This window comes from Snuella sedimenti, assembly GCF_016428595.1.
GTDB classification, from domain to species: Bacteria; Bacteroidota; Bacteroidia; order Flavobacteriales; family Flavobacteriaceae; genus Snuella; species Snuella sedimenti.
Map to the genome: position 1 here is coordinate 288,357 of NZ_JAELVQ010000002.1, position 57,671 is coordinate 346,027.

Annotated in this window: 57 protein-coding genes and 1 riboswitch (2 of these 58 cut by a window edge); of the genes, 17 read left to right on the top strand and 40 right to left on the bottom strand. The window is 34.9% G+C overall.

Annotated elements, in window-relative coordinates:
- The 3 genes in view from gldG to JF259_RS03030 are tightly spaced (at most 38 nt apart) and all read right to left on the bottom strand, a layout consistent with a single transcriptional unit that may run on beyond the window.
- Window positions 1–258, bottom strand: partial view of a gliding motility-associated ABC transporter substrate-binding protein GldG gene (gene gldG, locus JF259_RS03020; RefSeq protein ID WP_199113194.1) — the 5' end (the start) only. Its footprint begins 2,127 nt before the window's first position; the window shows 258 of its 2,385 coding nt (coding positions 1–258); it begins with the start codon at window positions 256–258; its stop codon lies off the left edge, out of view.
- A gap of 38 nt (window positions 259–296) precedes the next feature.
- Entirely contained in the window at window positions 297–593 is a 297-nt protein-coding gene (locus tag JF259_RS03025) for a putative quinol monooxygenase (protein WP_199113195.1), read from the bottom strand.
- Window positions 594–596: 3 nt separating this feature from the next.
- Window positions 597–1,433, bottom strand: coding sequence for an SAM hydrolase/SAM-dependent halogenase family protein (locus JF259_RS03030; protein WP_199113197.1), 837 nt, complete (start codon window positions 1,431–1,433; stop codon window positions 597–599).
- 401 nt (window positions 1,434–1,834) lie between these two features.
- Between JF259_RS03030 and JF259_RS03035 the strand changes: the two genes are divergently transcribed.
- Window positions 1,835–2,788, top strand: coding sequence for a PhoH family protein (locus JF259_RS03035; RefSeq protein WP_199113199.1), 954 nt, complete (start codon window positions 1,835–1,837; stop codon window positions 2,786–2,788).
- Between the two features lie 264 nt (window positions 2,789–3,052).
- Entirely contained in the window at window positions 3,053–4,000 is a 948-nt protein-coding gene (locus tag JF259_RS03040) for a phosphoribosylaminoimidazolesuccinocarboxamide synthase (RefSeq protein ID WP_199113201.1), read from the top strand.
- Window positions 4,001–4,178: 178 nt separating this feature from the next.
- On the opposite strand, the gene JF259_RS03045 is transcribed toward JF259_RS03040, so the two are convergent.
- Complete coding sequence (locus JF259_RS03045) at window positions 4,179–4,814, bottom strand: YceI family protein (protein ID WP_199113203.1); 636 nt, start codon at window positions 4,812–4,814, stop codon at window positions 4,179–4,181.
- Between the two features lie 172 nt (window positions 4,815–4,986).
- On the opposite strand from JF259_RS03045, the gene JF259_RS03050 reads away from it, so the two are divergent.
- From JF259_RS03050 to JF259_RS03085, 8 genes are all read left to right on the top strand, one after another.
- Window positions 4,987–5,535 carry a nucleotide exchange factor GrpE gene (locus JF259_RS03050; RefSeq protein ID WP_199113205.1) on the top strand — a complete coding sequence of 183 codons (549 nt, stop codon included), beginning with the start codon at window positions 4,987–4,989 and terminating at the stop codon, window positions 5,533–5,535.
- Window positions 5,536–5,544: 9 nt separating this feature from the next.
- Complete coding sequence (gene dnaJ / locus JF259_RS03055; protein WP_199113207.1) at window positions 5,545–6,660, top strand: molecular chaperone DnaJ; 1,116 nt, start codon at window positions 5,545–5,547, stop codon at window positions 6,658–6,660.
- 287 nt (window positions 6,661–6,947) lie between these two features.
- Window positions 6,948–7,874: an ABC transporter ATP-binding protein gene (locus JF259_RS03060; RefSeq protein WP_199113214.1), complete on the top strand. Its 927-nt coding sequence runs from the start codon at window positions 6,948–6,950 to the stop codon at window positions 7,872–7,874.
- A gap of 4 nt (window positions 7,875–7,878) precedes the next feature.
- Window positions 7,879–9,192, top strand: coding sequence for an ABC transporter permease (locus tag JF259_RS03065; RefSeq protein WP_199113216.1), 1,314 nt, complete (start codon window positions 7,879–7,881; stop codon window positions 9,190–9,192).
- Between the two features lies 1 nt (window position 9,193).
- Window positions 9,194–10,105, top strand: a complete 912-nt coding sequence (locus JF259_RS03070; protein WP_199113218.1) for a mechanosensitive ion channel family protein — start codon at window positions 9,194–9,196, stop codon at window positions 10,103–10,105.
- A gap of 3 nt (window positions 10,106–10,108) precedes the next feature.
- On the top strand, window positions 10,109–11,275 hold the full coding sequence (locus tag JF259_RS03075) for a sigma-54-dependent transcriptional regulator (RefSeq protein ID WP_199113220.1): 1,167 nt from the start codon (window positions 10,109–10,111) through the stop codon (window positions 11,273–11,275).
- A 593-nt stretch (window positions 11,276–11,868) separates the two neighbouring features.
- Complete coding sequence (locus tag JF259_RS03080; protein ID WP_199113222.1) at window positions 11,869–13,062, top strand: glycoside hydrolase family 88 protein; 1,194 nt, start codon at window positions 11,869–11,871, stop codon at window positions 13,060–13,062.
- Between the two features lie 228 nt (window positions 13,063–13,290).
- Entirely contained in the window at window positions 13,291–14,310 is a 1,020-nt protein-coding gene (locus JF259_RS03085; RefSeq protein WP_199113224.1) for a LacI family DNA-binding transcriptional regulator, read from the top strand.
- A gap of 3 nt (window positions 14,311–14,313) precedes the next feature.
- On the opposite strand, the gene JF259_RS03090 is transcribed toward JF259_RS03085, so the two are convergent.
- The 4 genes from JF259_RS03090 to JF259_RS03105 form a co-directional block, all read right to left on the bottom strand.
- Window positions 14,314–15,621 carry a cryptochrome/photolyase family protein gene (locus tag JF259_RS03090; protein WP_199113226.1) on the bottom strand — a complete coding sequence of 436 codons (1,308 nt, stop codon included), beginning with the start codon at window positions 15,619–15,621 and terminating at the stop codon, window positions 14,314–14,316.
- Window positions 15,622–15,725: 104 nt separating this feature from the next.
- Window positions 15,726–16,277: a glutathione peroxidase gene (locus JF259_RS03095; protein WP_199113228.1), complete on the bottom strand. Its 552-nt coding sequence runs from the start codon at window positions 16,275–16,277 to the stop codon at window positions 15,726–15,728.
- Between the two features lie 48 nt (window positions 16,278–16,325).
- Complete coding sequence (locus JF259_RS03100) at window positions 16,326–16,541, bottom strand: hypothetical protein (protein ID WP_199113230.1); 216 nt, start codon at window positions 16,539–16,541, stop codon at window positions 16,326–16,328.
- Between the two features lie 256 nt (window positions 16,542–16,797).
- Window positions 16,798–17,454 (bottom strand): MIP/aquaporin family protein, encoded by a 657-nt coding sequence (locus tag JF259_RS03105; RefSeq protein WP_199113232.1) that lies wholly within the window; start codon window positions 17,452–17,454, stop codon window positions 16,798–16,800.
- 309 nt (window positions 17,455–17,763) lie between these two features.
- Between JF259_RS03105 and JF259_RS03110 the strand changes: the two genes are divergently transcribed.
- On the top strand, window positions 17,764–18,609 hold the full coding sequence (locus JF259_RS03110; RefSeq protein ID WP_199113234.1) for a DUF2911 domain-containing protein: 846 nt from the start codon (window positions 17,764–17,766) through the stop codon (window positions 18,607–18,609).
- Between the two features lie 64 nt (window positions 18,610–18,673).
- Here the strand turns inward: JF259_RS03110 and JF259_RS03115 are convergent, their stop codons facing one another.
- The 12 genes from JF259_RS03115 to JF259_RS03170 form a co-directional block, all read right to left on the bottom strand.
- Window positions 18,674–18,874, bottom strand: coding sequence for a helix-turn-helix transcriptional regulator (locus tag JF259_RS03115; protein WP_199113236.1), 201 nt, complete (start codon window positions 18,872–18,874; stop codon window positions 18,674–18,676).
- A complete protein-coding gene (locus JF259_RS03120; RefSeq protein WP_199113238.1) occupies window positions 18,864–19,289 on the bottom strand; it encodes a hypothetical protein in 426 nt (141 codons plus the stop codon). Before JF259_RS03120 ends, JF259_RS03115 begins: the two co-directional genes overlap by 11 nt.
- Window positions 19,290–19,548: 259 nt before the next feature.
- Window positions 19,549–21,309, bottom strand: a complete 1,761-nt coding sequence (locus JF259_RS03125) for a sodium:solute symporter (RefSeq protein ID WP_199113240.1) — start codon at window positions 21,307–21,309, stop codon at window positions 19,549–19,551.
- Between the two features lie 116 nt (window positions 21,310–21,425).
- Window positions 21,426–23,951: a PIG-L family deacetylase gene (locus tag JF259_RS03130; RefSeq protein ID WP_199113242.1), complete on the bottom strand. Its 2,526-nt coding sequence runs from the start codon at window positions 23,949–23,951 to the stop codon at window positions 21,426–21,428.
- Between the two features lie 94 nt (window positions 23,952–24,045).
- Window positions 24,046–25,113, bottom strand: a complete 1,068-nt coding sequence (corA, locus tag JF259_RS03135; RefSeq protein WP_199113244.1) for a magnesium/cobalt transporter CorA — start codon at window positions 25,111–25,113, stop codon at window positions 24,046–24,048.
- A 97-nt stretch (window positions 25,114–25,210) separates the two neighbouring features.
- Window positions 25,211–25,750, bottom strand: coding sequence for a mechanosensitive ion channel domain-containing protein (locus JF259_RS03140; protein ID WP_394370574.1), 540 nt, complete (start codon window positions 25,748–25,750; stop codon window positions 25,211–25,213).
- Between the two features lie 106 nt (window positions 25,751–25,856).
- Complete coding sequence (locus JF259_RS03145) at window positions 25,857–26,798, bottom strand: septum formation inhibitor Maf (protein ID WP_199113249.1); 942 nt, start codon at window positions 26,796–26,798, stop codon at window positions 25,857–25,859.
- A 37-nt stretch (window positions 26,799–26,835) separates the two neighbouring features.
- Window positions 26,836–27,438, bottom strand: coding sequence for a Maf-like protein (locus tag JF259_RS03150; RefSeq protein WP_199113251.1), 603 nt, complete (start codon window positions 27,436–27,438; stop codon window positions 26,836–26,838).
- Complete coding sequence (locus tag JF259_RS03155) at window positions 27,438–28,355, bottom strand: geranylgeranylglycerol-phosphate geranylgeranyltransferase (protein ID WP_199113253.1); 918 nt, start codon at window positions 28,353–28,355, stop codon at window positions 27,438–27,440. Before JF259_RS03155 ends, JF259_RS03150 begins: the two co-directional genes overlap by 1 nt.
- A 50-nt stretch (window positions 28,356–28,405) precedes the next feature.
- Window positions 28,406–28,936 carry a KdsC family phosphatase gene (locus tag JF259_RS03160; protein WP_199113255.1) on the bottom strand — a complete coding sequence of 177 codons (531 nt, stop codon included), beginning with the start codon at window positions 28,934–28,936 and terminating at the stop codon, window positions 28,406–28,408.
- Entirely contained in the window at window positions 28,917–29,684 is a 768-nt protein-coding gene (locus JF259_RS03165) for a Rossmann-like and DUF2520 domain-containing protein (RefSeq protein WP_199113428.1), read from the bottom strand. Before JF259_RS03165 ends, JF259_RS03160 begins: the two co-directional genes overlap by 20 nt.
- A 56-nt stretch (window positions 29,685–29,740) precedes the next feature.
- Window positions 29,741–30,124, bottom strand: coding sequence for a hypothetical protein (locus tag JF259_RS03170; protein WP_199113257.1), 384 nt, complete (start codon window positions 30,122–30,124; stop codon window positions 29,741–29,743).
- A gap of 130 nt (window positions 30,125–30,254) precedes the next feature.
- Here JF259_RS03170 and JF259_RS03175 point away from each other — a divergent pair, with 130 nt between their 5' ends.
- A complete protein-coding gene (locus tag JF259_RS03175; protein WP_199113259.1) occupies window positions 30,255–30,650 on the top strand; it encodes a group III truncated hemoglobin in 396 nt (131 codons plus the stop codon).
- A 332-nt stretch (window positions 30,651–30,982) separates the two neighbouring features.
- The gene (gene ccsA, locus JF259_RS03180; RefSeq protein WP_199113262.1) at window positions 30,983–34,168 is read left to right on the top strand and encodes a cytochrome c biogenesis protein CcsA; all 3,186 of its coding nucleotides are present in this window, start codon (window positions 30,983–30,985) and stop codon (window positions 34,166–34,168) included.
- A gap of 83 nt (window positions 34,169–34,251) precedes the next feature.
- Here the strand turns inward: ccsA and JF259_RS03185 are convergent, their stop codons facing one another.
- From JF259_RS03185 to rmuC, 10 genes are all read right to left on the bottom strand, one after another.
- Window positions 34,252–34,794, bottom strand: a complete 543-nt coding sequence (locus JF259_RS03185) for a YceI family protein (protein WP_199113264.1) — start codon at window positions 34,792–34,794, stop codon at window positions 34,252–34,254.
- A gap of 69 nt (window positions 34,795–34,863) precedes the next feature.
- Window positions 34,864–35,226 (bottom strand): hypothetical protein, encoded by a 363-nt coding sequence (locus JF259_RS03190; RefSeq protein ID WP_199113266.1) that lies wholly within the window; start codon window positions 35,224–35,226, stop codon window positions 34,864–34,866.
- Between the two features lie 23 nt (window positions 35,227–35,249).
- Complete coding sequence (locus JF259_RS03195) at window positions 35,250–35,612, bottom strand: hypothetical protein (RefSeq protein WP_199113268.1); 363 nt, start codon at window positions 35,610–35,612, stop codon at window positions 35,250–35,252.
- 24 nt (window positions 35,613–35,636) lie between these two features.
- A complete protein-coding gene (locus JF259_RS03200) occupies window positions 35,637–36,485 on the bottom strand; it encodes a DUF5777 family beta-barrel protein (RefSeq protein ID WP_199113270.1) in 849 nt (282 codons plus the stop codon).
- Between the two features lie 256 nt (window positions 36,486–36,741).
- A complete protein-coding gene (locus JF259_RS03205; protein ID WP_199113272.1) occupies window positions 36,742–37,452 on the bottom strand; it encodes a T9SS type A sorting domain-containing protein in 711 nt (236 codons plus the stop codon).
- 15 nt (window positions 37,453–37,467) lie between these two features.
- Window positions 37,468–37,851 carry an OB-fold protein gene (locus tag JF259_RS03210; RefSeq protein ID WP_199113274.1) on the bottom strand — a complete coding sequence of 128 codons (384 nt, stop codon included), beginning with the start codon at window positions 37,849–37,851 and terminating at the stop codon, window positions 37,468–37,470.
- Window positions 37,852–37,971: 120 nt separating this feature from the next.
- Window positions 37,972–38,508 carry an acyl-CoA thioesterase gene (locus tag JF259_RS03215; RefSeq protein WP_199113276.1) on the bottom strand — a complete coding sequence of 179 codons (537 nt, stop codon included), beginning with the start codon at window positions 38,506–38,508 and terminating at the stop codon, window positions 37,972–37,974.
- Complete coding sequence (locus JF259_RS03220) at window positions 38,501–39,211, bottom strand: DUF3307 domain-containing protein (RefSeq protein ID WP_199113278.1); 711 nt, start codon at window positions 39,209–39,211, stop codon at window positions 38,501–38,503. The genes JF259_RS03215 and JF259_RS03220 overlap by 8 nt, the downstream gene beginning before the upstream one ends.
- Complete coding sequence (locus JF259_RS03225) at window positions 39,208–39,822, bottom strand: HMG-box domain-containing protein (protein ID WP_199113280.1); 615 nt, start codon at window positions 39,820–39,822, stop codon at window positions 39,208–39,210. Before JF259_RS03225 ends, JF259_RS03220 begins: the two co-directional genes overlap by 4 nt.
- Before the next feature lie 185 nt (window positions 39,823–40,007).
- The gene (gene rmuC, locus JF259_RS03230; protein WP_199113282.1) at window positions 40,008–41,327 is read right to left on the bottom strand and encodes a DNA recombination protein RmuC; all 1,320 of its coding nucleotides are present in this window, start codon (window positions 41,325–41,327) and stop codon (window positions 40,008–40,010) included.
- 216 nt (window positions 41,328–41,543) lie between these two features.
- Here rmuC and JF259_RS03235 point away from each other — a divergent pair, with 216 nt between their 5' ends.
- Together JF259_RS03235 and JF259_RS03240 are read left to right on the top strand one after the other, a co-directional pair.
- Complete coding sequence (locus tag JF259_RS03235; protein WP_199113284.1) at window positions 41,544–43,919, top strand: LamG-like jellyroll fold domain-containing protein; 2,376 nt, start codon at window positions 41,544–41,546, stop codon at window positions 43,917–43,919.
- A gap of 119 nt (window positions 43,920–44,038) precedes the next feature.
- A complete protein-coding gene (locus JF259_RS03240; protein WP_199113286.1) occupies window positions 44,039–45,436 on the top strand; it encodes a Gfo/Idh/MocA family protein in 1,398 nt (465 codons plus the stop codon).
- A gap of 84 nt (window positions 45,437–45,520) precedes the next feature.
- Here JF259_RS03240 and JF259_RS03245 read toward each other — a convergent pair whose 3' ends face one another.
- Genes JF259_RS03245 through JF259_RS03255 form a run of 3 tightly spaced genes read right to left on the bottom strand, consistent with a single transcriptional unit; the run spans window position 45,521 to window position 48,509 of the window.
- Window positions 45,521–46,315, bottom strand: coding sequence for an ABC transporter ATP-binding protein (locus JF259_RS03245; RefSeq protein WP_317192058.1), 795 nt, complete (start codon window positions 46,313–46,315; stop codon window positions 45,521–45,523).
- Window positions 46,316–46,337: 22 nt separating this feature from the next.
- A complete protein-coding gene (locus tag JF259_RS03250; protein ID WP_199113288.1) occupies window positions 46,338–47,366 on the bottom strand; it encodes a FecCD family ABC transporter permease in 1,029 nt (342 codons plus the stop codon).
- The gene (locus tag JF259_RS03255) at window positions 47,367–48,509 is read right to left on the bottom strand and encodes an ABC transporter substrate-binding protein (RefSeq protein ID WP_199113290.1); all 1,143 of its coding nucleotides are present in this window, start codon (window positions 48,507–48,509) and stop codon (window positions 47,367–47,369) included.
- Between the two features lie 84 nt (window positions 48,510–48,593).
- Here JF259_RS03255 and JF259_RS03260 point away from each other — a divergent pair, with 84 nt between their 5' ends.
- Window positions 48,594–49,244, top strand: coding sequence for a Dph6-related ATP pyrophosphatase (locus JF259_RS03260; protein ID WP_199113292.1), 651 nt, complete (start codon window positions 48,594–48,596; stop codon window positions 49,242–49,244).
- Here JF259_RS03260 and cobC read toward each other — a convergent pair.
- From cobC to JF259_RS03280, 4 genes are all read right to left on the bottom strand, one after another.
- Window positions 49,227–49,799 carry an alpha-ribazole phosphatase gene (gene cobC / locus JF259_RS03265; protein WP_199113294.1) on the bottom strand — a complete coding sequence of 191 codons (573 nt, stop codon included), beginning with the start codon at window positions 49,797–49,799 and terminating at the stop codon, window positions 49,227–49,229. The two genes, JF259_RS03260 and cobC, sit on opposite strands and share 18 nt — an antisense overlap.
- Entirely contained in the window at window positions 49,784–50,545 is a 762-nt protein-coding gene (locus JF259_RS03270) for an adenosylcobinamide-GDP ribazoletransferase (RefSeq protein ID WP_199113296.1), read from the bottom strand. The genes cobC and JF259_RS03270 overlap by 16 nt, the downstream gene beginning before the upstream one ends.
- Window positions 50,546–50,810: 265 nt before the next feature.
- Window positions 50,811–51,845 carry a nicotinate-nucleotide--dimethylbenzimidazole phosphoribosyltransferase gene (cobT, locus tag JF259_RS03275; protein WP_199113298.1) on the bottom strand — a complete coding sequence of 345 codons (1,035 nt, stop codon included), beginning with the start codon at window positions 51,843–51,845 and terminating at the stop codon, window positions 50,811–50,813.
- Between the two features lie 13 nt (window positions 51,846–51,858).
- Window positions 51,859–52,362 (bottom strand): bifunctional adenosylcobinamide kinase/adenosylcobinamide-phosphate guanylyltransferase, encoded by a 504-nt coding sequence (locus tag JF259_RS03280; RefSeq protein WP_199113300.1) that lies wholly within the window; start codon window positions 52,360–52,362, stop codon window positions 51,859–51,861.
- A gap of 93 nt (window positions 52,363–52,455) precedes the next feature.
- Window positions 52,456–52,722: riboswitch (cobalamin riboswitch) on the top strand.
- 66 nt (window positions 52,723–52,788) lie between these two features.
- On the opposite strand from JF259_RS03280, the gene JF259_RS03285 reads away from it, so the two are divergent.
- A complete protein-coding gene (locus JF259_RS03285) occupies window positions 52,789–54,651 on the top strand; it encodes a TonB-dependent receptor plug domain-containing protein (protein ID WP_199113302.1) in 1,863 nt (620 codons plus the stop codon).
- Between the two features lie 60 nt (window positions 54,652–54,711).
- On the opposite strand, the gene JF259_RS03290 is transcribed toward JF259_RS03285, so the two are convergent.
- The 3 genes from JF259_RS03290 to JF259_RS03300 all read right to left on the bottom strand — a co-directional run.
- A complete protein-coding gene (locus JF259_RS03290; protein WP_233164070.1) occupies window positions 54,712–55,431 on the bottom strand; it encodes a Dph6-related ATP pyrophosphatase in 720 nt (239 codons plus the stop codon).
- Between the two features lie 108 nt (window positions 55,432–55,539).
- Window positions 55,540–56,895: a hypothetical protein gene (locus tag JF259_RS03295; RefSeq protein WP_199113304.1), complete on the bottom strand. Its 1,356-nt coding sequence runs from the start codon at window positions 56,893–56,895 to the stop codon at window positions 55,540–55,542.
- 117 nt (window positions 56,896–57,012) lie between these two features.
- Window positions 57,013–57,671: the end of a S41 family peptidase gene (locus JF259_RS03300; protein WP_199113306.1), read on the bottom strand. Its footprint extends 808 nt past the window's final position; the window shows 659 of its 1,467 coding nt (coding positions 809–1,467); its start codon lies off the right edge, out of view; the stop codon is at window positions 57,013–57,015.

Here is a 57,671-nt window from a genome sequence, read left to right on the forward strand (position 1 = left end):
GAGCAAGAGCTCTAATGTTCCTTGTTTTTTTTCTTCCGAAAAACTACGCATGGTCACGGCAGGAATGAGGAAGATTAAAATCCATGGTGCTAAAAGGAAAAACGATGAAAGGTCGGCAAATCCGTAATCAAGAATGTTGAACTCTCCTTTAAATAGCCATAAAAATAGACCGTTTAATAGTAGAAAAATGGCAATCACCAAATAGCCTATGGGTGAAGCAAAGAATGCATTTATTTCTTTTTTTAAAATGGCGAACATGCTTTTCGTTATATTTCTTATCCGTTAACTGTGTTTAATTACTCTAAACTTTCTAGTTTTTCGACACTCCAAGCTTCGGGTTTTATGTTAAAAAGCGGCTTGGTTTTAGCCCAAACATCCTTGAATAACTTAGATTGCCTATACCGCTCCAAATCCGCTTCGGTCTCCCAATAGCTATAAGTGAAAAACGTGGTAGTATTTATTTTATCTCTATATAGTTCCAAAAATAAACATCCTTTAAAATTTCTGATCTTTAATTTGTTGTCGTTAAAGTTGTTTAGAAATGCTTCTATGTTATTTTCATGGAATCCCATTTTTACGATTCTTACAAACATAGTCTATTCTTTTAAGAAATTTACGGTAACGGTGTCCATTAAATTGAGACCCATTAACGATGAAGCACTTCCAACGGTGGCACTATTACTTTTATAAACAGCAATTTCTAAAAAATCCCCAGAATTAAATACAACCAAGCCTCGGCCTTCATCATGGCGTTTATCCTCTGGAATATCGAAATTCACAATATCGCTGTATTTTTTGTAGATAGATTTAAACTTATAGTTACGGGCACTAATTATAAAAGGGCGCCCTTTTTGTATGGTTTCAAAAAAACTGCGTTTAATATTGGTAACTACATTGCCATAGTTGTCCACATAAATAATGCTTCCGATTATTTGAGTCTTATCATCGTTTACATATGGAACAACATTTTTAATGGGCTTTGTTTCATGGATGGTTTTCCCAATAACCTCCAAGGTTCCTCCTCTTGCTATATGACAGGCAACTTTAACAAAAACATCCAATACAGGAAAACTACTTTGAATTCTGTCATGAATATTGATCTCTACAATTTTTTCGGGTGCAATTTCAGAACAGATCATACTCATGATACCATTGTTGGCACATATAAAAAAGTGATCGTCTAATTTAATGGCAATATGCTTGTTCTCTGGATTTATTTCAGAATCGATACCAATTACATGAATAGTGCCTTTAGGAAAACTACTATAGGCATTTTGTATTATATAAGCTGCTTCAAGAATGTTAAAGGGCGAAACCGAGTGGGAGATATCAACAATTTTAACATCTGGTAGTTCACTGTAAATAGCTCCTTTTGTCGCACCAGCAAAGTGATCTTTTTCACCAAAATCTGTTGTTAATGTAATAATCGCCATTGGCAAAATTGTTGATATGTTTTTAAGGTTTGGTCGCTCAAATTTATGTATTTTTGAGTTTTAACAAACCTACATAATTTTTTCGTTTTCGTTTTTATGTTTTAAGCGAAAAATATGCAGGAATCAGGGACTAGTTTAGAAACTGTTTAAAATTCGTTTTTGAAATTTGTTATAGGTCATTTTTTTGCCAATTAAGGCTTTAAAACCGGAGTTTAGCAGCGCTAAACGAGGATTTTCATAACGAAAAGTGGTGAAAAAAGGGGCATAACAAAACCAAAAGATGGAATTTAAACAGTCTCTTAATAAAGAATAATTGGTTGGTTAAAAAAAATAGATCATTTTAACATAATGTTTGTTGTTTTATTAGTGTGCTGTAAAATAACATAATAAAAAGATAGCCTTTGAACGAAATTATTATCGAACTTGAAGAAATTACTCCAAAAGAATTTTTTGGAGCGCAAAATGCGAATATCGAGCTACTAAAGAAATACTTTCCAAAACTTAAAATTGTAGCGAGAGGAAATAAAATCAAAGCTTTTGGAGAAGAAGATTTACTCGAGGAGTTTGACCGAAGAATAACGATGCTTTTAAAACATTTTGCCAAGTATAATAAGCTTGATGAAAATGTAATTGAACGCGTACTTACCAGCCATAGTAGTGATGACTATACGACTTCCCAGCAGAGCGGGGAAGTAATTGTGCATGGTGTAGGAGGGAAACTCATTAAGGCACAAACAGCCAATCAGCGAAAGTTGGTGGAGAGTATTCGTAAAAATGATATGGTTTTTGCAATTGGTCCGGCAGGAACAGGTAAGACCTATACAGGTGTTGCTTTGGCCGTACAGGCATTGAAGAACAAAGAAGTTAAGCGTATTATTTTAACAAGACCAGCAGTTGAAGCAGGAGAGAATTTAGGTTTTCTTCCGGGCGACTTAAAGGAAAAGTTAGACCCCTATATGCAGCCATTGTACGATGCTTTACGCGATATGATTGCTCCAGAAAAATTGGCGCATTATATCGAAAATGGTACCATACAAATAGCACCATTGGCTTTTATGCGTGGTCGTACCTTAGATAATGCTTTTGTTATTTTGGATGAAGGACAAAACACTACCCATGCCCAGATGAAAATGTTTTTAACGCGTATGGGGAAAAATGCAAAGTTTTTGTTAACGGGAGACCCTGGACAAATTGATTTGCCGCGTCGTACTATTTCAGGATTGAAAGAGGCTTTATTGATTTTGAAAAATGTAGAAGGTGTTGGGATGATCTTTTTAGACGATAAAGATGTAATTCGCCATAAATTAGTTAAAAAGGTAATAGCGGCTTATAAGAGCATAGAGAATAGAGAGTAATTTTTGCATTTAGTAGAACAAATACCATTGTTAGTTATGTAATAATACATTGAACTCATCTTGATTTTTTTTTTTGATTGAAGTGAAAATTAGTTATTTTGAGTTTGATGGAAGGCATTTTTGAGTTGCATAGCAGGGCTACGGAATGAGAAAATGACGAAAAGCAGGCTCAAAAGGGCAATTTTTAACCAATTGGAAAAAGTCAAGAAGAGTTCATTATAAAAAGTTTAATAAATAAACTCATAAAAGAATAAACAGTAAGAAATGAGTAATACAATAATTGATACCAATTTCAATTTTCCTAATCAAAAGAGTGTATATAAAGGGAAGGTAAGAGAGGTTTATAATATTAATGACGATGTTTTGGTAATGGTTGCTACCGATAGGTTATCGGCCTTCGATGTTGTTATGCCAAAAGGGATACCCTACAAAGGCCAGATTTTAAATCAGATAGCAACAAAGATGATGAAAGCTACCGAAGATTTGGTTCCCAATTGGTTATTGGCTACGCCAGATCCAAATGTTGCTGTAGGACATTTATGCGAACCTTTTAAGGTAGAAATGGTGATTCGAGGTTATATGTCGGGGCATGCAGCCCGTGAATACAAGGCTGGAAAACGTTTGCTTTGTGGTGTGGAAATGCCAGAAGGGATGAAGGAAAACGATAAGTTTCCAGAACCCATTATAACTCCTGCAACGAAAGCAGAAAAAGGAGATCATGACGAGGACATTTCCCGGGGAGACATTTTAAAACGCGGTATTGTTTCGGAAGCTGATTATATTGTACTTGAAGATTATACACGTAAACTCTTTAAAAGGGGAAGTGAGATTGCAGCGAGTAGAGGTCTTATTCTAGTTGATACTAAATACGAATTTGGAAAAACAAAGGATGGTAAAATTGTATTGATTGATGAAATACATACGCCGGATTCTTCTCGATATTTTTATGCAGATGGTTATCAAGAGCGTCAGGAAAGAGGTGAAGCACAAAAACAACTTTCAAAGGAGTTTGTGCGTCAATGGTTAATTAGTAATAACTTTCAAGGCCTAGAGGGTCAGGTTGTACCTGAAATGAGTGACGAATATATTGAAAGTGTTTCTGAACGCTATATCGAATTATATGAGAACATTACAGGCGAAACTTTTGAAAAAGCTGATGTTTCCAATATTCAATCGCGTATTGAAACCAATGTGCTGGACTATTTGAAATAGCATACTCTAGTATTATAAAATAAAAGAGGCTGCCTGAAAAGTGTCATCCTGAATGAAATGAAGAATCTCTTAAAATATAAAAACACTAGTTTTTTAATGTGTTAAGATTCTTCGCTCCGCTCTGAATGACAAAATAAATCACTTTTCAGGCAGCCTTTATTGTTCTATTTTACCTACTTTATTTTGTAGCCGTAACGCTAATTTTTAAATCGATATCATCATTAATAAACTTATCGCCTAGGTTTGTGAAAAATGATTTGGACTTAAACTTAATTTCCCATTTAGATCGGTCAATTTTAAAGGTGTCACTGGTTAATGTTACACTGTTGTTATTGTTTGTTATACTAACAGGAAAAGCTACTTTGTTTGTAATGTTTTTTACTGTTAGGTTTCCAGAAATCATAGTTTCCCCTTCATTTTTACTTACCTCTGTAATTTCGAAGGTCGCGTTTGGGTGGTTTTCAACATCAAAAAAATCGGCGCTTTTTAAATGTTTTTCTAATCGGGCGTTACTTTCAGAGTCTTTAATGGAAGCCATGTCAATGCTAAATTTACCGCTTTCTATATGCCCGTTTTTTAATGTTAATGCTCCCTGTTTTAGTTTTACGGTACCTGTATGGGAACCAGTGGGTTTGTATCCGGTCCAAGTAATAGATGAGGCAGTCACATCGGCAGTGTACTTTTCAGAAGCTTCTGATGCTTTAGCAACGGTTTCCACTTGAGCTATGTTGTCTTCTTTGGTTTTGCTTTTACATGCAATAACCGATACTGCTATAGCAGAAATAGTAAAGAGTGTTATGATTCTTTTTTTCATTTTGGATCGTTTTAATGTTTAATTGTAAATCTACAATAAATTGTTTCCATAAAAAATTAAAGAAATGTTAAACAAATTGTATAAAATATTTTGTGACATTATGGCATTTTTATAATAATGGCAGTACTTTTGCCAACTAATTTTAGTATTTGTGAAAATTTTAGATACGACAATGAGCAAAACAAAAAAAACAAACGACATAGAAAAAGAACAAATGGACAGTATTGAAAATGAAACTGTTGAAGTTGAAGAGCAAGAAGTAGAAACGCTTACAAAAGAGGAGAAGCTTGAGATTGAATTAAAGCAGGAGAAGGATAAATTTTTACGCTTGTTTGCCGAATTCGAAAATTATAAAAAGCGTACTTCCAAAGAGCGTATAGATTTGTTTAAAACTGCTAGTCAGGATGTTATGGTTGCAATGCTGCCTATTCTTGATGATTTTGATAGGGCTTATTCTGAGATATCCAAGACAGAAGAAAAAGAACTCTTAAAAGGGGTAGAGCTTATCAATAATAAGCTAAAAGCAACTTTGGAGCAAAAGGGACTTTCTGTGATAGATGTTAAGCAGGGTGATGCTTTTAATGCAGATAACCACGAAGCGATCACGCAAATACCTGCCCCAAGTGAAGATTTAAAAGGAAAGATTATTGACGTAGTAGAAAAAGGGTATATTTTAGGAGATAAAGTGATTCGTTTTCCAAAGGTTGTTATCGGACAATAAACCAGAGACATGGCTAAAAGAGATTATTACGAAGTATTAGGAGTTAGTAAAGGTGCTACGGATGCTGAGATAAAAAAGGCATACAGAAAAAAAGCAATTCAGTACCATCCAGATAAAAATCCGAATGACAAAGAGGCTGAAGCAAATTTTAAAGAAGCAGCCGAAGCTTACGAGGTATTAAGTAATGCCGATAAAAAAGCACGCTACGATCAGTTTGGTCACCAAGCCTTTGAAGGCGGCGGTGGTTTTGGCGGCGGCAGCATGAATATGGACGATATATTCAGTCAGTTTGGAGATATCTTCGGAGGTGCATTTGGTGGCGGATTTTCAGGATTTGGCGGTGGCGGTGGCCAGCGTCGAGTTAAAGGGAGTAATCTACGTATTCGCGTAAAATTAACCTTAGAGGAAATTGCTAATGGCGTTGAGAAAAAAATTAAGGTAAAACGTAAAATTCAAGCACCCGGAACTACTTATAAAACATGTACAACCTGTCACGGTACCGGACAAGTAACGCGTATAACCAATACGATTTTAGGTAGAATGCAAACAGCTACTCCTTGTAATGTTTGTGGTGGAGCGGGACAAATCCTTGATAAAAAGCCTTCGGATGCAGATTTACAAGGTTTAAAAGTAATTGAAGAGACCGTATCCATTAAAATTCCAGCAGGCGTAGTTGATGGTATGCAATTAAAGGTTTCTGGTAAAGGAAACGAAGCCCCTGGAAATGGTGTTTCAGGAGATCTTTTGGTAGCGATAGAAGAAGTAGAACACGATAAGCTCCAGCGTGAAGGTGATAATTTGCATTACGATTTATATATAAGTTATCCAGATGCGGTTTTAGGTACTTCAAAAGAGATTGACACCGTAACAGGGAAAGTGCGTATAAAAATTGAAGCAGGCATGCAGTCTGGAAAAATTTTGCGCCTACGGGGAAAAGGAATCCCGAGTATTAATGGCTACGGGAGAGGCGATCTTTTAGTTCATGTTAATGTTTGGACACCTAGAACATTGAGCAAACAGCAAAAGGACTTTTTTGAAACCATGCAGAACGATGAACATTTTCAACCCAAACCGGAAAGTTCGGATAAGTCGTTTTTTGAAAAAGTAAAAGATATGTTCTCATAGAGCACATAAGAAAAACAGGTCTTTATTTGATTTTTTTTGAGAAAGTTACGGGGCAGTTTATCCTGTTTTTGATAAAAAAAAACTATATTTGAAGTATCACTAATTAACATTAGTGGTAATTTTTCTTTTTCATAGCAATTTTTTTCCCATCCTTAAAGTTTATTTTAAGGGTGGGTTTTGTTTTTATGCCAATTATAGTTTTTGTGTTTTATTTCTTAAAGCATATTAGTTGTAGCCAAGGATATTAATTTAATATATTTACCAACAACAAGTCAATTATAAAACGAATGAGTAACTTATTGGAGGTTAATAAGGTTTCTAAGAAATTTGGTGATTTTAGAGCATTAAATGAAGTGTCCATTACCGTTCCTAAAGGAAGTATATTCGGGCTATTAGGACCTAATGGAGCAGGTAAAACCACACTTATAAGGATTATTAACCAAATAACGATGCCTGATACGGGAACGGTGCGATTGGATGGCGATCTGTTAAATAGCAATCATATTAAGGACATAGGATATTTGCCAGAAGAGCGCGGACTCTATAAATCGATGAAAGTAGGAGAGCAGGCTTTATATTTGGCACAGTTAAAAGGCTTAAGTAAGGCCGAAGCTAAAGCCCGTTTAAAATATTGGTTTGAACGTTTGGATATAGGCGATTGGTGGCATAAGAGAATTCAAGAACTGTCGAAAGGGATGGCTCAAAAAATACAGTTTGTTGTTACTGTTTTGCACCAACCCAAACTTTTGATTTTTGATGAACCTTTTTCTGGATTCGACCCTATAAATGCCAATTTAATTAAAGATGAAATTTTGCGTTTACGTGATGATGGGGCAACTGTTATTTTTTCGACCCATAGAATGGAATCTGTTGAGGAGTTATGTGATGACATAGCGCTTATTAATAAATCCAATAAAATTCTTGATGGTAAGCTAATAGATATCAAGCGGCAGTATAAAATAAATACTTTTGAGGTAGGAATCAAGGCCGCAGATAACAGTGGACTGAAACACGAGTTGTCTCAGAAGTTTAATGTTTCACCAGCGAATTTTAAGACTTTGGATAATGAGTTGAAATTGAACATAAAGATTGCAGAAACTGAAACACCAAGTGAATTGCTTTCATTTTTAACCTCTAGGGGGGAGGTGTCCCATTTTGTGGAATTGATCCCCAGTGTAAACGATATTTTTATTCAAACCGTAACGAATAACTAAATCTATGAATCATTTACCGCTCATTATAAAACGCGAATATCTAACTAAAGTTAAGAACAAATCATTTATAGTAATGACCATCTTAAGTCCAATCATTATGATTGTGCTTTTTGGGGTTGTTGCATATTTGTCACAATTGAATAATGATAAAGTACGTCGTATTTCCATTCTTGACGAATCGGGTTTGATTCAGGATGCCTTTAAAGATTCAGAAAAGATTAAGTATCGTATTTTAGATACTATGTCTTTAGGAGCTGCTAAATCCTTAGTAGAGGAGGCATCGTCATATGGACTATTACATATCGAAAAGGTAAATGATGTAAATGCACTGTCCAACCATATTAAATTTTATTCTGAAGAGGCGCCATCGTTAACCCTAATTTCGGAAATGGAAAGTACGTTGGAGAAGAAGCTTACAGAAATTAAACTTGAAAATAATGGTGTGGATGTAGCTATGATTAATGCTTCAAAAACCCCTGTGAATATTGCCCAAGAAAGTTTTAAAGGCGAGAAGACCTCAAAAATAGACAGTGTTGTAAAGTTAATTTTTGGAGGTGCCATTGGCTATTTATTGTTTATGTTTATAATCATTTACGGTAATATGATAATGCGCAGTGTTATTGAAGAAAAAACAACGCGGGTTATTGAAGTTATTATTTCGTCTGTAAAGCCTGTACAATTAATGCTAGGAAAGATTATTGGGACATCTTTAGCAGGGATAACACAATTTGTTGTTTGGATGTGCATTGGTGGCGTGTTAATGACTATTATAACCACAACCATGGGAATAGATGTTTCAAGTATGCAAATGCAACAAGAGGAAATGATAAAGCAAGCTTCGGTAAATCCAGAGTTGCATATGCAGGTTCAGGATTTTATCATGGCTTTTAATCATTTGCCAATTGTTAACTTGGTAATAGCGTTTATTTTGTTTTTTGCAGCAGGATACTTATTATATAGCTCTTTGTATGCAGCCATAGGTTCGGCTGTAGATAATGAAACAGATACGCAACAGTTTGTGTTTCCGGTTTTAGTGCCTTTAATATTGGCAGTTTATATAGGACTTTTTACGGTTATTGAAGATCCCCATGGTACGGTGTCAGTGGTTTTTTCTTTTATACCATTTACATCGCCTGTTGTAATGCTTATGCGTATACCGTTTGGGGTGCCGTTGTGGCAACAGTTGGTATCATTATTGTTATTAGTTGCTACGTTTATGTTTACAGTTTGGTTTGCAGCTAAAATTTATCGGGTAGGCATTTTAATGTATGGAAAAAAGCCTAGTTATAAAGAATTAATTAAGTGGATAAAATACTAAGATGAATCAAGATTTAGAAAAAATAGAAGAAACAATAAAAGAAACCATAAAAGAAAGTTCAATCTGGGAAAAGATCGTAAATTTTTTAGAGTTCAGGCTTATAGATTTTACTTATGGAACAGGTGAAGATGCCACACATATAGAGCTTAAGATAAAATATGTTCTTCTTGTGGCTATTGTGTTGCTTGCTACAACCTATATTCTAAGATGGCTAAAAAAGATGTTTACAAGAAAAATGCCAGATGAAGACAAAGCAAAGTTTAATACTGTTTTTTCTTTTGGCAGATGGCTAATTTACCTTATTATAATGCTTATTGTTTTTGATTCGGCAGGCATAAACGTAACCGCCATATTTGCGGCTTCAGCAGCCTTATTAATAGGTGTTGGTCTGGCTTTGCAAACCTTATTCCAAGATATCATTTCTGGTATTTTTATCCTAGTAGATCAAACAGTTCATGTTGGTGACATTATTGAGTTGGAAGGAAAAGTAGGAAGGGTAGAAGAAATTAAGCTGCGTACTACCAGAGCGGTTACGATGGACAATAAAGTATTAATTATTCCTAATCATTTATATTTAACAAATACCTTATACAACTGGACGCAAAATGGATCTACAACTAGGGAAGCAGTTACCGTTGGAGTGGCCTATGGGAGTGATGTACAGCTAGTAAAAAAGTTATTGATTCAAGCAGCAAGCTCACACCCTAAGGTATTAAAACATCCCGAAGTTATGGTTCAGTTTACCGATTTTGGTGATAGTGCTCTTAACTTTAAAGTAATATTTTCACTAAGCGATAGTTTTAATGCGCGCATACCGCAAAGTGATATCCGTTTTGAAATAGACAGGTTATTTAGGGAAAACAATATAACGATACCATTCCCACAGCGCGATATACATATAATAAACAAATAAATTATGCCTAAAAGAATATTAGTAATTGAGGACGAAGCTGCCATTAGAAGGGTGCTCATCAAGATACTTTCTGAAGAAAGTGACAGTTATCAGCTTGAAGAGGCCCAAGATGGTTTAGAGGGGGTTGAAAAAATAAAGAATGATGATTATGATTTAGTGCTTTGCGATATTAAAATGCCTAAAATGGATGGGGTTGAGGTTTTGGAAGCAGTTAAGAAAATAAAACCTGAAATACCTATTGTGATGATTTCGGGTCATGGCGATTTGGACACAGCTGTGAATACAATGCGCTTGGGGGCATTCGATTATATCTCGAAGCCACCAGATTTGAATAGACTCCTCAATACTGTCCGCAATGCATTGGACAAAAAGGAACTGGTCGTAGAAAATAAACTGCTAAAAAAGAAAGTTAGCAAGAATTTCGAAATGATTGGAGCAAGTGATGCAATCACCCATATTAAGGATATTATTGAAAAGGTAGCACAAACCGACGCAAGAGTGTTGATTACGGGCCCAAACGGAACCGGTAAGGAGTTGGTGTCCCATTGGTTGCATCAAAAAAGTGAGCGTTCTAAGGGGCCTATGATAGAAGTTAATTGTGCGGCCATACCAAGCGAACTTATAGAAAGTGAATTGTTTGGCCATGTTAAAGGGGCTTTTACTAGTGCTAATAAAGATCGTGCAGGTAAGTTTGAGGCTGCTAACGGAGGGACTATTTTTTTAGATGAAATTGGAGACATGAGTTTGCCAGCACAGGCTAAAGTACTAAGAGCGCTACAGGAGAATAGAATTCAAAGGGTTGGAAGTGATAAGGATATAAAAGTTGATGTTCGTATTATAGCTGCTACCAATAAAGATTTAAAAAAGGAAATTGAAGCTGGACGATTCCGAGAGGATCTGTACCATAGGCTAGCCGTTATTTTAATTCAAGTACCACCCTTAAATGATAGGCGGGAAGACATTCCATTACTTATCAATTATTTTTCTGAGAAGATTGCAAATGAGCAGGGCACAGCTAAAAAATCGTTTTCAAACGATGCTATTAAGATGCTTCAGGACTACGATTGGACGGGAAATATTAGAGAACTACGTAATGTTGTAGAACGTTTAATTATACTAGGAGGAAACGAAGTTAGTGAAACCGATGTAAAACTGTTTGCCTCAAAGTAGACACGTTATACTATAAAAATAGACTACCTAAAGGTAAAGTTTTTGTCAACCTGAGCGCGCTTTGGGTTTTCATAATGATTAGCAATAATTATTATGGGCTTTTGAGATTAATTCAGAAAGACAGCTGTTTTAAGCCTTTAGATAGCGAACTCATTTTGATTTTTTCCGTTTCCTTAAAAATGGTTCAAATTTGCTCAAAATTTTTTATGCTCTAAACTAATTATAATTATCGTAAAAGTTTGCCGTAAGTATTTAACAATTTCGCAATTAGATATCATTTAAAATAATACAATCGATTGTATTATTGTTTTAATTTGCTATATTTGTTACCTATCATAGAGTGAATATTATTAAGATAACATGAGTCTTGGATAAGAAATTTTTGTTAGTAAGTGTACCAGATCTGTGATTTGGCGTACTTTGACTACGCTAAGTAGTGCTATTGAATGCTAGAAGAATTATAGATTCAAAGTGCTTCTCGACACAAAATTCTGATAGAAATAGAAGAGACATACTAATTCTTAAAGAGGACTCATGTTACGATAAGGAAATATTCAACATTTATTAATGACGTTATTTAAACTATTAAATCCATGAAAAACATTTGTTTAGCTTCCGTTTTGTTAATCTTAGCTTTCTTAAGTACGGGATGTGCAACGCATACAAAAAAATTATCTAAAGTAAGGGAGGATATTGTTAGGAAATCAGAAGCTCAGTATTCAGAATTAAACAGTATAGCCTATTCTAGTATAGCCGACAAAAATTACATGCCACGGACCGTAGCGGAGGAACAACTTCGATTGGTTTCAAGTTATGATTGGACCAGTGGCTTTTACCCTGGTGCTTTATGGTATTTATATCAACTTACGCAAGATGAAAATTGGAAAGAGCGCGCTTTACTATACACTCAAAAATTAGATACCATTCAGTATTGGGAAGGTAATCATGATGTTGGGTTTATTATGGAATGTAGTTATGGAAATGCCTTAAAAGCAGTGCCTTCAAAGTTATTTGATGCTGTGATTGTACAAACAGCTAAATCACTTTCGGCGCGATTTAGACCCAACGCAGGTATTATACAATCCTGGAATGCTTCTAAAAAATGGAACTGCCCGGTAATTATTGATAATATGATGAACTTGGAATTATTGTTCCATGCGACACGCATTTCAGGTGATTCTACTTATTATAACATAGCAGTTTCTCATGCTGATACAACGTTAAGGAATCACTTTAGAGAAGACAATAGCTCATTTCATGTGTTAAATTACGACACAACAACTGGTAAGGTTTTAGGAAAATATACCCATCAGGGGTATGCAGACAACTCTGCTTGGGCAAGAGGACAAGCTTGGGGGCTGTATGGATTTACGCTTTGTTATAGGGAAACAAAGGATACTAAATATTTGGAACAGGCTTTGAGAATTGCAGACTTTATTAAAAACAATCCAGAGTTGCCAGATGATGCTGTACCGTATTGGGATTACAATGTTCCTAAAACAGGTGAAACACCAAGAGATGCCTCGGCAGCAGCAATAACAGCTTCTGCATTGTATGAATTAAGTACTTATGTAACTAAAAGAAAAAGTGATTACCTGGATTTTGCAAATAAGATCATGTTAAGCCTAAGCTCTCCAAAGTATTTTGCAGAAGCAGGAAGCAATAAAGGTTTCTTGTTAAAGCATTCAGTAGGTAGTTTACCTCATAAAGTAGAGGTTGATGTGCCATTGAATTATGCCGACTATTATTTTTTGGAAGCACTGTATAGGAGTAAAAATTTGAATTAAGGTTTGTGAAATATTAACAGCTTACGAAATAGTGATCTTATGCTAACTGCTAATCATATTTTGGAGTTATGATAACGAACTCTGCTCTTTGCTTATAGCAAGGGAAGGGTGATTTTAAAAAAAGTGAACATTATTTGAAATAAAGAATTTCTTGAAACGAACTATCCTCGAGGAATTCTTTTGATTAAAACAAATGTGTATTTTTGAAACCACGTAGCACGATTTTCAATGAAAGCGAGTAAAACAACCATTCATGATATAGCTAAGGCACTAGAAATTGACAGTTCAACAGTTTCCAGAGCCCTTAATGACAGTCCGCGTGTTACCCAGAAAACAAAGGATAAAATTTTAGCTAAGGCAGAAGAATTGGGTTATCAACGTAATGTGCTAGCGTCCAATTTACGTAAAAATGTAACATATACGATTGGGGTAATAGTGCCAAGGATATCACGGCATTTCTTTTCTTCAGCTATTCAAGGTATAGAAGAGACCGCATATCAAGCAGGTTATAATGTTATTATATGTCAGTCTCTAGAACAGTTAGAAAGAGAAAAAAAAATAGTAGAAACCTTATTAGCTAATAGGGTAGATGGTGTATTAATGTCTATTTCCATGGAAACTTTAGACTATGACCATTTACAGACTTTAAAAGGCAGTAATATTCCATTAGTTTTTTTTGATAGACATTGTGATATACCCGGAAATAGCAATGTGCTAATAGATGATTTTAAAGGCGGTTTTGATGCAACGCAGCACTTAATCGATAAAGGATGTAAAAATATCGTACACTTTTCAGGACCTCAAGCATTAGAGATTTATAAAAAGCGATTTGAAGGATATAAGGCGGCTTTAGAAAATAACGGTATTGTTTTTAGAGATGATCTAGTATTCACATCGCGGTTAATGGAACACGATGGTTTTGAGTGTGCAAAGGAGATTATTAGCAATAATATGGATGTTGATGGTATCTTTTCGGCAAACGATGTGGCGGCTATAGGTGCAATAAAATGTTTAAAACAACATAGTGTACGGATTCCAGAAGATATTGCCATTGTAGGTTTTAGTAATGAGCCCATTTCCAGAGTAATAGAACCATCTCTTACAACCATTGATCAGCCTGGGTTTGAAATTGGCAAGTTGGCAGTTAATCTGCTATTGGAGCAGATAAAAGATAGGTCGTTGATAACTAAAGGGAAATCGGTTGTCCTAGAATCGAACCTAATTACTCGAAATTCATCCAATAAATAGACGTTATCGGTTAATAGCTTTTTTATAAACGCTTAAACAGCGTTCTCTAGCTGTTTTATGATCGACAATAGGTTTAGGATAGGTGTCTTCTTGAAAGTCTGGCACCCATTGTTTAATGTATTCTAGGTTTTTATCAAATTTTTCAATTTGGGTTGTAGGGTTAAAAATTCGGAAGTAAGGTGCAGCATCTACACCGCAACCGGCAACCCATTGCCAATTACCTATATTGCTAGCCATTTCATAATCGTGGAGTTTTTCCGCAAAATATGCCTCACCCCAGCGCCAATCGATAAGCAAATGTTTGCATAAAAAACTACCAACTAACATGCGTACTCGATTGTGCATAAACCCTGTTTTGTTCAATTGACGCATACCAGCATCTACTAGAGGATATCCTGTTTTGCCTTCACACCACGCTTTAAATTCATTTTCATTGTTTCGCCATACAATACGATCGTACTGAGGCTTGAAACTTTTAGTTTGTGTATGTGGAAAATGCCATAGGATTTGTATAAAAAACTCACGCCATATAAGTTCTTGCAAAAATGTTTCATTTTTTTCAGTAATAGCGTTACGTATAACTTCTCTAATGCTCACTGTTCCAAAGCGAAGATGAGGACCTAGTTTGGATGTAGCATCTTTGGCCGGGAAGTTACGTGTGCTTTCATAGCTTTTAATTAGACTGGGAGTTAAGATGTAATCTTTTACTTTTTGTGATGACTTCTTAAACCCAATGTCTGCTAAACTTAAATGCTGTGGTCGAGGCTCTAGAATAAAGTTTGAAATGATCGCTTTGGATGCGTAGTGTTTTAACTCTTGTAATTTAAATTTAGCCTTCCAGCTTTTCATGTAAGGCGTGTAAACTAGGTATGGAGTACCATCGTGCTTAACGATTTCATTTTTTTCATAAATTACATGATCCTTAAAGGTTTTAAAGGCTATTCCTTTGCTTTTCAGGAAGTCTTTTACTTCTGTATCTCGTTCTTGAGCATAAGGCTCGTAATCATGATTAGTAAAAACAGTAGCTATGCTGTAAGGCGTAGCAAGCTGTTTAAAAATGTTAATTGGTGTATCATGATACATAGCTATTTTACAGCAACCCGCCTTTTGAAGTTTATAATTGATATTTGTTAATGTGTTATAAATAAACGTAACACGCGCATTGGTAGTGGGTAAATGCTCTAATATATTGGGGTCAAAAATAAATATGGGTAGTACTGGATTGTTACTATTTAAGGCATGGAATAAACCCACATTGTCATCCAGGCGTAAGTCACGACGAAACCAAAATATATTAATAGGGTCTTTCATGGCTATTGAAAAGCATTTATTACTGGATATAAAATAGAGAAAGTGTCAAACCGCTCCATTCTAAACTATTGCCATAATCTCACTTTAAAGTGTAGTTTTATGGGTTATTTCAAGTGTTTGGTAATGTTGTCACTTAAAGGTGTGGTAGCTGAGAAAAAGTAATCTACAAGTTGTCCATCACTACTGATCAAATACTTTTGAAAGTTCCATTTTACTGTAGAACTAGATTTTCCATTTTTGGCTTTTTGCGTAAGCCATTGATATAGAGGATGCTGATTTTCGCCCTTTACGTCTATTTTTTCGGTCATTAAAAATGTAACGCCATAATTTTGTGAGCAGAAGGTTTGTATTTCTTCAGCAGATCCAGGCTCTTGATTACCAAATTGGTTACAGGGAACTCCAATAATCATTAATTTGTCTTGGTAAGTATCATAAAGCTTCTGTAATTCTTTATACTGACCGGTAAAACCACATTTAGAGGCTACATTTACAAACAGAATATATTTGCCTTTGAAAGCCGATAAATCAATTAGGTCCCCTGTTAAAGAATTGATTTTAATCTCGTAAATAGGCTCATTGGGTTCAGGAGACGCCTTTTTGGAAATTGGAGATGTAAATATGGATAAAACGATACATGGAAGCAAGAATAAATTCATAATGTTTTATAATCTAAAATTAAGTTCAGTTTTATTTATACCTCATCACTACGGTCTACCTTTTAGACGCTTTTCTATCTTTTGTTTAATAACCGTTAAGCGTTTCATTAAATCCATGATTTCAGGATCTTTATCTTTTTTGTAAATTTTGTTTAAACTTAAAATAAGCTCTTTAACTTCTCTAGAGGATTCAATACGTTCACTAGTGGTTTTAAATGTATGTTTGCGTTGTTCAAATGCTATTGCTTTGTCAATAATTGTCATAAATACCTTAAATAAGATTAAAAAATGGCTTATGTAAACACTTTAAAAGTGCTATCAAGCCACAATGTAATAAAATATATAAAAATAGACTGTTTTTTCAAGTTTGTTTTAAGTAAAAATTAATAGTCTGTTAGTTTTATTAACGTTTCTTTAATAGAAAACCAGGTAATTATGAGTTTGTTAAAATGGTTTTCTTTATTTTTTGTATCATAGAATGTTATAGCTATTAAAAGAGAGTTTTTAGGAACACGTTTTTTTAACAACAATTGTTATCCTTAACCAATTTACAGCTAGATACAGCTGTAAGCGCTCCTAGTATAGGTGCGCAAATATATAACCAAAGGTATTGAAAATTCCCGGTAAACAGGGCAGGCGCTATAGAGCGAATGGGGTTCATAGAGGCTTTGGTCATAGGCCCAGCAAACATGGCTTCCAAAAGAATAACACCGCCAACAGCAATTGCAGCCATTGTTCCAATTTCCTTACTACCGGTAGACACATTAATAATAACTACCATAAGAAAAAAGGTTAACAGAAATTCTAAAACAGCAGCTTTGTATGGGGGAAAGTCGCTAGCAGGGGTGGTTTCTCCTAAAAACTGGCTTTCAGGAAATAAAAATGATAAGAATAGACAAGCCGTAATGGCTCCAATTGCTTGCGATAGTACATATTTAGGAACCTGTTGCCATGAAAATTTTTTTGCAAAAGCAAAGCCAATAGATACAGCAGGGTTAAAATGTGCGCCAGAAATTTCTCCAAAGGCGTAGATCATTGACATAACAATAAGTCCCCAAGTAATAGCAACCCCAACATGGGAAATGCTGCCGCTGGTTATTTCATTTATGGTCATAGCGCCACAGCCACAAAATACCATTGCAAATGTACCTATCATTTCGGCGTAATACTTTTTCACACGTTTAAATTTTAGTAATTAATTGATTTTATTGTAATTATAAAAATTGAGAACGTATGCAATCGCTACGCTCTCACATTAAAAATTTAAGAACCATGTAACTCTGTCTACAGGCAGGCACTCGTTACAATTGTTCCTCCCATGGATTTAATTTTATCGCGTTTTAATTGTTTAATCCTATTCAAAACTTCACGGTTAATAAACACGGCAAATATACAATCTCTTAATTTAAGCTTTTGTTAACAATTTAGAAATTTAGGAATACGTATTTTTATATCAATTAAAAACATTAACTAATTCAGATCCAAGATGAAGAAATTATTATTAAGTGTAATGGCATTTGCTTTAATGTATTCGGTAAATGCTCAAATAGACACACCACCGCCTAGCCCATCAGCTAAAATAGAGCAAAAAGTAGGACTTACGGATGTTGTTCTGGAATACTCAAGACCTTCTATGCGAGGGCGTACTATTTTTGGGGATTTAGTACCGTATGATAAACTTTGGCGTACGGGAGCTAACAAAAATACAATGATTACCTTCAGTGATGAAGTGAAAATTGCAGGAAAGACGCTTAAAGCGGGTTCTTATGCCATTTTTACAAAACCAGGAAAAACATCATGGGACGTAATATTTTACAGTGATACCAATAACTGGGGAACACCCCAAGAATGGGACGATTCAAAAGTTGCGGTAAAGGCAACAGCCCAAATTTATGAGATGCCCATGAAAGTTGAGACGTTTACTATGACATTCGATGACTTAAGTAGCGGTTCAGCTGTTTTAGGTATGTTATGGGAAAATGTATATGTAGGAGTACCTTTTGAAGTGCCAACAGATAAAACTGTAACGGCCTCTATAAACAAGGTTATGAATGGCCCTTCTGCTAATGATTATTATGCTGCAGCGGTATATTATTCGCGAGAAGGTAAAGACATTAATCAAGCTAAAGAGTGGATAGATAAAGCCATGTCTATGATTGAAAAACCAGCCTTTTGGCACTTTAGGCAACAATCTCTAATTTATGCAAAAGCTGGAGATAAGAAGGCAGCAATAGCTACAGCTAAAAAATCCCTAGCAGGTGCTGAAGAAGCTGGTAATGCCGATTATATAAAAATGAACAAAGATTCCCTGAAAGAATGGGGCGCTTTGTAAAGATTCAATAGAAACATTATTTCAACCCCCGTTAAATTAAATATTTGGCGGGGGTTTTTGTTTATTAGTCTATGTCTTCCAAGAAAAAAATCTCCTCAACAGGCTTTTTAAAAAGCCTAGCTATTTTGAGGGATAGCACTGTAGAAGGCACATATTTATTCTTTTCCATAGCGTTAATGGTTTGCCTACTTACGCCTATTTTTTCGGCCAGATCGGCTTGGGTCATATCGTGAATAGCACGCTGTACTTTTATATTATTCTTCATGGCTTCTTAATTTAAGTTTCAAGAAGTTAAAACGTATAATGAAGAAAATTAACGGTGTAAACATATTATATATCATTACGCTAAAAAAATTGCCGTCATAAAAAAATACTATTGCAAATAAAAGTATGGTATAATTAAAAATAATTGCCCATACTAAGGAATCTTTCCGCAATTTATAAATAAATTCATCTTCAATTTTTTCTTTTGAAAATCCTAGAATAAGACCGCCTAAAATTATTAGTATTGAAATTACTTCATCAAGGAAATTGTATCCAAAATCTGTAATAAAATCAAAATCAAAGATTTCTTGATCCGAATCAGTGATTTGAAGTATTATACCAAAGATTATTCCTAGTATAAAAAGTATGCCCCCATACTTTTTATATTTGTATGGTAATAAAAAATTTGTTTTCATAAAAGTTCGTTTAAAATTGATAAATCAAATGTAAAATAATTTTTACTTATAGACAAGTAAAATTTACTTTAAGTAATAAGTATGTTACATTTTAGGTTAGTGGTTAATATTGTCAGAGGTTTTGATGAAAGTAAAGTAAGAGTGCTACTATTAGATCAATAATTAATTGAATCTTTTATTGCAGTCTTGAAAAGAGTATAGGCTGCTGGTTTGACTCTATTAAAGTTTAAGATTTATTCTTTGTATGCAATCTAATGGATCATAAAACAATATAGCCAAAGTAAGCTAGAATAAAAGTAATTAGTATTTGAATGATTTTGTCTCTGTTGCCTAAGGTTTTAAACGAAGCCAATAGGGATAAAGCAATGACAATGGCACAGCCTACAAAGTTTAACCATAAAAAAGGCAAGTTTATATAGTTGTATTCATTTAAGAAGAACAGGATAATTACGATAGCCTGTGTTATTAAGGCACTAACGAATACAGCGTTTGCTCGTACCGATTTAAAGAAAAAAGCAATTAAAAAGATGCCTAAAACATTCCCGTAAAAAATGGAGCCTATAATATTGACCAATTGAATAAGGTTTTCGGCTAAATTTGCAATACAGGCAACACCAATGGCAATGATACCCCAGCCAAATGTAAACCATTTTGAGGCACGGACCATTTCTGTTTCCGTTTTTTCACTGGTATTACGCTTGTATAAGTCTATGGTTGTGGTCGATCCTAAGGCATTCAATTCACTGGAGGTACTGGACATGGCTGCACTTAAAATAACGGCTAACAAAAGACCAATAAGACCACGCGGTAGGTTGTTTAATATAAAATGAATAAAGACATAATCTTTATCATTGCTTTCAACTTTTATTTGTTGTTTTTCAGCTGCTTTATCTATTAACGATCTCGCTTCATTTCTAATCTTATTTTGAGCTTCATTAGCTGCAGAAATTTGAACTTGGGTGTTTGCATCTTTCGAATTAGCAAATGACCTTATGAGGATCTGTTTCGTGTCGAAAAGTTTTTCTTGTTCTAACTCAAGGGCTTTGTAGTCCTCGGCAAATTCAGAATTTAAAATAAGTTCGGAAGCCGTAGGGTTAAAGTTAACAGGCGCCTTGTTAAATTGATAGAAGACAAATACCATGACCCCAACCAATAAAATGAAGAATTGCATTGGAACTTTTAGAAGTCCGTTAAAGATTAAACCTAATTGCATTTCTTTGACTGATTTACCCGATAAATAGCGTTGCACCTGACTTTGGTCTGTACCAAAATAGGAAAGCATTAAAAAGGTGCCGCCAATAATACCACTCCAGAATGTATAGCGATTGTTTAGATCGAACGAGAAATCCAAGATATTCATTTTGTCACTGGCTCCAGCAATGTGCAGTGCTTTGTTAAACGTTATATCTTGGGGCAACTTGCTAACAATAATAAAGAAAGCCACGAGCATCCCTATAAAAATAACAACCATTTGATGTTTTTGGGTTACGTTTACTGCTCTCGTGCCTCCTGATACTGTATATATAATTACCAATACACCTATAATGATGTTTAGGGTTAGCAAATCCCACCCTAATACTACCGATAAAATTATTGCAGGGGCAAATATGGTAATTCCAGCAGCCAATCCGCGTTGAATCAAGAATAAAATAGCAGCCAGAGTCCGTGTTTTTAGATCGAATCGATTTTCTAGGAATTCATAGGCGGTATATACTTTAAGCCGATGGTAAAGAGGAATAAATACCAAACAGATAATCACCATGGCAAAAGGGAGTCCAAAATAGAATTGAACAAAGCCCATGCCGTCATTAAAAGCTTGTCCTGGCGTTGACAAAAAAGTAATAGCACTGGCCTGTGTTGCCATAACGGACAGGCCAATAGTCCACCATTTGGACGTATTGCCTCCTTTTAAATAGTCCTGTACATTTTTACTGCCTCTGGTTTGCCATGTACCATAAATAACGATCACTAAAAGCGTTATAGTTAAGACGATCCAATCGATCCAATTCAAATTTTGCATGGCTTAAAAAGATTTCATGATAAGGTAAAAGATGATAAAATAAATGGCGTTGGCTATCAAAACGAAGGAATATAGTTTAAGCCATGTCTTTTTAGGAGGTTGTTTTTCGGTCATTTCTAATCGTTTAGTGTGGCCTTTAATTTTAAATCCTCTTTTCCAATGGAAAGCATGTTGGCAAATAAGCGATACGCACCAGAAACACCTTCTGGGAACTCCCTAAAAAAGCTTAATCCTGTATAGATATAGTAGCCACTTCCATATTTTGCAACAAGTAAACTTCCTTCTTTTGGTGACTCATTTTTATCGTTCATAGATAAAATGGGGGTAAAGGCATCATCCCATTCATCAGGAAAGTACAGTCCACGTTCTTGTGTCCAACCTTCAAAGTCTTGTTGTGTTATTTTATTTGGATAATTTAATAGTGGATGCTCTGGGTGTAGAAAGTGTACTTTAGCATGTTCGTTAGTAACACGATCTCTTGATAGTTTTAAATCGAATGGCGCCAGGTTATCTACTTTAAGACCTCGATTGGTATTGTATTGCACGATCATATTACCTCCTTGCGAAACATAATCAAATAATAATTCCTGTTTGAATTTAAGGGTTTCAACTGTGTTATAGGCGCGGATACCAACAACAATGGCATCGAATTTACGTAGTGCTTCTTGTGAGATGCTTTCAGGCGTAATAATTTCAACTTTATAGCCAATATGTTCTAAACTTTCGGGAACTACATCTCCGGCACCTTGGATATAGCCAATGTACTCGCCTTTCTTTTTGATGTTTAAACGCACTACCTTGCTTTCGCTAGGAAGTGAAATTGTTTGAAAAGGTATGTGCTGGTATGTAATTTCAATGAGTTCTTTGGAATACGTTTTCCCGTTTATTTTAACCAATGGGCTTATATAGCCTTCTTCTTTATTTTTTGGAGGTATTACGGTAAAATCAAAGGTTTGCTCTTCACCTTTAAGGTCCATACTTACAGTTTGAGATTTAGGAGACACACTCCAAGTATTAGGTGTGCAAAGCTCTACGCTACCCTGTAAATTATCACGACCCGCTTTAACCGTTACCGATATTTTTTTTGGAGTATCGGTTTCGAAGATGATTACTTTTTCCTTGATTTTGGCAGATACTTCAGGAATGACCTCAAACGGCCTGTACAGCTCTCCTTTATCGGGTTTTGAATAACGATGTATAACGGCTTTGGTAAAGGTAATGGGGGTATTGTTAATTTTTAAATTGAAGTTTACGGCTACATTTCTTGGTGTTTCTGGGAGTCCGATCAAATTCTTGTTTTCCACATTATACATACCCAAAGAGCCTTTTTTACTTAACCAATATGGCGTGCTATAGTTTTCTTTTGAAGAAATGTGATAGTCTTGTTTAAACTTTTCTGGATCGTTGCTTTGTAATGCAATATTTTTAGAAACATGATCACCATTGCCTAATGTTAGGCTTTCTAACGTAATAGATGTATTACTTCTGTTTAGAGCTTCAATATTTAAACTAACTGTTTCGTTACGAGTTGTCCAATTAGTGTTCGCCGATGCTTCTAAATACAGACCGGCGCACATCTCTATAATGGACTTAAGCTCTTTGGTTTTTAAATTTTTCCAGTGTTCGTCTTCAATATTTTGTAGTAGTTCGTAAGCTTCTAGCAGTTGTGGGATATGTTGTGAAGGATTTTTAAAATTAAATTCGTTTTCAATTTTATATAGAATGGCTCCAATGGCTTTTCCTCCCTTTATGCGCTTCCAGCTTGTATCAATACCAGAGAAGACATCTTTGTTGTTTTCTAAGGGAATACCTTTTAAATACTCTATGTATTCCTTTTGGGAACCACGTTGTGATAAGCGGCCAAAGCCTTGGCATAAGTGCTGACTGCTTGCCAGCGCTGCAATTTCGTTGTTGGAAACTCCTTTAAGCGGATAGAACACACCAACATCAAAACTTAACATGTTCTCTTTATTGGCTTTTTCAAATTCTTCTTGGCTACCATAAAACCACCAGCTAGTATTAAAAAATAGGCGTTTGGGCTGCCAGGTACTGGTCCTTTCCAATTGTTCCGTAAATTGCGAGTTATCATTAGCAATATCAAAGGCTTCCATACTTAGCATGGCAGATGCGGTATGGTGACCATGGGTGCTTCCTGGCGATCGGTGATCGAAGCGGTTAATGATAATGTCGGGTTTAAATTTGCGTATTGCTAATACCACATCGCTTAAAACTTCATTTTTATTCCAAATGGATAAGGTTTCGTCTGGATGCTTTGAATACCCAAAATCATTGGCTCTTGTAAAAAGCTGCTCTCCTCCATCAATGCGTCTGGCTGCAAGAAGCTCTTGCGTTCTAATAACCCCAAGTAGTTCTCTTATTTCTGGGCCAATGAGGTTTTGTCCTCCATCACCACGGGTTAAGGATAAATATCCTGTTCTTGCTTTTACCTGATTGGACATATACGAAATTAAGCGCGTATTTTCATCGTCTGGATGGGCCGCAACGTATAGAACGGAACCTAAAAAATTAATCTTTTGTAGAGATTCATATATTTTAGAAGCAGAGGGGCTTGTAGGTTTTTGTGCTTGCAAAAAGGATGCTGTAAACAGAAATACTAGTATAAAGCGTATATATCTTGGCATAATTACAGGATTGATTAGCTAAACACCAAATATATAAAAGTAAACCTGTGTTGTCTGGGGTTTTAATGTTTCTTTAACGTTAAACAAGCATAGCCTAAAGCCACTTTTTCCGTTTAAAAAACAAGAGCATAGCTATAAAGAGCACGACCATGACACCCCATAAAATAAAATAAGAGTATTTGTAATGTAGCTCCGGAATGTAATCGAAATTCATTCCATAGATACCTGCGATAAAGGTTAAAGGAATAAAGATGGAAGCCATAATGGTTAGTACTTTCATTACTTCATTCATTTTATTGCTAATGGATGTCATGTACATATCCATTAAACTCCATATCATTTCACGGTATATGTCAATGTTTTCTACTACTTGAATTAAATGATCGTAAATGTCCCTATAATAGGTGATTGTTTTTCTATTGATTAATGGGCTTTCGTGTTTTTCAATGCGGCTAATTACTTCACGAAGTGGAAAAATAGCGCGACGAACCTTAAGGATTTCCCGCTTTAAATCTTGAATATCTTTATTGAGATGATCACGAACATTACCAGAGAAAATATCAGTTTCAAAATCTTCAATTTTATCACTTAAAATCTCTATGATACTGAAATAATGGTCTACAACAGCATCCATTAATACATATAATAGATAATCTGCATTTTGCGTTCGTATTCTTCCTTGGGCTAGCCTTATTCTACCACGTACACTATCGAATACGTCGCCTTCGGCTTCTTGAAAAGTAAGCACATAGTTTTCACCCAAAATAAGGCTTACTTGTTCTGAAATTATATTTTCATTAGCATCATAGTACAACATTTTTACAACAACAAAGAGATAATCGTCATAAATATCTATTTTGGGGCGTTGCGAAATATTAGCAATATCTTCTAAAACTAATGGGTGGATATTAAAGTGTTTCCCAATTTTTTCAATTTGATTTACATGGTTTAAACCATTTAAGTTAATCCATGTAACGGTGTCCAATTGCCTAAAATCAAAACATTCTTCAACGTTTGAAAAATCTTTCTCAATGTAGTTATCGTTATCATAATTAAAAACCTCAATGAAGAGTTCGCGTGTTGATTTTTCTCCAGTATAAATAACGGTTCCTGGAATTTGACCTATTTTTTTCTGATATTTCTTGTTTCGTTTTTTTGCCATAAGCACATTCTATAAACCGATATTCAAGCCTGCCCTAGGCAGGATTTAAATACTTCGAGATTAGCCCGAGGTAGTTTAGTATAAATATAGAGAATATTTAAATAGTATCGATACCATCGTCTATGGCATCTTTTTTTATTAGTGTGATCGCTTTTTGGATCATTAAATTATTGGGATAGGTTACTAGGTTGCCATTGTCCAATCTTAAATGTACTTGAAAAGCCCTGATGTCTTCAATAATGGCCCGTATGGGAAAGTCCTTATCGTGAATTTCTATTTTGTCACCAACCTTATATGGGAAATTAAAAAACATGATAATGCCCGATGTAACATTGCTTAAAATTGACCATATGGCAAATAAACCAACACCTAAAACTGCAAAAACAGAAGAGAATATAAGCGCTAAATCTTTAAACTCTGCACCAAAAATATAATTTGTTTCAAAGAGAATAGCTATAAAGACTAAGGTTACATTTACATAACGACGAATGAGTCTGGTGCGAGCTTCGTTTATGCCACTACGCCTACCAAGCTTTGTAATAGTAAAATTTAATACATACCTTATTATAAGAAGTGAAACAAGTACGATTGTAGATATAATAAATTTGTCTTGGTAGGTTATAAAAAACGATTCCATGGTCATAAAAGTTTAAAGCAAATATACATTCAAAAAGAAAATAATGTACTTAATAACCAAATTTAAAATGGTTTTTAAAAAGCCTCGCGTGTTTGACCTGAGAGCGTTATTTTAAGCATAGCGCTTCCCTTAAAGTGCTATCTTTGTTGCTGTTTTTATTCCAGTAGGGCGATTTTATTGTTTTTAATTTGGTGGCTTTGGTAGTTAGTTGTTGGCTATTGGACCCAAAACCACTATTAAAGGTTTCTTCCCATTCTAATATTTCATGAGGGAAATTAGGATTGAATCGAATAACTAGTTCTCTGTTTAATTCTGGATAGGATAGGGTATAGTTATTTTTTGTTAGAACTGCCGTGGCACTATATGCTTTTATTGGAATATGGGACAATCTGGTGTACTCTAGGCTAGGAATAATAAATATGTCGCCCGTTGGTAATGATTTAGGGTTTATACGTAGCTGTGTCCATAATTCATTTTCTATAATTGCTTTTTCAAGTTTAAAATTTTTATCGGCTTCGCCTTCAAAATATGAATGGGATACAACATTGAACAACTCTCGATTATTTAGTTGTGTGTATACATGTCCGCACCACTCCTGCACCGAACTTGATACCTTCATTGCATGTTGGTCATTTGATACAGGGTAAAAGGTACTTTGCATTATGTAATAGGGATACATTCCTGTAGTGAACTTTTTGGTTGCATTTAATTTGAGAATGGAAATGCTATTAGAAGTTTTCTTTTCAGCTTTTACTTGAGAGCTCGGTAGAAAATCTTCAGTAACATAGATTAAAAAAGCATGTCCGTTTCTTATTTCGCCATAGCGTGCCTGTTCTAATTTATAAGAGCTTATTTCTGCATTTCCAGAATACCAGTAGTCTTTAAACGCTTGTGAAATCTCTTGGCTTTTAAGATTGTTTGTTGAAAGATCGGTCGTTTTCGTACGATGCGCTACAGTATTGCCTTTTCTATCTTCTTTACAAGAGAAAGGTAGGCTTATAATAAAGGAAATTACTAAGGCTGGAAGTATTTTATTAATCTTTTGCATAGTAACGAAAGGATTAGGTTCTATAAATTTACAAAATTTATAGGGAGGCTGTTACATCTGCTATCGTATTTAATGTTTTGTAAACAAGATGGGTAGGGAGTCCCATGACGTTAAAATAGGAACCTTCTATTTTTGTAACACCTATTTGTCCGATCCATTCTTGAATGCCATAAGCACCTGCTTTGTCAAATGGTTTATAGGTCTTTATGTAATATAAGATTTCTTCGTCGGTTAAGTCTTTAAATGTTACTTTGGTATTGCTGTGTAGTGTTTTTTCAAAACTCTTGGTCGTAAAGCATACCGATGTTATTACTTCGTGTGTTGCATTGCTCATTGATTTTATAATGTTGAACGCATCGGTTTCATTTTTTGGCTTTCCCAATGCTTTGTTATTGTGCCATACAATGGTATCGCTAGTAATTAAGATGTCGTTGGGCTGTAGTTCGGCTTTAAAAGGCAATGCTTTGAGTTGTGCTAAATAATTACTAATTTCAAAATGGGTTAAACGTGGCGGGTATTCTTCTTCTACAGGTTTTAATCGAACTTCAAAATCCAATCCCAATGTTTTAAAAAAATCCTGCCGCCTTGGAGATCCCGAGGCTAAAATAATATGGTGTTGTTTTAGTTTTTCGCTTAACATTAGGCTAATAAAATATATTTGTATAAAAGTAAAGAAAGCATTCCACAAACCATGACGAACTTAAGTGTGTTACTTATGTGATGATAGTCTTTTTGACTTTTTGCATTAAATATTTTTATGGTAGAGTATAGTAGGGGAGCTATAATGCCTATTAAAAAATACAATACAGCAATGGGGTTTTTATACAATGTGCTAATAGTGTAATATATCGTTCCAATTAAAGGAATAAAGCTTAAAACGAACAGAACGATGTTAGCTCGATCTCTACCAATTGCTATAGGTAATGTGTACATACCCGTTTTATGGTCGCCATTAACATCTTCTATGTCCTTGGCTATTTCACGGATTATATTGATGGTAAAAGCAAAAATAGCATAGTCCATTATGATTTTAAAGAAGATAAGTTGTGTGTCTTTATTTTGAGGTGTGGTACCTGGGAGTAGGTCAAATATACCAACCAAAATTAAGCTTAGTGCAATAAGTAGTGCTACCACTATATTCCCGATAATAAGAAGCTGTTTTAAATACGTAGCATAGAGATAAAGCAATAGGGAGGTTACAACAAATATGGAAAAGAAAGCATGTTTCTCTATTGAATAGGATAGATAAAATCCTAAACTAACACCTATAAGATTAAAGATTAGAAACAGGTTATAGCCTGCCTTTTCTGAAATAAGCTTACCTATAATCACCTTATTGGGTTTATTGATACTATCTGTTTCAACATCGTTAATGTCGTTAATAATATTACCGGCAGCTGCTATACAGAGCGTAGCAATAATTAAAAGACCAATACCAACACCGCTCAATGTTAAAGAGGCTCCAAATGGTTCTAGCAAAGCATACTTAATGAGTAATTGCACAAGGGCAATCATTAATAGGTTTTTCCAACGTATAAGGTTTAAAGTGCTAAGCATTTGGCTTCATGAATAACCTCTAAAGGTTAAAATTTAAACAATCTCTAAGGCTAATCGTATTTAGCATCAAAATTAGTAAGCCATTTCCCTTGTACTTTTAACACTTGTTCAATCACGTCGCGAACTGCACCTTTACCTCCTTTTTTATGCGAAACGTATTTGGAAATAGCCTTTATTTCAGCAACGGCATCTTGCGGACAGCAAGGTAACCCGACACGCTTCATAACGGTGTAGTCAGGAATATCATCACCCATAAATAAAACGTTTTCGGATTTGATGTTGTTGGATTTAAAGTAGTTTTCCATTTGTTCAACTTTATTATGAATCCCTAGGTAGACATCTGAAATCCCGAGACCGTTTAAACGCAATCGGACCCCTTCGTTAGAACCACCTGAAATAATACATACGTTAAAGCCATTGTTTATGGCTGTTTTAAGGGCATATCCATCTTTAATATTCATGTTTCTTAGCATTTCACCACTGGTAGTAATAGCAATAGTACCATCGGTTAATACGCCGTCTACATCAAAAATAAATGTAGTAATGTGTTCTAAATATTCTTTATAACTTTTTTCTTCCATGGGTAAGTTTAATAGAGTCTGTTAATAAGTTGTATATTTCTTTATGATGGTTATTTTCTAAAAGACTTAAATGGTTTTTTATGGTTTTTTTGTCATCCCTTTTGGCAGGGCCCGTTTGCGCCATATATGGTGACATATTCTGGACTTTTTTCGCAGTTTCTAAAATCAACGGTTTTAAAAGATCAAATTCAGCACTTTCTGATTCTGTAATTTCATGGCCAATTCGGTAAAGCTGATTTGTGAAATTATTAACAAATACAGCCGCTAAATGCAGTACCTTTCGTTGGTCGCTATTAACACGTTTTGTTGGACTGCCTATACTTAGGGCAAGTTGTTTTAAAAGGAGGTAATCCTTTTTGTCGAGGGTTTCGATGCAAATTGGAACATTGGAAAAGTCGATGGGAGCTGCTTTGCTAAAAGTTTGTAACGGATAAAGCACACCGCGTCTGTTCTTTTTATCCATGTCGTGGATGTTTACACAGCCTGAAGTGTGGACAACAAGTTTGTTCTTAAAAGGCAATTGACCAGAAATATCTGCTATGGCATCATCGCTAACAGCTAAAATATAAATATCAGCGTCTGTTAGTGCCGCTAAATCATTTGTGATGGCGACACTGTTTTTGAAATGGTCTAAAGATTTTAGATTTCTATTAAACCACTGTTTTACCGTGATGTTTTCTGTTTTATTAAAAACTCTAAATAAATGTGTGGCAACATTGCCAGCACCTAAAATTACTACTGAAATCATACTGCGAAAATACGCATATATTTTTCTCAATAGTTCTAAATTAGTTTAAAACTTAATCATGCACATCTAATGGTTACACTATGGGTATGTCCATCTCCACTGGTTGATGTAATGCTAATTTGTTGGTTACTTTTAAGTGTATTAAATTGAGTGGCCGATACGGTTACATTATGAGAATGTCCAGACGAGCCTGTGATGTCATAGGTTTTTTCTACCCCGGCATTCACATCCGCTTTAGAAACGGTCAAACTATGACCGTGATTGGATGCTATAGAGCTAGAAGTCCCATTTTGTAAGCAGTTGCCTTGTCCACCACCTCCGTTACCACCACCTCCGTTTCCAGAATCGTCAGAAGAACTTGAACAACTTATAGCAGCGTATGCAGGTAGCGCTATAAGTAATGCGCCTAGGGCTTTTTGAATAAATGTTTTTCTGTTCATAACTATGTGTTTTATCGTTATAAATATTTTACTTTTGATATAGTAGTTTTTTATTATAAAAACTTACACTAATAGAGGAGTATTTTGACTTTAGCTTTGTTGGGTATAGAGCTGTATATAAAAAAATAAAATGCATTTTAAAAGAGATATTAAGACAAGGGAAGATGTGTATTTATTAGTATCATCATTTTATGAAAAAATTAGAAAAGATGCTGTTTTAGGTCCTTTTTTTAATAATGTTATTACCAATTGGGATGCACATTTAGAGAGGTTAACCGATTTTTGGGAGGCAAGCTTGTTTTTAAAAACGAAGTATTTAGGAAACCCTTTGGAAGCGCATATAAAGGTGGATAATGACAATAAGAACAGTATAACAGAAAAGCACTTTGGACTTTGGCTTAATCTTTGGTTGCAAACCATTGATGAATTGTTTGTTGGCGATTATGCCGAAAATGCTAAGAGCCGTGCCAGAAAAATGGCAACGTTTTTATATTTAAAGATTTTTGAGGCGAGACAATCTCAGTAGACAGTTTTTAGTAAGCAGAAGAAATTTTCTGTGACTTATAGTCAGAGACTGTTTAAATTCCACCTTTTGGTTTTGTTATGCCCCTGTTTTCACCACTTTTCGTTATGAAAATCCTCATTTAGCGCTGCTAAACTCCGGTTTTAAAGCCTTAATTGGCAAAAAAATGACCTATAACAAATTTCAAAAACGAATTTTAAACAGTCTCTCAATATAGTGATCATTTTTCTATTAATAACATTAGTGAGTTCGTGGCAGTTCTTTTATATAAGTTTTAACACATAAAAATAAACTTAAATACTTAAATTTGCACGACCTTAAAAAGGGTTCATGTTATGCAAAATATACTCACTAGAATTCTATTCTCCACACGCCTTACTGCTATTTTGTTTCTTGCTTTTGCCGCTGCCATGGCAACAGGTACTTTTTTAGATGTAGGACAAGAGACCTCGCCAACTCCTTATACCCGAAACCTAATATATAATACTTGGTGGTTTGAGGCTATTATGCTGTTTTTCGTTATCAATTTTGCAGGTAATATTTTTAGGTTTAGGCTGTATAAAAAGGAAAAATGGGCAACATTTATACTGCATGGCTCTTTTATTTTTATTTTGTTAGGAGCGTTCATTACTAGGTATGTGAGTTTTGAAGGGATGATGGCCATTCGTGAAGGTGCTACAGAGAATTCGTTCTTATCACAAAAAACGTATATCACGACTTATATTGATGGAGATTATGAAATTGATGGAGTACCCCAGCGCTTACCAATTGAGCGAGAAGTTGATTTTTCAGGGAGACTGGACAATGATTTTAAGGTTGACACGAAATACCATCAACAACCCGTATCAATAGAACTTGAAAAATTTATTGTTGGAGCAGAAGAAGATATTATCCCCAGCGAGGAAGGCGAAGCTTACTTAAAAATTGTGGAAGCCGGAGCTTCAGGCCCGCACAATCATTTTTTAAAGGTTGGGCAGGTACAGAGCATTCATAACGTATTGTTTGCGCTTAATAAACCAACACCGGGAGCTATTAATATTACACATGCTGGCGATTCGTTAACCATTAACTCTCCTTTTGAAGGGGAGTACATGACCATGGCTACTATGGCACAAGGAAAATTAATAAAGGATAGTATTCAGCCTTTAATATTACGATCAAGATATGTAATTGGTAACATGCAAATGGTATTTCCTAAACCTGTTGTAAAGGGTAAATTCGATATTGTTCAAAAATCACAAATATTAAAGAATGATCAAGATGGCGTAGTGCTTAAGGTAACTACTAATGGCGAAACCAAAAGAGTAGGTTTGCTTGGAGGAAAGGGATATAGCGGTAAGTTTAAGCAAGTAAGCGTTGGTGGCTTGGATTTTGCTTTTAAATATGGCTCTAAAATTTTAGAATTACCATTTTCAATTAAGCTAAACGATTTTGAGGCCGAACGTTATCCAGGAACAGAAAAAGGGTATTCTGCGTATTCCAGTCAGGTAACCGTTTTAGATGAACAAGAAGGTGACTTTGACTATAAAATATTTATGAATAATATTTTAGACCATCGTGGCTATCGCTTTTTTCAATCTAGTTTTGATCCAGACGAAAAAGGTACTCATCTTTCTGTAAATCATGATTATTGGGGGACTTTGTTAACTTATATTGGCTATTTCTTGCTTTATTTTGGTTTGTTGGCCATTCTGTTCTCTAAATATTCCCGTTTTGGTCATTTAAAAGAACAACTTAAAGACGTTAAAATAAAAAAATCTAAACTAGTATCTATTGTATTGTTATTTGTTGGGCTCAATGGATTTGCTCAGGAGCATGGTCATCAGGAAGGACATACATATGTAAAACCCACAAAAACACAAATAGACTCGGTATTAAGAGCAAACATAACTCCTAAGGAGCATGCCGATGCTTTTGGCCATTTGGTGATACAGGATATTAACGGGCGTATGATGCCTGTTAATACCTATGCATCCGAGATGCTTCGAAAGATAAGCAAAAATGATACCTACGAGGAATTTGATGCCAATCAAGTATTCTTGTCCATTCAAGAGAGTCCAATGCTTTGGTATAATGTACCAGTAATATTTTTAAAACTGAAAAAGGATGATTCCATACGTAAGATCATAGGGGTTAAAAAAGAAGAAAAGTATGCAACACTAGCCGATTTTTTTAATGAACGAGGTGAGTATAAACTGGAGCCTTATCTAAATGAGGCGTATTCTACATTAACACCTAATGCCTTTCAAAATGAGTTTAGGGAAGTACATCAACATGTAGATTTGCTTTATAATACAATTGAAGGCGCCTCCCTAAAAATATTTCCAATTCCCAATGATGAGAATAATAAATGGGTTTCGGCGTATGATTACAAACATGGGCAATATAAAATACAAGATTCGCTCTACAGTAATTTCGTCAATAATGGTTTTCGGGCTTATCTGTACACGCTTAATAACGCCAAGCAAACAGGCGATTTTTCTGAAGCATCAAAATTACTAGCAGCCTTTAAAAAGACACAACATCAGTATGGAGCTGAAGTAATGCTATCTGACAGTAAGGTGAAAACCGAGATTCTGTACAATAAATACGATATTTTTAAAAAGCTGTTTAGTTGGTACATGTTTGCTGGTATCTTATTGTTTATTGTGCTCATTGTTCAGATTTTTAAAAGCAAGAGTAAAGCCATAGATATTTCTGTGACTATTTTTAAGGCCATCATCTTAGGATTATTTGTATTGCACACTTCGGGGCTTATAGTACGTTGGTATATTTCCGGGCATGCACCTTGGAGCGATGCGTATGAGTCGATGATATACGTAGCTTGGGCAACGATGTTGTTTGGTTTGGTTTTTGGACGGAAAAGTGATTTAACCATTGCTGCTACTGCCTTTGTAACTTCTATGATATTAATGATAGCTCATTGGAATTGGATGGATCCAGCCATTGCAAATTTACAACCAGTGTTAAACAGTTATTGGCTAATGATTCATGTATCTATTATCGTAGGGAGTTATGGGCCGTTTACTTTAGGGATGATCTTAGGAGTTGTGGTCTTGTTACTTATGATTTTTACGACTAAAGAGAATAGAGAGAAGATGGCACTTAATATTAAGGAGTTGACCATTATTAATGAAATGTCCTTAACCGTTGGATTGGTAATGCTAACCATAGGAAACTTTTTGGGCGGTATGTGGGCCAATGAAAGTTGGGGACGCTACTGGGGTTGGGACCCAAAAGAGACTTGGGCGCTTATTAGTATTATGGTATATGCTTTTGTTATCCATATGCGATTTGTTCCTAAACTTCGTAGCCGTTGGTTTTTTAACTTAATGTCTATTATTGCGTTTTCAAGTATTATGATGACCTACTTTGGGGTTAACTTTTATTTGGCTGGGCTGCATTCCTACGCAAGTGGCGATCAAATAGTAAGTTTAAAGTTTATTGGTATTGCTTGTGCTATAGTGGCTATACTTGGATTTTTTGCTTATAGAGGGTATGTTAAGTACTATAAGAAGTAATACCACTTAGAAGAATCTTATTAATAGAAAGGCTCAGATTTATATTGAAATCTGGGCCTTTTAGTTTTAAAAATAGGTTTTCTTTATTTTTTGTGAAGCTCGAAGTTAAAGGATACCTCGACGGTTTCAGCTATTTTGTTTCTTACAATCTTAGGTATTTTTATGTCAAAATCCGCAGGATAAGCTATGAAATTACCTGTTATAGTGATGGTATTGTTGTTTGTTTCAACAGTTAGGGGTATATCCTGAAGTTGTTTGGATTTACCATGGAATGTGAGCTTTCCATCTATTTTAAAAGTGGTGCTGGTTTGTAATTGATCTTTTGAAAAGCTTTTTAGAATGCCTTTAAAAGTAGCCTTAGGATATTTATCCGATTCGGCATAGTTTTCATTAAAGTGTTCCTCCATAAGCGCATTTTTAAAGCGAAAGCCTTTAACCAAAATAAGTGCAGCAAATTCGCCATTGTCAGTATTTAGAATTGCTGTGGCCGTATTGGTTTTGGCAGCGACTTCTTCAAAGGAAGGTACCGATGCCTCAAAACTAATCGTTCCGGATTTTGTTAGGTACTTCGATTGCGAAAAACTGTTAAGGCTTATAAAAGCAAAGATGTATAGTAGTTTTTTCATTTTTACTTGTTTTTATAGCAGTAATATTTTAGTTATAACTTAATATAACCAAAAACATTGCCAAAATTTTTAATTTTCCAAAAGCCCATCATCTTTCCATTGTTGTATTAAATTCTTTTCCGATTGAGATAAAGGACTATTGGGTGATGGGGGCATGGGGTTTGACGAACTGTTAACCCGAGTAATTATCTTGTCTACATTAGCTTTAACCTGTGCATAGGTTACTAAGGACATAGGGGCGTTTTGTGTTGGTGTACTGCCATGGCAAGAAGTACAATCGCTTGTCATAATACTCTTAATGTCTGCATCATAGGTCACTCCATCAGTCGGATCAGGGTCTGGGGTTGGTTCTGTGGTATCGTCTCCACCACTGGAACAGTTTAACAAAAGAGATAAGAACAAAAAAGCGGAAATAAAATTTTTAAAATTCATAGCATATAAGATTTAAAGGGTTATTAGTTTTCTAAGAGACCATCCGTTTCCCATTTTGTAATAATATCAATGAGATTTTGAGGTAATTTAGGCCCTCCTAAAGGCATTAGTCCTCCAGGGCCGTTACCGTTAATTTTACTTATCAGGTTGTTGTTTTGGATTGCATTTTTTACATTAGTATAGGTCAGTAATGATACACTGGCTCCATTTACTGCTGGAACTTTATGACAGCTTATACAGTTGTTGTCTATTATGGGTTTAACATGATCGTTATAAGTAACCGTAGAGGGGGTGGAGGTAGAGTCTGTTAAATCATCTTCACTGGCATTCGTACAAGAATAGAACATAATTAAAAGTAAACAGGCTATTGTGGGTATGTGTTTCATTTTTGTAAGGTTTTAATTAGGTTATTAAAATACACGGCTAAGATTAAAACCGAAAAAGAAATTGCCATCGCTCCAGTCACCAGAACCTTGTCCTAAAAAGCCATTGGTATTCATGGGTTGTGCATTGGTAAAATGCATTTGAAATACATGCCCTCCGGTTTCCAGATCGAAGCCTATGGACAACGGATTTTTGAAAGGGGAATTATCAGCTCGGTTTAGATGCCATCCATAGTCGGCATTAATGGACCAGCGTTTGCCTAACTTGTAACGTCCGCCAATTCCAAGGGCGTATTGAGAATTGTCTTGTTCGTTGACCATAACATAATTATCATGAAAGAACGTAGGAGCTAATTCCATTGAAAAATTTGTGTTTATTTTTCTTGAAATGAGTAATTGGGCTGTATAGCCTAAGCGGTGTTTAAATTCTAAATGTGGTAAATTATCTTTATCCAAGGCAGTGTTTATTAAAAAGGCATTAAAGCCAACAACGGTAAAAGGAAAACCATTTTCTATTTGCCTTAAAAGTCTGTACTTGGCCGAAGCTTCATAGATTTTTTGAAAAGAACTTCTGGAAATGCCAATATTGATACCATCGGCGATACCATAGACAAAGTTTAAGCGTGTTACGGCATCATCAAGGCCGAAAAAATTATCAAACCCTTCCTTAACACTTCCAAAACGATGGGATACAATAAGGGTAAACTCTTTTTCTGCTACTAATTTGGTAGATTCGAAGTTTACAATTTTTAGGCCTTTAAAGGCTGCTATTGTAGGTGTGTTCCAAATGGAATCGGTATCTATTTCACTTAATAGATCATCTTGGGAGAACGATAGTATGGGTAGGCACAATAAAACAATTAGTAGGTTTTTCATTCGTTCAAATTTTAGTAATTATTTTGACTATAAGTTAATTATAAAATTAAGAACGAATGTAAGCTCTCGTTGCACTCGTTCTCACATTAAAAATTTTAAACATACCCTTTTGTAAAACTATTTTTAAAATTTATTAATGCTCATTTCATTCGTTTAAATTTTAGTTGATTTTATAACTTATTGAAAATGATGAATAAGAATTTGGTTATGTTCTATACGTATTTAAATCACTTCTAATTTAACATTACTAATATAATTAATTTTTGATAAAGCGTTTTGTTATTGTATTTCCTAAGGCGTTGACCTGTACAAGATAAATGCCTTTACTCCAGCTTAAAACATTAATAGGGGCTTTATATTCAGGACTTGAATAGATTTTCTTACCTAGAATATTATAAATATTCACGGATACATCTGTGGCAGGTGATGGAAAATGTAATCTGATTTCCGAGTTATTTGGGTTCGGTGAAATTGAGAACTTTATATTTGAAAATCTGTCAACACCTAATGAAGGGTCACTTGAACGTTGATAACTAAATCCAGCACCGTTATTAAAGTTAGACCAAGACAAAAATTTAATATCGATATAAATATTATCGGAAATTAAATGGACAACCATATCCTTGTTAACTTGAGAAGCAGGGGATTTATCCATTGCTACTGCCCAAGTTGTAAAGGTTAGGGTTTCAATATTGTTAGTTGTCCCAAAAGCCCATTCTGTATCAATTGGTGAGTTTCCTGATGTGCCTGACCCTGAGTAAGCAGCCTCCTGCTTGATATTAAAAATGCCTTTACTGCTACCCCTTGTAATCCATACGTTGGAGGTTATTCTATCTTGATTTACTTCCAAAGTATGGTCTGCATTGTTTGGTTTTGTAAATGTGATGTTAGGGCCGTCCCAAATGGTTTGAGCGTAAGTGTATGTGCTAAATAAAACCATTAGTAGCACAAGTATCTCTCTTTTCATTATGTGAAATTAAAATTAGTTAGTAAGTATACTACACTGGTCTAATTTGACTTGCTCTAGTAAGTCATCATAGCCAATAACACGTCCTTTAATTTTAATTTGGGAGCCTAATTGTATTGTTGTTTTATTAATTGGGGTACTGAATAAACAAAAGACAACATCATTTAAGGTTAGGTCTGTTGCATTTATTTCACTGATGTTTCCTGAAACTTCTACGGTTTTATTAAGGTATTTCTTTTCAGAATCTGTGGCGTTATTAATAAAATTATTTATTAATATAGTAGAAGTCACATCATATGCGGGTGTTTCGGTTTCTATGTCTCTGTGATCTTGGTATATATAGTTATAACCAATTACGGCAATTAGAATTATAACAAATATGATATACCACTTGCGCATCACTAATAATATTATTATATACTTTAATTATTCAAACGGGACATGTGTAGATAACTAAAATTTCTTTTGTAGTCGTAATAAAAGTAAGACTCTTACAAATTACAAAATAAAGCTTACAAATTAAAGCAAAACTTTGGCATTGTGCTTTTTTAGAACTTCTAGATAATCCTCCATTTTAAATTCGGTAGCCTTAAATGCAGAGGTTCTGTCTTTGGCCTGTTCTTGTCTGGTAATGCTTCTTGAAAATCTACGAATGCTTTGTTCGGAGTCTAAAATGATACCGGGAACGTGTACATTTTTTCCGTTCTCATCTTTGGCAACCATGGTAAAATAGGATGAGTTACAATGCTTTTTTTTACCAGTTTGAATGTTTTCTGCCTCTACGCGCACACCAATAACCATAGAGGTTCGTCCGGTATAGTTAACAGATGCTTTTAAGGTAACAAGTTCACCAACTTCTATTGGATTTAAAAAATCTACCCGGTTTACCGATGCCGTTACACAGTAATGTCTAGAATGTTTTGATGCACAAGCAAAAGCTATTTGGTCCATTAGATTTAAAATGTAGCCTCCATGGATTTTGCCACTAAAATTTGAGTGTGCCGGAAGCATTAATTCTGTGATGGTTACTTGCGAGTCTTTTATGTTTTTAAACATAAGCAATTACAATATTATAGATGATACCTGTTATTATGGCGATACTAAAACTAATAAGTGTGCCAATTAAAATATACTCAGTAAGCTGCCTGTGCTTAGATTTTTTTAAATCGCCAAACCGGAAAACCGATTTAGCCGTTATGAGAAAACCAACAGCTTCCCAGTGATCGAAAATTATAAATATGAACACTAAACAGCGTTCTAATATACCTATATATTTTCCAGCATCTTCAAGTGACCTGTTATTTTTAGTAAGTTCTGAAATATTCCACTTTATAAAAATAGTTTTCATAATTATAGAAGCCGGTGTTGTTAAAAATATAAAGCAGAGTAGTAGTAATAAACTATTATTTACTAGTATCTGTTCAATTTGTATGGCCCTTTCAGTAAAGAAAAAGTAGCAAATAATAATGACTAATATATGGAGTAGCTGGTCTATAAAAAAGAGTTGGCGCTTTGTTTTTTTCTTTTGAATTAAAAGCTTTGTTGCATCAATAATAAGGTGGGAAACCCCAATAATTACCACTATGGGCGCCAAAGATATATCCCATAATATAAGTGCCGTAAGTGCCATGTGAATTGCTACATGTAGGTATAACTTTGGGGATTTAATTTTTTTCTTTTCTTTATTGGTAACCCAGTGCTTTGGTTGTAGAAAGAAATCTCCAATAAAATGAGCAATTAAAAGTTTTATTAGAATCATGATATTGTGGCTATTTTTTGTCTGTACATAAGGTTTAATTCCAGAATTTCACTTAGATAGGCTCTTCTTTGTCTTTTGCTTATGGCATTTTGGTTAATGCCAACCATTTTTCCCAATTCACTTTGTAGTGTATCTGGGTTCTCTAGGCTCAGTTTTACAATTTCAGCAGAATTGGTCGTCCAATTGTCCATGGCTATTAGAGCTAATTTGAAATAAAGATTTAGCTCTTTATCCAGTTCTGTGTTATTAGTTTTAATAAGCAAATTCTGTTTTTCTCTTTGTAGTGTCTCTAAAGTTTCTCCCGAATACACAAAGGCTTCTCCGTTCGATTCACTTACTTTTTTGCCCTGATAGGTTTTATTGCCAATGCCTATGGCTAACCGAACATCTAGTCCTTTTATGGATTTAATACATGCTTTAATAAAAACTGCTTTTTCAAAACAGGAGTAATAATCTGGTATTTCTATTTGAAAGCTATCGCCACGATATATTTCCCAATAGCTTTTATGAGAACTTAGTAGGGTCAATGCCGATTCAAGCTTTTTTATCCAAGCTTCTGGATTACTGTGGTTTCTGGATTTTATAATATCACCTGTAATAACGCTCGTCATAACATCTTGGTTTTTGTATTCCTCGATTGTGGAATAATTAAATATATTCCTTAATTATGGAATAATTAAATATATTCCTTTAAAGCGGAATAATCAAATATATCACGTTTTTAGTTGACAAACAAATATTTATCAGTTTTGCTAACATGTTGTTGGGTTTAAACAGGGTATGTGCGTTTAAATATCTACTCTTCTTCTTGAGCACGTTTAATAATCGCTTCGGGTAATGCTTTCTTGGCTTTGGCACCCATCTTTTTAAGTTTTTCAACACTGGTAATAAGATTGCCTCTACCATCCACCAGTTTGTTCATGGCGGCCGAATAATCCAATTTTGCTGCGTCAATTTTTTTACCAACACCCGTTAGGTCTTTTACAAGGCCTTCAAATTTATCGTATAGGGCACCCGCTTGTCTGGCAATTTCAATGGCGTTTTGCTGTTGCTTTTCGTTGTTCCACATACTGTCAATGGTGCGTAGTGTTGCTAGTAGGGTAGACGGGGTAACAATAACAATGTTTTTTTCGAATGCTTTGTTGTAAATACTGTTATCTTCATTTACTACAACGGCAAAAGCAGGTTCTATAGGGATAAACATCAAAACAAAATCTGGAGATTCTATGTCGTACAGGTCTTGATAGTTTTTTGCAGATAATTGATCGACATGTTTTCTAATGGAATTGACATGCGCTTTTAAAAAAGGGGCTTTGTCATCTTCATCAGCATTAGCATAGCGCTCGTAGTCGGTAAGTGATACTTTGGAGTCGATAATCATTTTTTTATTGTCTGGAAGGTGCAATACCACGTCTGGCATAACCCTGGAACCATCTTCGCGCATAAAACTTTGTTGTACAAAATACTCCCTGTCCTTTTCCAATCCAGATTTTTCCAATACGCGCTCAAGTACCAATTCGCCCCAATTTCCTTGCATTTTACTGTCCCCTTTCAAAGCACGGGTTAAATTGGTTGCTTCTTTGGTCATCTGTTGATTGAGGTCTTTTAAACCAAGCAATTGTTCTTTTAAAGCCGAATGCATGCTAATGCTTTCTTTTTGGGTAGAATCAACCTTCTCTTCAAAGTGCTTTATTTTTTCTTGAAGCGGATTTAAAATGCTTTTTATGTTTTCTTGATTTTGAAGTGTGAACTTTTCCGATTTTTCGTCTAGTATTCTATTAGCTAACAATTCGAAATCTTTACGTAACTGTTCCTGGCGTTCTTCAAGCTCTTTATCACGTTTTAAGTTTAGTTGCTGCAAATTTTCGTATTCGGTGCTTTTTCTGATTAATTCAGCGTTTAAAAACTCTTTTTCACGACGTATTTCTTCACGCTCCCCTTCAACTTTATCCAAATTTTGCTTTAAAGTTTCAATGTGAAGTTGTAATTGATTTTGACGTTCTTCAAGTGTGCTTTTTTCACTTTTACTTCTGAGTTTAGTAAAAAGTAATCCTAAATAATAACCAATAGAGGCCGAAAAAAGTATGGAAAGTATAAGAATAATATTGTCGTTCATAGTGTTTTTTGGAATTAAGGTAAAAGTAATAAATTCTATTGTTAGCGATTTATCTTTTAAGAACCTTTCTTTTCACTTTTTACTATTTTTATATAATTTTGGTTACGGGTTGTTAACTAAGGATGTTTTAGGTTGTGATTTTCGATATTAGTTGTATTTTGGGTTTCCTAAGAAAAAAAAATAAAAAAGTGATTAATGGTAATAGATAGGTTTCTCATGCTGACAAAAAATCATCTATTGTTGTTGTCATTTTTCTTGGTCTTTACTTCCAGGTGGGGCTATGCCCAAAATGACTTGCGGGTTGATGATTATGTTTTTGCCTGCGAACCTGTGTCCGACTCCATTACCTACAAGCTCAAACAAGGAGTCCGTGCATTCTTCTTAGAGGTTAAAAAGGAAAATACAAATTTTATTATAGAAACAGGAACCGATGAAATACTTTTAGAAAGTGTATTGTCTGAAATGAATAGCTTCTTGTTAACGAATAAAGACCCCTTAATTTCGCTCGTTTTTAAAAAGACCTCCGATCAAAAAGCTCTTCTAGATTATTTACAAAAGTATTTTTCCGGAAGCATTTTTTTCAAGACTGAAGATGATTGGCCCAGAATAGATGTGCTAAAAGCACAAGGGATTCAGGTGCTCGTTACTTTTGAAGGTGATCTGGTAGTGACTTCTATAGAACGTGTTAGAAAAGAAAGTAAATATTTAAATCGGTTTTCTGCTGATCCTTTAAATAAACTTATTCTTTTTAGTACAGAGGCGAAAGCAGATAGTACAGTTTTTAATGATGTTTTTGAGTTTTGGAAAACAACAGGAAAGGTTCCCAATTTTATTGAGGCTCCATATTTGGATGTTACAACTATTACAAAAGCAGCAGATTCTTTAAATCGTACTAGGCGATTTAGGGGTGTACTGGAGTACAATGGAGATTTGTTAAATGAAATATCCTGGATTAATTCTCCTAAAGTAATCACGCCAGCTAAATTTTCATTTCCTTTAACAGAAAAAGAGCAGGTGCTTTCCCCTTATAAAAATGGGTATCGAATAACACCTGCCGAAGTGATTCATCATGCAGCCCAAACAGACGCTCCTAGGCTGTTTACAGCATACGACGTTGTTTTGGAGGATGCGCTAGAATATGATTTTTCATTTAATAAAGGAGTTGTAAATCATGTAGAGCAAGATTGGAACAGGTTAATAACAAAGGATATATCTTTTATAAAGGATGTAGAACGCGGTTTGGTATTATATTTAAACAAGCAGGACTCCTTTATAGACTATTCAAAAGGCAATACTCTTAATTTTGAGACACCAATTAGTGTCTCTGTTTGGTTAAAGCCAGAAAAACTTCCTGAATTTATGGGAATAGTGGGGTTTGGTTTGGCGTTCTCTGTTAAGCTGAATAAAGGGAGTCCTGATTTCACTACAGCAACTATAAAAGACCATGTTGTAGAGCATCCTCTAAAGGTAGGAATCTGGCAGCATTTGGTCGTGGTTTATAATCCAAGAACTACAGTCGATTTTTATCTTAATGGTGAAAAAATTGGTGATATTGACACTTCAGAAATTATTCCATCCGATCAGTCTTTGGTTATTGGTAATAACATTTGGGGGGAGCAATTTTACGGAGCTATCGATGATTTAAAGATTTGGGATAGAGGACTTTCTCAAAGAGAAGTTAAAATGTTGCATGAAGGTGTTGATAAGCTTTCAGGAAGTAATATGAATTACGTGTTTTTTGCTTTGGTTGTCGTTTTTGTTTGTATTGTAGTGATTATAGCATACAAAAGAAAAAAGCCTAAAATAGAAAAACCTAAAACCTCTACTCCTTATGTAATACACCAAACTCAGACAGAGGTTAAAAAGGACAGGTTAAGTCTTTTTGGTAGTTTTCAATTGCATCTGGTTGACGGGCAAGCGCCTTCATTTTCACCACTTCACAAACAATTGGTGTCGTTTTTAATTTTATCGGCTATCGATGAAAAGGATGGCGTAACGACTAATAAACTTACGGAAACGTTTTGGCCCGGGGTTTCTAAAGTAAAGGCCAAGGAGAATAGAAATGGTAACATTCGGAAATTACGAATGGTATTGTCTCAAATCGAAGGGTTACAAGTTGTTTTTGAAGACAAGAAATGGCGTATTGTTAATGCTAATAACTTAGAGGTAGACATTTTTGAATACATGCGTCTTAAGGAGCAGATGGAAACAGACATGTCTCATGGAACTATAGCTTTGGACGCTCTGGAGTCCTTCATTGAGCTACTTAAGAAAGGTAATGTTTTGCAAAGCACCCAAACGGAATGGGCCGATTATTTTAAAGCTAAATTATCGAATGAAATAGAACATCTTCTATCTAGGGTGTATAATAACAAACACAATGATCTGCCAAGGGAATTATGCGTTAAAATGGCTAAAACAATTCTTCTGTTCGATAGCTTAAACGAAAATGCGCTTCAAATTTTAATTGTCGAATTGGTTGCTTTAGGAAAACATGGACTTGCCCAGAACGCATATGTTACGTTTTCAAAAAATTACCAAGCCCTTTATGACGAGTCTTATGGGGTTAATTATCAGGACTTACTAAAGTAAAAGAAACGTTAAAAAAATATTTTTTTTACAAAAAAGTAAGACGTTCACCCATTTGTTCACCTCGTTATACGACTTCTTGATGTATATTTAGACCATATAAAAATTTAAAACTGAAGTATATGAATTCTAATAGAAGGGATTTTTTAAGAAAATCATCAATGGCAGGTGTCGGCTTAGCTTTCTTGCCAAATCTTTTGAATGCTGATAGCTATGAGGCATCAAATGCATATAAGGAAAATTATATGGGAGATTTTGTAGCTCCTAAACTGGATACAGTACGATGTGCTTTTATTGGTGTTGGTGCTAGAGGTTCGGGACATGCAAGACAGATAGCTACTATTGAAGGTACAGAGGTCGTTGCTATAAGTGATTTGTATGAAGATTTAGCAAAAAAATCGGCCGATAAATGCAAGGAAATTGGTGCTGGACAACGCCATAAAGACATCAAAACCTACTACGGAGGGCCAGATGAGTGGAAAAAGATGTTGAATACTGTTAAGCCAGATATGGTTGTTATAGCAACGCCTTGGAGTTTGCATGCACCAATGGCCATTACTGCAATGGAAGCTGGAGCACATGCTTTTGTAGAGGTGCCAATTGCCGTAACTATAAAAGAAATGTGGGATATTGTAAAGGCATCCGAAAAAACACAGAAGCACTGTATGATGATGGAGAACGTTAATTATGGACGTGAGGAGTTGTTGTACCTTAATATGTGTAGACAAGGTGTTATTGGAGAATTACTCCACGGAGAAGCCGCTTATATTCATGAGCTACGCGGACAAATGCATCAGGTAGAGCGTGGAACAGGATCTTGGAGAAGTTATGAGTATGCTAATAGAGACGGTAATTTATATCCTACACATGGACTAGGACCAGTAGCGCAATATATGAATTTGGCTAGAGGAGAAGATAACTTTGAACGCATCAATTCTTTTTCTTCACCTGGACGAGGACGTAATATATATGCCAAAAAGAACTTTGATAAAGACCACAAGTGGAATCAAATGGACTTTAAAGGAGGCGATATAAATACGTCTATTATTAAGACTACTTTGGGACGTACCGTTATGGTACAGTGGGACGAAACAAGTCCAAGACCGTATTCACGACATAATTTAATACAGGGTACTAATGGAACATTAACAGGTTTCCCTACACGAATTGCTTTAGAAGGTGGTGTTGAAGGAGCGACTAAAAACCATCATAGTTGGGCGCAAGGTGATGCTCTAGAAGCTATTTATGAAAAGTATGAGCACCCATTATACAAGCGTTTAGGTGAGGTTTCTAAGAAGATGGGAGGCCATGGTGGTATGGATTTTATGATGCTTTATCGCATTGTTGAATGTTTACGTAAAGGACAGCCTTTAGATCAAAATGTTTATGAAGGGTGTTTCTGGAGTGCTGTAGGACCGTTAAGCGAGGCTTCGGTTAAAGCACATGGTGATTCGCAAAAATTTCCTGATTTTACAAGAGGGGCTTGGAAAACGACAAAGCCTTTGGATATCATTAAGTAATAATTTTTGAGTTAGTTAATAAGATTTTAGTATTAAAATCACTTTTTGAATTCTGTGGCCGCATCTTAAAAGGGTGCGGCTTCATTATTTTTTAACTCTAAAACTCCCCGTATTGGCATCGAAATCGATGAGGTCTTTGGGGAACAAAGATTGAAAAACGCCTTTGGTTATTAAATTGCAAGGTTCATCAGCTTCTACACGATCTTTGACCATAACAATCATTTTATCACACAGTTGAATAGCTAAGTCAATTTCATGGGAAGAAAATAAAATGGTTTTGTTGGTTTCTTTAGCTAACTTTTGGAGCAATTTTAAGATATATGCCTTGTGATACATGTCTAAATGCGTTGTGGGCTCATCAAGAATAATTAAGTCGGTATCTTGTGCAAGGGCTCTGGCGATCATTACTTTTTGCAATTGACCATCGCTCAATTCAAAACATCTTTTATGTTTTATATCATAGATGTTGGTAAGTTTCAAGGCTTGATTAACCATGGAAACATCTTCATTTTCCATATTGCCAATCCAATTGGTATAGGGTTGTCTTCCTAAAGCTATCAGTTCAAAAACAGATAAATTTTTTGAAATAATTTGTTCTGTTAGTACTAAACTCATGCTTTTGGCCAGTTCTAGCGAAGTGTAATTCGCAAGCTTTTTATTGTTTAACAGGATAGTACCCCCAAGTGGATTTTGAAGGGTTGTAAGTGTTCTTAATAATGTAGACTTTCCAATACCGTTAGCACCAACCAAACCTACCAACTCACCTCTGTGAAGCTCTATATTAATATTGGAAGCAACCATATTTTTAGATTTCCTGGTAGTATATCCTATATCTAAATTGTTGGTACTTAAAATGATATGTTCGGGTTTACTTGTCACAAGTTCAGATGATTTTACTGTTTTAAAATACCATTTTTCGTTTTCTAACCAACAACCAAATAACTACTGGCGCTCCAATTAATGAGGTTATAACATTAATTGGTAATGTGTAATCACTTGTAGGTAGTTGTGCAACACTATCACAGATAAGCATAACAATTGCGCCAAAAATAAATACTGCAGGTAGTAATAATTTATGATTAGAGGTGTTAAAAATCTGTCTGGTCATATGTGGAATTGCTAATCCTATAAAGGCTATAGGGCCAGTAAAAGCTGTTATAGTGCCAGCTAACAAACTGGTAGCTATAATAATTGTCAATCGACTTCTTTTAATATGCAAGCCCAAACTTCTGGCATAGTTTTCTCCTAGCAATAAGGTATTTAAGGCTTTTATTGAAGTTAAACTTAATAGAATTCCCAAAAAATAAATAATAAATAAAATAAACACTTCTTCCCACGATAGGTTTCCTAAACTACCAAATCCCCAGAAAATATATTGTTGCAATTCTTCGGCCGAACTAAAATAGGAAAGCACACTAACAATAGCAGTTGTAATACTCCCAAACATAAGACCAATAATAAGAATGGCCATGGTATCCCTTACACGAGAAGATACAACTAAAACGGATAGTAAAACTAGAAAGCTTCCTAAACTGGCAGCTATAACAATGCTCCATTTGGAAACTAAACTTCCAGCTAGTACGCCTCCAAAAATAGCAGACCCCATAATAATAAGGGCAACACCTAGGCTGGCGCCAGAAGTAATACCAAGTACAAAAGGACCCGCCAATGGGTTTCTAAACAAGGTTTGCATCATAAGGCCTGATACTCCCAAACCAGACCCAACAATAGCAGCAGTGAATGCTTTGGGTAAACGATAATCGAATACAATTTGATAAAAGGAATTATTTTGGGAAGTCCCCATGAATATTTTCAATAATTCAGAATTGGGAATAGATACCGAACCTAAACTTATATTAGCGAAAAAACAGAATAATAAAAGTGCAATTAGTACTGTAAAGGCTAGTTTGTATGTGCTTTTGTTAGGCAATTATTCTAAGCGTTTAAAAAAGTAAAGTTCGTGATTTTTGAGTAACTCAGGATGTGCAATGGCAATAATATCCTTTAATATGATATCGGGACGTAGCGAACCCAATTCGTAATATAACAAGCCGCCTTTAGGGCCAATTTTATTTGTATAGGTGTAAATGGTATTGTTTTTATAAGCATTAAAAAAGGTATAGCCCTTACTGTTGGCTGCCATTTGTGCTTTGTTATCAAAGTTTCCGGCACCTATCCATAATTCGGCCTGTTGGGCTTTCTGTAATACATTTTCAAAATTTAATTGCAGGCTTCCAGTATTATTGTTGTCATGCCATAAATAGTTGGTGTTGGCATCTCTAAAATACTTAGCGATAAAGCTATTACCGCCAGGAATGTTCCAAACATCTTTAAACATAGAGCCCGATAGTATCGTTGGTTTTTTCTCAACATTTAAAGCCTTTTTTTTTGCATTTAAATAGGATGTTTCAATTTTCCCAAAGATAGAGTCGGCCTTTTCTTCTTTATTAAAAAAAGCTGCTATAAACTTTATCCATTCAGCTCTTCCAAGTGGATGTTCTTCTGTCCAAGCACCATCAAAAGCAACGGGGATGTTAAATTTTTCTATTTTATTAAGGGTTTTGTCATTGCCGTTCACAGAAAACCCAATAACTAATTCGGGAGCTAGATACAGAAGAAGTTCCATGTTAATATCTAAGTCGTTATTAAGGTCTTTAACTTCACCGTCATCTATTCTTTTTCTAGTCTTTTTAGATGAAATATATTGGGTATTTGGAAAACCAACCAAACAATTGTCAACATTCAAATATTCCAATGTGGGGATATTGGTGGTAGACATTACGACGACTTTCGTTACCGGAGTTTTTATAACAACAGTTTTGTTGTCATGGTAAGGTATTTCATGCCCTTTTTCTACTAGTAGATACTTAAATGTTTGTTTGCTTTTTGGCCAGGCAGACGTAACGGTAACCTCTTTATGGGTGCTAAAATGCTTTATAGAAAACCCTTTTGCATATTTTATGCTTTCGGAAACAGATTTAACCTGTTGATCAGGAGTAGCTGTAGCTCCCTTATTTTCTTTACAGCTGGTTAGTATAAATAAAGTGCTTATTAAAAGAGTTATAAGACGCATTGTTCCAAATTAGGAACCAAAGGTCTTTAAATTTTTTGTAATTACCTTACCTATGGCTACTTTTGAAGCATTAAATTTTAATATATGAATTTTTTATGCTCCTGGAGTGGAGGGAAGGACAGTTGCTATGCTTTTTATAAAGCGATGCAGCTAAACTACAAGCCAACGGTGCTCTTAAACGTAATGAACGAGTATGGTGACCGATCCCGATCGCATGGTATTCCCAAAGAGATTTTAGAGGCACAGGCCAAGGCATTAGAACTGCCTATTCATTTTTTTAATAGTACTTGGGAAGCTTATGAAACCAATTATATTATAAACTTAAAGCAGTTAACCCAAACGTTTAGCTTGTCGCATGCAGTTTTTGGAGATATTGATATTGAGTCCCATAGGGCTTGGGAGGAGAAAGTATCGCATGCGGCCAACCTTGAAGCAGTATTGCCTCTATGGCAAGGGGTTAGACGTCAATTGGTTTTAGATATGATAGAGGCTGGGCTCGAAGCGGTTATTGTATCCTGTAACCAACAAATGGGAGCAAGGTTTTTGGGTAAAACAATAAATGAATCGCTGATTGAAGAATTAGAAACTATGGGAGTCGATGCCTGTGGTGAAAATGGAGAGTTTCATACTCTGGTAGTGAATGCTCCCTTTTTTAAAAATAGAATTGATATAGCCATTGAAGGAACTTCCGTTTCCAGCAATTATAACTTTGCCAATTTAACCCTTAAGGTTTAAAGGTGTTACCAGGTTTAACGTGCCGTTTTCTTTTTTAAGCTGAAAAACGGCTCCATAATCCATTTTTATTTTAAACGATTGTTCCAATTCAATTCCTAGAAATTTTGATAAATACGCTCTAATGACACCAGCATGTGTAACGATTATAATATCTTTTGCTGTTTGGATTTGTTTTAGATCTTCAAAAAAAGCACTTACTCGTGAGGCTAATTCCAAATAAGATTCACCATTAGGCGGAGAAACATTAACAAAATCCTGCATCCAGGGGTTAAGTTCTTCTTCTGCAATATTATGCCAGGCTTTTAATTCCCAATCACCAAAATGAAGTTCTTTTAGTCTGTTATCAAATTCCGGAAAGCTGCTTAAATGATAGGCTAATAAAGAGCAACGTTTTAATGGACTGGAAATAACATTGTAGAGTTTGTTTTGCGGAATCTGTTGGGTGATGTTTTCGAATTCTTTGTAGTAATCATTGTCCAAATCCAAATCGCTTTGCCCATAGCAAATCCCTTTTTCAATGCAAGGAGTGGTATGTCTAACTAGATAAATTTCCAAAGCGTTATAACACTTAAATAAAAAACAACTTCTGATAATTGCTGTACAGCACCAGCACAATCGCCCGTATGGCCTCCAAGCCATTTCTTGAATTTAGCACCTAGGTATATTTTTGAAAAATAAGCAGGGATTAAAGCTATAAAAATAATTGAGGATTTAAACAAAAATAGTGGGGCAATACCAAAAATAGCACTAACCAATAGTATTTGGGGGGTAATGTTTTTAGCCGCAGGTTTTGTCTTGCTATCTTCAGTGTCTCTAACATATGGATGGGTATAGATAAGCGTGGTTGCTATAAAGCGGCTTATGCTATGACCTGCAATAATAACTAGCGGAATGTAGCTAGAAGGAACTTCCCTTAGTGCAGCAAATTTAGTGGCAAGTATCAGGAGGATACCAACAGCTCCATAAGTGCCCAATCGGGAATCTTTCATAATCAAGAGTATTTTTTCTTTGGACCATCCGCCTCCAAGACCGTCACATACATCGGCAAAACCGTCTTCATGAAAAGCACCGGTAATGTAAATTGTAGTGACCATGCTAAGCAATAAGGCTATTTCAGTTGAAAAAATAAAAGACGTAAGATAAAAACATAAAGCCCCTAAACTTCCAACAATAACGCCAACCAATGAAAAGTATCTAGCACTTTTTTCTAAATAAGCCTTATCATGGTTCACCCATTTGGGACACGGAATTCTGGTAAAGAACATGATGGCAGTTAAAAATATTTGAAGCTCTTTTTTCATCTGTTTAAATTTTATTGTTTTTTAGTGGTCAGATGCGATGCCTAAATTATCATATCGGTTGGTTTTGCAACTTTTTGTTAATGGGCATTTCACACGTTTAAATTTTAGTAATTCATTGGTTTTATATTAATTATAAAATTGAGAACGTATGCAACCGCTACGCTCTCACATTAAAAATTTTAAACATTTCCTTTTGTGAAAAAATGCTTAAATTTTATTAATGTTCGTTTCATTGTATGATGGGATTTTTAAAGACAGAACATAATTAGGTTTTCTCAATTTCGGTACTCACACCTGCATCTTCAAAGCTTGCCATATCATTTAAAAAATTAACGGCAGCTTGCACTAAGGGAATGGCTAGGGCAGCACCCGTACCTTCTCCTAATCGTAAATTTAAAGATAGTAGCGGCGTAACATTTAAGAAATCCAGCATTTTAGAATGCCCTTGTTCACTGGAATTATGAGCGAAGATGCAATAGTCCAAAACATTTGGATTAATAGCTTTGGCCGCTAATAAAGCAGCCGTTACGATAAATCCGTCAATAAGGATTGTCATTTTTAATTCGGCCGCTTTTAAAATAGCTCCACATAGCATTGCAATTTCAAAACCTCCAAAAGTTGCCAGAGCTTCTAACGGAGTTTGTGGGCTATACTTGTTATAAACTTCCAAAAGTATTTGTTTTTTCTTTGCGATGCCTTCAGCGTTTAGTCCAGTTCCAGAACCAACACAATCACTAATAGGGATATGGGTAAAATAACTCATGAGTAAAGTAGCTGAGGAGGTGTTGCCAATACCCATTTCTCCAAATCCTATGGTGTTACATGCATTACTATGTATTTTAGAGACAATAGTACCTGCTTTATCAAGAGCCATTTGGCATTGCTCTAAGGTCATTGCAGGTTGGTCTTGATAATTCTTAGTACCTACTGCTATTTTAGCATTTATAATACCCATAGATTCGGGGAAGGTATGATTAACCCCGGCATCAACAATTTTTAAGTCAATAGCATTGGTGTTGCTAAATATATTAATGGCAGCACCGCCATTTACAAAATTGTATACCATTTGGGCAGTCACTTCTTGCGGGAACGGGTTAACCTCCGCTTTCGCTGCTATACCATGATCTCCAGCAAAAATGACTATGGTTGGCTTAGATATTTCAGGGGTTTCTGTGTTTTGTATCAGTCCAATTTTTAAAGCCAATGATTCTAATGTACCAAGTGCTCCAATGGGTTTTGTTTTAAGATCAATCTTTTTTTGAATGCTACTTTTTAATGTTAAGTCGGCAATTGCGCTCATATTTATGGAGGTGTTATTTTAAGGTTAAAGGGATGCCAGAGACCATCATCGTGGCTTTATTGGCGTACTTGGCTATGTGCTGATTCATCCAACCTTGTAATTCCGTAAATTTTCTGCCTATTTCTGTTTGTGCGTGTACACCCATACCTATTTCGTTAGAAATAATGATGATGGTTGCATCGATATCCAACAATTTATTGAATTCGGTTTTAGCCAATTCAAGGCATTTTTCAATATCATTCTTGGTGTCAACAAAATAGTTTGTTAGCCATAAGGTTACACAATCTATAACGACAGTGTCCTTGGGGTCTATTACTGTAGAAATAGCTTTTTCTTCTTCTATAGATGTCCAACGTTCGTCTCGGTCTGCAATATGTCTGTCAATTCTTTTTCTATGGTTTTCGTCCCATATGCGGGAGGTTGCTATGTATTTTGGAGACTTGGAAAATGATAAAGCTAAGTTTTGGGCATAACTGCTTTTTCCAGAACGTTCACCACCGGTTATATAATAGATCATTGCATTTTTTAATAGAAATTGTAAGCTACAAAGATTGGTTTTTTTTTGATAAATAACACCATAAAATTGTTCTTGATATTAAAAATAGGTAGTACATTTGCAGCGAATTTTGGTTCTGTTCAATACTTGATTGAACGGATTAAAAGGGAATCTGGTGCAACGATTTACGATTTGGGTGCATGCATCTAAAAATTGCAATTCGTTAATTCCAGAACTGTTCCCGCAACTGTAAGTTTATGCTGATTTTACTTCAGCACCTCGCCAACGAGGGTGTTATTAACTTCAAAACCACTGGCTATTGCTGGGAAGGTATAATAACATTAAAAAAGTCAGGAGACCTGCCAAATTCAAACAATAAAGTCAAACTTTCGGGATAAAAGTTTACGTATGATAGTCCATGCGATTCTCGAACAATTAGTTAATTAAATGAACAAAAAAACAAATGTTTTTGGTGTACTGTGTTTTGGTATGTCATTATTAGGTTTTGCGCAACAGCAAGCTAATTCAACTAGTGTGAAGCAACTTGATGAAGTTGTAATCACCGATTCACGATTTGAGTTAAAGCGTGAAAATTCAGGAAAAACAGTTATTAAAATTTCTAAACAGGAGATTGAAAGAAACCAAGGCCGTACTGTTGCTGAGCTGATTAATACAAAATCGGGTATTGAAATTAATGGTAGCCGGAGTAATGCAGGGCAAAATTTAGGGGTATATGTTAGGGGAGGAAGAAGCCGCCAGGTTTTAGTATTGATTGATGGTGTACAAGTAAGTGACCCGTCTCAACTTTCTGGCGAGTATGATTTTAGACTGTTAAATCTAAATCAGATTGAATCTATAGAAATCATTAAAGGCGCTGCCAGTACTTTATATGGAAGTGGTGCAGCAGCAGCGGTTATCAATATTACCACCAAAAAGGCAGATACCAAAAAAATTGGTGCCGTGTTTACTTCCAGTTTGGGTACCAATCAATCGGAATCCGATCAAAACTATAATGTAGCCGATTTTAATAATAGTGTAGCTGTTAGTGGAACATTGAACAAGTTTACGTACCGTACGGCATTTAGCAATCAATTTTCTGATGGGCTTTCGGCGGCTATTAGCGATACAAATGAGAAGGATGCGTATTCAAAATATGGTGTTGATGTTAATTTGGGTTACAGGTTTGGTAATTCTTTTTCTTTAAATGTTTATGGGAATTATACGGATACTGATTCAGAAATTGATGGATACGACTCCAATTTTAATTTAGTGGATACAGGAGATGAATTTAATAATAAGCAATCTAGAGTGGGAATATCTTCAAAATTAAAATATGAAAAAGGTAGTTTCAATTTAAATGCTGCTTTTAGTGAATATGAAAGGAATTACATTTCTAAGTACCCTTCAATTTTCAAATCTAAAAACTATGTGGTAGACGCCTATAATAAATATGTGTTTGATAAAACGTTTTATACAATTGTAGGTTTAAATGTAATTGAAAATAGGGCGACATTTGCTAATAAAGAAGCGTTTACAATTATAGATCCCTATGCTAACTTTGTATTTGTTTCAGATTTTGGTTTAAATATTAATGCCGGTGCTAGGTTAAACAATCACAGTGAGTATGGTTCGCATTTCACATATAATTTGAATCCCTCATTTACTTTAAAAGCTGAGAATAATCGTTATACTAAATTTTTTGGTTCTTTAAGTACCTCTTTTATCACGCCTTCATTGTCTCAGCTATTTGGTAATTTTGGACCTAACCCAGATTTGGAGCCAGAAGAAAATAGAACGATTGAAGTTGGAGCTGAATTTAAGTTGAGCAAAAGTTTTAGAATTGTTGGACTATTTTTTAACAGGACAGAAAAAAATACTGTGTTATGGATTAATGGGGGGTATTTAAATGCTACTGATAAATTACACGCAAGGGGAGTAGAAGTAGAGCTTAGTGCAACTCCAATAGAAAAAGTATCTGTTTCTGCAAATTATGCCTTTACCGAGTATAACGAGAGTTTAGCTCGTAGAATTCCAAAGCATAAAGGAAATTTACAATTGGGATACGATTTTTCTAAAAGCACATTTGCATCGTTATCGTATCATTACACACATGAAAGATTTGAAAATAGTTTCGTTCCACTTCTTGATAGCTTTAGTTTGGTTAATTTTTATTTAAGCCATACGGCCATTAAAAATAAAGTGAAATTCTTTGGAGGAATTGACAATATTTTAAACGAAGATTACGAAGATGTACCTGGTTACGTTACTAAAGGGCGTAATGTTAGATTAGGATTTCAACTGACTTTATAGAAAGTCGGTTTTCTGCCACTTAAACTACTTTATTAAATGCCACTATTTTAGTGGCATTTTTTATGGAATTAAATCACAATACCACACGCCATATTTATCCCCTTTACATACTGAATCATCTGTTTTCGGATTGTTGTATTCGCGGTATACTTTTTCACCGATGCTAAAAGGAATTGGGCTCTTAAAAATGGGGCCATCAAAACAAAAGGTGTGAAACTCCCCATTTTCACCACAGGGATCAACACCTTCTGGTAAGTTGTCAATAAAGTCTTTATCTATAACAGTTCCTACAAAGTCTTCATTAAAGTGTTTGGAATTGGCACAGACAATAATGGTTTTAAAGCCTAAATCTAAAAACTGGTGTAGCAGTTCTTTGGTGTCCCGTTTCCAAATAGGAAACACTGCTTTAAAGCCTTGTTGTGCCAATTGCTTTTCACGATAAGTTCGCAGATCTTCCAAAAAAATATCGCCAAAGGCACTGTGTGTAAAACCTTCATTTTTTAGTCGTGTTACCGTTTCACCCATTTTTTGTTCATATACTTCCATACTGGGTTGTTCTGGTAATTCAATAAAACTAGATTTTATATTCATAGCATTGGTTTGGGCAACCAGCAACTCCCTTCTAAGACCGTGCATAGAAACACGGTTGTAATGGCTGTTTACCGTGGTAATTAATTCGTCTACTTCGTAATGCGGATTCTGTAATAGGTGGTATAATGCCAAAGCAGAGTCCTTGCCAGTACTCCAATTAAAGTAGGTTTTGTTTTTAGATATAAGCATATGAGAATTTAATTAACCACAAATATATAAGTTGTAGTCAAAAAGTAAGCCAATATTATGAGTTTATAATAATATTGGCCTATGTAATATCCAAAGGGAAGTTCTTTTTTATGGTTCGTCAGGGTAACGTATAATATTTGGATCTGAATCTTTTGTGATACCAATCTTTTTTATGTATTTATCGTTAACATATATGGCATATAATCCAGAAGGGTAAGAAGATATGTTTACTTCGGTAGAGGATCCATAAATGTTTGAATTATGTCTTAAATTATAGTTTGAATCACGTATTTTTAGATTATTGGTGTTGTTGGAGTACTCATAGTTAACATCAATTTTGCTTCCACTTGTATTTATTTTTAAAGCGATTTTTCCTGTAATAGATTTTTTATATTTAAATTGTATTACACTAACGTTATCATTTATATTCTCATTCGATTCATCAACATTGTCATTTGGGTCAATATCAATAAACATATAATAGGTTTTATCGTTTTCTAAATTTAAAGATGACATATTGGAATAGATGAATTCTGAAAAAGAATCCGACTCCTCAGAATTTCCATTAATGTCACCAATATTTCTAGATTGATATTCATACACTGGTTTTGAACCAATAGCTGGATATTTATTTTCTTCAGAAACCAATATTTTATAATTTGAAGATGATGCGTTGCCATCATCGTCATTTTTTATGGTGATATTAAAAGTGTGATTTTCGCCATATTTAAGTATTGGAATGTTATTTGTTGATGCTGTTGTGTCATAGGTGGTTGAGCCTACCTTAACGGTAAATTTAGACAGTGTTAGGTTGGGTTTAGTATTTGGATCAGTATCATTGCTTCCACTACTATCATCACCATCATCATTTCCGCCTAAGCAGTCAGTAACTATGAACCTACCTGCAAAATTAGTAGCACAAGCATTTCCTCCACAAATAGGCTGAGGATATATGTCTTTCTGTTCCCAATGGACCTCTGGATAAAAAAAGAGATAGCCGGGGTCATTGTTTGTTACCATCTTTGTTATTTTTATTTTTGTATAGTATGAGATATACGGTAAATCACCAACAAAAAATGGTGTTTCTGCGTCTTTATTTAAAAAATAAGTATAACCATATTTAGATGTATTTGGGTAACCATCATAATCATTTCGATACCTTGTTTTTGTTTTTACTAAGGTTTCATTGCCCATACTATCTATTCCATAGATATAGAAAGTTAGTTCATATCTATAATATCCAAATGAAGAAGTGGGGCCTGAATGATTCACAGGTAAAGGCGAAACAAAAGAAACTTCTGCATTAATATAGTTATAACAATCTCCTGCACCCTGTTTAGATGTATAAATATATTTTAAAGTTGATTCGAAATTGGTAGCATCATGAACAGGTGCGTTAGAACCTAATTGGGCAATTGATAATTGAGAAGCAAATAATATAATAGCAAGTAGCAGTTTTTTCATAATAAGTATGATTTTAAGTTAAAAACAAAATTAAAAAAATACTTACATAATAAAAATAATATTCTTACTTTTTTGTAGTATATAACATATTTATCGCATAAGATGAATAGTTTTAAATTATCGATTTATGACATTCATAACTTCCTTAGGGACTGTATCTATATACATGTTATCCCGAATTAAAGTGTGCAGTTTGGATGAAGTAATCGGTTTAAAACGCATTTCTTCTTGCTTTAGGTCTGTCATTTTTCCATTACCTGAAATATGTTGCAAAGCTCTAGATAATAGGGGTTCATCAGTTTCTCCTAAAACCCCTAAATTAAGTATGTTCTCTTCAAGTACAAGATTTTGGTCTGGGGTGAGACCATCAGTGTATTGGTAAAAACCATCAGCATTTGCATTTCTACCTATTAAGGGTTGAATGCCCCAAGTATGATTCGGATTAGGCTCCTCGTCACAACCATTGCCTAATAAATAACCACAAGAAGGAACGTCTAATATTGTTCTTGAAAATTCATTTTTACCTCTTGTTGTGTCTCCAATATGTATAACATTAATATAAGGGTTAAGACAGTTTATAACCAGCTCACTTGCCGATGCAGAAGAACCTTGGGCCAATATGTAAACCTTGTTAAGATTAAGGTTGTTTATTGGAGTATTTCCAGAAATTGTAGTAGGAAAATAAATACTTACGTCTTCTTCGGATACTATAGATTGAATTTTGTCATTATATATTTGTGTAAAAAAAAGGTCTCCTGTAAATTGTCCAGTAATCA

What these genes read in the sequence shown, in the direction of transcription:
- JF259_RS03200 (WP_199113270.1), bottom strand. Translation starts at nt 36,485, where the DNA reads ATGAAAAACCTACTAATTGTTTTATTGTGCCTACCCATACTATCGTTC.
- JF259_RS03120 (WP_199113238.1), bottom strand. Translation starts at nt 19,289, where the DNA reads ATGAAAACAAATTTTTTATTACCATACAAATATAAAAAGTATGGGGGC.
- JF259_RS03165 (WP_199113428.1), bottom strand. Translation starts at nt 29,684, where the DNA reads ATGATTTCAGTAGTAATTTTAGGTGCTGGCAATGTTGCCACACATTTA.
- JF259_RS03190 (WP_199113266.1), bottom strand. Translation starts at nt 35,226, where the DNA reads ATGAATTTTAAAAATTTTATTTCCGCTTTTTTGTTCTTATCTCTTTTG.
- JF259_RS03160 (WP_199113255.1), bottom strand. Translation starts at nt 28,936, where the DNA reads ATGGAAGAAAAAAGTTATAAAGAATATTTAGAACACATTACTACATTT.
- JF259_RS03040 (WP_199113201.1), top strand. Translation starts at nt 3,053, where the DNA reads ATGAGTAATACAATAATTGATACCAATTTCAATTTTCCTAATCAAAAG.
- JF259_RS03095 (WP_199113228.1), bottom strand. Translation starts at nt 16,277, where the DNA reads ATGAATTTATTCTTGCTTCCATGTATCGTTTTATCCATATTTACATCT.
- JF259_RS03225 (WP_199113280.1), bottom strand. Translation starts at nt 39,822, where the DNA reads ATGACGAGCGTTATTACAGGTGATATTATAAAATCCAGAAACCACAGT.
- JF259_RS03285 (WP_199113302.1), top strand. Translation starts at nt 52,789, where the DNA reads ATGAACAAAAAAACAAATGTTTTTGGTGTACTGTGTTTTGGTATGTCA.
- JF259_RS03065 (WP_199113216.1), top strand. Translation starts at nt 7,879, where the DNA reads ATGAATCATTTACCGCTCATTATAAAACGCGAATATCTAACTAAAGTT.
- JF259_RS03145 (WP_199113249.1), bottom strand. Translation starts at nt 26,798, where the DNA reads ATGCAAAAGATTAATAAAATACTTCCAGCCTTAGTAATTTCCTTTATT.
- rmuC (WP_199113282.1), bottom strand. Translation starts at nt 41,327, where the DNA reads ATGAACGACAATATTATTCTTATACTTTCCATACTTTTTTCGGCCTCT.
- JF259_RS03270 (WP_199113296.1), bottom strand. Translation starts at nt 50,545, where the DNA reads ATGAAAAAAGAGCTTCAAATATTTTTAACTGCCATCATGTTCTTTACC.
- ccsA (WP_199113262.1), top strand. Translation starts at nt 30,983, where the DNA reads ATGCAAAATATACTCACTAGAATTCTATTCTCCACACGCCTTACTGCT.
- JF259_RS03280 (WP_199113300.1), bottom strand. Translation starts at nt 52,362, where the DNA reads ATGATCTATTATATAACCGGTGGTGAACGTTCTGGAAAAAGCAGTTAT.
- JF259_RS03255 (WP_199113290.1), bottom strand. Translation starts at nt 48,509, where the DNA reads ATGCGTCTTATAACTCTTTTAATAAGCACTTTATTTATACTAACCAGC.
- JF259_RS03045 (WP_199113203.1), bottom strand. Translation starts at nt 4,814, where the DNA reads ATGAAAAAAAGAATCATAACACTCTTTACTATTTCTGCTATAGCAGTA.
- JF259_RS03115 (WP_199113236.1), bottom strand. Translation starts at nt 18,874, where the DNA reads ATGAAGAATAATATAAAAGTACAGCGTGCTATTCACGATATGACCCAA.
- JF259_RS03290 (WP_233164070.1), bottom strand. Translation starts at nt 55,431, where the DNA reads ATGCTTATATCTAAAAACAAAACCTACTTTAATTGGAGTACTGGCAAG.
- cobT (WP_199113298.1), bottom strand. Translation starts at nt 51,845, where the DNA reads ATGAGCGCAATTGCCGACTTAACATTAAAAAGTAGCATTCAAAAAAAG.
- JF259_RS03025 (WP_199113195.1), bottom strand. Translation starts at nt 593, where the DNA reads ATGTTTGTAAGAATCGTAAAAATGGGATTCCATGAAAATAACATAGAA.
- JF259_RS03220 (WP_199113278.1), bottom strand. Translation starts at nt 39,211, where the DNA reads ATGATTCTAATAAAACTTTTAATTGCTCATTTTATTGGAGATTTCTTT.
- JF259_RS03170 (WP_199113257.1), bottom strand. Translation starts at nt 30,124, where the DNA reads ATGAACAGAAAAACATTTATTCAAAAAGCCCTAGGCGCATTACTTATA.
- JF259_RS03195 (WP_199113268.1), bottom strand. Translation starts at nt 35,612, where the DNA reads ATGAAACACATACCCACAATAGCCTGTTTACTTTTAATTATGTTCTAT.
- JF259_RS03110 (WP_199113234.1), top strand. Translation starts at nt 17,764, where the DNA reads ATGAAGAAATTATTATTAAGTGTAATGGCATTTGCTTTAATGTATTCG.
- JF259_RS03050 (WP_199113205.1), top strand. Translation starts at nt 4,987, where the DNA reads ATGAGCAAAACAAAAAAAACAAACGACATAGAAAAAGAACAAATGGAC.
- JF259_RS03080 (WP_199113222.1), top strand. Translation starts at nt 11,869, where the DNA reads ATGAAAAACATTTGTTTAGCTTCCGTTTTGTTAATCTTAGCTTTCTTA.
- JF259_RS03090 (WP_199113226.1), bottom strand. Translation starts at nt 15,621, where the DNA reads ATGAAAGACCCTATTAATATATTTTGGTTTCGTCGTGACTTACGCCTG.
- JF259_RS03075 (WP_199113220.1), top strand. Translation starts at nt 10,109, where the DNA reads ATGCCTAAAAGAATATTAGTAATTGAGGACGAAGCTGCCATTAGAAGG.
- JF259_RS03150 (WP_199113251.1), bottom strand. Translation starts at nt 27,438, where the DNA reads ATGTTAAGCGAAAAACTAAAACAACACCATATTATTTTAGCCTCGGGA.
- JF259_RS03085 (WP_199113224.1), top strand. Translation starts at nt 13,291, where the DNA reads ATGAAAGCGAGTAAAACAACCATTCATGATATAGCTAAGGCACTAGAA.
- JF259_RS03240 (WP_199113286.1), top strand. Translation starts at nt 44,039, where the DNA reads ATGAATTCTAATAGAAGGGATTTTTTAAGAAAATCATCAATGGCAGGT.
- JF259_RS03175 (WP_199113259.1), top strand. Translation starts at nt 30,255, where the DNA reads ATGCATTTTAAAAGAGATATTAAGACAAGGGAAGATGTGTATTTATTA.
- JF259_RS03260 (WP_199113292.1), top strand. Translation starts at nt 48,594, where the DNA reads ATGAATTTTTTATGCTCCTGGAGTGGAGGGAAGGACAGTTGCTATGCT.
- JF259_RS03100 (WP_199113230.1), bottom strand. Translation starts at nt 16,541, where the DNA reads ATGACAATTATTGACAAAGCAATAGCATTTGAACAACGCAAACATACA.
- dnaJ (WP_199113207.1), top strand. Translation starts at nt 5,545, where the DNA reads ATGGCTAAAAGAGATTATTACGAAGTATTAGGAGTTAGTAAAGGTGCT.
- JF259_RS03140 (WP_394370574.1), bottom strand. Translation starts at nt 25,750, where the DNA reads ATGGAATCGTTTTTTATAACCTACCAAGACAAATTTATTATATCTACA.
- JF259_RS03070 (WP_199113218.1), top strand. Translation starts at nt 9,194, where the DNA reads ATGAATCAAGATTTAGAAAAAATAGAAGAAACAATAAAAGAAACCATA.
- JF259_RS03185 (WP_199113264.1), bottom strand. Translation starts at nt 34,794, where the DNA reads ATGAAAAAACTACTATACATCTTTGCTTTTATAAGCCTTAACAGTTTT.
- JF259_RS03060 (WP_199113214.1), top strand. Translation starts at nt 6,948, where the DNA reads ATGAGTAACTTATTGGAGGTTAATAAGGTTTCTAAGAAATTTGGTGAT.
- JF259_RS03235 (WP_199113284.1), top strand. Translation starts at nt 41,544, where the DNA reads ATGCTGACAAAAAATCATCTATTGTTGTTGTCATTTTTCTTGGTCTTT.
- JF259_RS03210 (WP_199113274.1), bottom strand. Translation starts at nt 37,851, where the DNA reads ATGCGCAAGTGGTATATCATATTTGTTATAATTCTAATTGCCGTAATT.
- JF259_RS03125 (WP_199113240.1), bottom strand. Translation starts at nt 21,309, where the DNA reads ATGCAAAATTTGAATTGGATCGATTGGATCGTCTTAACTATAACGCTT.
- JF259_RS03130 (WP_199113242.1), bottom strand. Translation starts at nt 23,951, where the DNA reads ATGCCAAGATATATACGCTTTATACTAGTATTTCTGTTTACAGCATCC.
- JF259_RS03030 (WP_199113197.1), bottom strand. Translation starts at nt 1,433, where the DNA reads ATGGCGATTATTACATTAACAACAGATTTTGGTGAAAAAGATCACTTT.
- corA (WP_199113244.1), bottom strand. Translation starts at nt 25,113, where the DNA reads ATGGCAAAAAAACGAAACAAGAAATATCAGAAAAAAATAGGTCAAATT.
- JF259_RS03295 (WP_199113304.1), bottom strand. Translation starts at nt 56,895, where the DNA reads ATGAAAAAACTGCTACTTGCTATTATATTATTTGCTTCTCAATTATCA.
- JF259_RS03205 (WP_199113272.1), bottom strand. Translation starts at nt 37,452, where the DNA reads ATGAAAAGAGAGATACTTGTGCTACTAATGGTTTTATTTAGCACATAC.
- JF259_RS03215 (WP_199113276.1), bottom strand. Translation starts at nt 38,508, where the DNA reads ATGTTTAAAAACATAAAAGACTCGCAAGTAACCATCACAGAATTAATG.
- JF259_RS03155 (WP_199113253.1), bottom strand. Translation starts at nt 28,355, where the DNA reads ATGCTTAGCACTTTAAACCTTATACGTTGGAAAAACCTATTAATGATT.